The sequence below is a fragment of the Pantoea sp. CFCC18179 genome (genome assembly GCF_059412405.1).
Genome location: NZ_JBNBPM010000004.1, coordinates 229447 through 287117 on the forward strand (window position 1 = coordinate 229447; position 57671 = coordinate 287117).

The window sequence follows — 57671 nt, forward strand, 5'->3', positions numbered from 1 at the left end:
CGCCTGCAACACATTTCATGGTTTTGGTGAAGATGTCTCGCATTTAGGCGGCGCTATCTCACACGCAGCCGATAAATAAGCCCTTCACTTCTCTTTTTTCATCCGCTAAATCCGCAGTTTTGCAGAACAAGACTATGCTTTAAGAGCTGTACTTTTACTGCAACCAACAAGGATATGGCTATGTTAAAGAAAAGTATTGTCGCGATTCTTTCAGTGCTGGTGCTCTCCTCCGTTCTGACCGCCTGCAACACCACGCGTGGTGTTGGCGAAGATGTTCAGGCGGGCGGTAAAGCCATTCAGCGCAGCGCACAGTAGGACATTCCGGTGTGAAAGCTGCTTTCGCACCGGATCTATTTCTGCTCCACCCAAATCAATTCATTCACCGGGAACCCGGCATTTCTGGCTTGCTCAACCAACTTTTGCTTAACACTTTCGTCGAGTTGCGGCGTGCGCGACAAAATCCACAGATAGCTGCGATTGGGGCCACACACCAGCGCATAGCGATAATCTGGATCGAGCGCAATCACGTTATATCCGCCGTAAAACGGGCCAAAAAACGATACCTTAAGTGAGGCGCGTTGCTTATCGCCGGTGAAATAGGCTTTGCCTACGCTCTCTTGCCAGCGCTGCTTCTGCGCATTAAAGCCGCGATTTACCACTTTCAAGCCGCCGTCTTCGCGTGGGCTGTAATTGGCGGTGACTTGTTGCAGACCGCGTTCAAAACGGTGATCGAGGCGCGCGATTTCATACCATTGGCCGAGATAACGTTGACTGTCGAATCCTTCTACCACCGTCACGCCCTTTGGTGGCGTGGTGGTGCAGGCAACGGAAAGGAACGCGCTTAAGCTGGCTAACAAGGTTTTCCATGGAGACATTAGGGGATTCCTTTTTAATTTTAACAGGTTAAGTATAGCTGCCCGTTGTCGATCTGCTGCGCCGTTGTTTGCCATCGTCAATGCGGGTAGACTTCGTTCCCTTATCTGTATGAGGAGTCATCACCATGAGCGAAACGGCAAGCTGGCAGCCGAGCGCACCCATTGCCAATTTGTTGAAACGCGCCGCCATTATGGCGGAAATTCGTCGTTTCTTTGCCGATCGTGGCGTGCTGGAAGTCGATACTCCGGCGATGAGCCAGGCGACCATTACTGACATCCATCTGGTGCCGTTCCAGACGCGTTTTGTTGGGCCAGGCGCGGCCGAAGGGCGCGATCTGTGGCTGATGACCAGTCCGGAATATCACATGAAACGCCTGCTGGCGGCCGGTAGCGGTCCGATTTATCAAATGAATCGCAGCTTCCGTAATGAAGAAGCGGGACGTCATCACAATCCCGAGTTCACCATGCTGGAATGGTATCGTCCGCACTACGATATGTATCGCTTGATGAACGAAGTCGACGATCTGATGCAACAAGTGCTGGAGTGCGATAACGCTGAATCTTTGTCGTATCAGCAGGCGTTTATCCGCCACCTGGAGATTGACCCGCTGTCGGCTGATAAAGCACAACTGCGTGAAGCTGCTGAGAAGCTGGGCGAGGGCGAGCTCGCCAATCGCGAAGAAGATCGCGATACGCTGCTGCAATTGCTGTTTATGTTGGGCGTTGAGCCGAAGATTGGTAATGACAAGCCGTGCTTCGTCTACCATTTCCCCGCCACGCAAGCCGCGCTGGCTGAAATCAGCACTGAGGATCACCGCGTCGCCGAGCGGTTTGAGGTCTATTACAAAGGCATTGAGCTGGCGAACGGTTTCCGTGAGTTGACCGATAGCCGTGAGCAGCGTCAGCGCTTCGAGCAGGACAATCGTCGTCGTGCCGCGCGCGGATTGCCGCAACATCCGATTGATACCAATCTGTTGGATGCGTTGGCGCACGGCATGCCGGCTTGTTCAGGCGTGGCGTTGGGCGTTGATCGTCTGATTATGCTGGCGTTGAAAGCCAGCACATTGAGTGAAGTGATCGCCTTCCCGGTCGATCGCAGTTAACGATTAGGGGCGCGCCAGCGCCCTTATTTATTGCGTGGTGGTGGCGGGTGCGGTGACTTCCGGGAATTCCTGAATGGTTACCGGTAGCGTCATTTTTTTCTCATTGCGCAAGACCTGCACATCAATCACTGAACCTGGGCGGATTTCAGCCACCTGATCCATGGTTTCCTGTGCCGAGATAGCCGGTTTACCGTTCACTTCCAGCAGCACATCATTCGGTTGAATGCCCGCGCTATCCGCTGGCCCATTCGGCGTCACTTCGCTGACAATAATGCCTTGAACGCGATCGAGATTACTGCCTTGTCCATGCAACGGCGGCAGTTCACGTCCGGTGATGCCGATATAGCCACGAATCACGCGACCATCACGAATCAGCTTATCCATGATTTTGCTCGCCAGCGCAGTCGGAATGGCAAAGCCAATCCCTTCTGGTGTTTCGCCATCGCTGCTTTTATCAAACGTCAGCGTGTTAATGCCCATCAATTCACCCAGCGAATTAATCAGCGCACCGCCGGAGTTGCCCTGATTGATCGAGGCATCGGTTTGCAGGAAATTTTGGCGTCCGGATGAACTCAATCCCACGCGTCCGGTGGCGCTGATAATGCCTTGCGTCACGGTTTGGCCAAGATTGTAGGGATTGCCGATTGCCATCACGATATCGCCGATGTGAGCGATGCGTTTGGCGTTGATTGGGATCACGGGCAGGTTCGATGCGCTGATTTTCAGCACCGCCAAATCGGTCATGGCATCTGAACCAACCAAAGTGGCTTCGAAGAAACGGCCATCCTGCAACGCGACGATGATTTGGTCAGCGTTATTAATCACATGTTTGTTCGTGAGGATGTAGCCTTTGACGTTCATGATCACGCCGGAACCCAGCGTGGTGATGCCGCGATTATTATTACCGTGCGCGCTGCGATTGTAGACGTTGACCACCGCAGGCACAGCGCGGCGCACACCCTGATTAAAACTCACGGGCGCTTCGTCATCGCTGTTGTCATGTTCAAAGGTGATATTGCTGCCCATACGCAGCGCAGGGATCGCGACAAGCAGTAAACCCGCCACGATCAGGCCCATCACCACTGCACGCAAAAGTTTAAGAAACATGGTGTTATTTCAAGCCGGAAATGATCGCAGGGCAGAATAGCATGAGAAAGGCGGACAAACACCTGCTTGTCCGCCTGATGCGAGGATTATCGCAGAAGCAGGTAAATACTCTCGTCGCCGCGTACCACGTTGAGTGCTAACACCGGCGGCTTGCCTTCCAGCACTTTGCGCATTTCGGCCAGCGATGCCACGCGATTACGGTTTACACCAACAATCACATCGTCTTTCTGCAAACCGACTTGCTCGGCTGGTGTGCCTTTTTCAATCGCATCGACCTTCACGCCTTTATCACCGGCTTTGGTATTGCCGTCGCTCAGCGTTGCGCCTTGCAGCGCCGGAGACATCAGTTGCGCGCTGGCGGTGGTTTGCGCGCTCTGTTCCAGCGTAACGGTAACGGTGAGCGGTTTGCCTTCACGCAGCAGGCCGATTTTCACATCCTGGCCTGGCGGGGTGGTACCCACTTTCACGCGTAATTCGGCAAAGCTGGTGATCGGTTTGTCATTGATTGCGGTGATAATATCGCCCGCTTTGATGCCCGCTTTCTCGGCCGCCGATTTTGGCAATACTTCGGAAACAAAAGCACCGCGCTGCGCATCAACGTTAAACGCCTTGGCGATATCAGGCGTCATTTCGGTGCCTTTAATGCCTAATTGGCCGCGTTTCACTTCACCGAACTGGATCAGCTGCTGCGCGAGATTCATCGCCATGTTGGCTGGGATCGCGAAACCAATGCCGATGTTGCCGCCACTGGAAGCCAGAATCGCGGTGTTAATACCAATCAACTCGCCATTGAGATTGACTAGCGCGCCGCCGGAGTTGCCGCGGTTAATTGCCGCGTCAGTCTGGATAAAGTTTTCCAGCCCTTCCAGATTCAAACCGCTACGACCCAGCGCAGAGATGATGCCCGATGTCGCGGTTTGACCCAGACCAAACGGGTTGCCGATCGCCACCGCAAAATCACCGACTTTCAACGAATCAGAATCGGCGATTTTTATCTGCGTCAGATTTTTCGCGCCTTCAACCTGAATCAACGCGATGTCAGTTTGCTCATCGTGACCAATCAACTTGGCGTCATATTCATTGCCATCGCCCAGTTGAACGCTGATTTTATCCGCGTTGCTGACCACATGGTTGTTGGTGAGGATGTAGCCTTTGGCGGCATCAATGATTACGCCGGAGCCCAAGCCTTCAAAGGGCTGCGGCTGCGCTTGGCCTGGCGCCTGGCCGAAAAAGCGCTTCAGCGGTTCAGGAATATCCTGCGCTTGCTGGCCACTATCGGTGCCTTCAACACGCACGCTGACTACCGCGGGCAGAACTTTTTCCAGCATCGGCGCCAGGCTTGGCAATGCTTGTCCCTGAATCTGTGCGGGCAGAGTCGCTAGCGCGCTTGGTGCCGCAGCCAAACTCATCCCAATACTCAAGGCTAATGCGCTCAACAGTCGTGCTTGTTTTTTCATTGCTTTAACGCTCTCGCTGCGAAAAGGGATATACCCGTCATACTTCAAACTGCAGGCGCGTTGACTGCTCTCGCTCACCCGAATCGCTTACGAAAGTAAGCTCAGCGGGATTCTCTCGTTTGCCGCCTTCCTGCAATTAGAATTATTTAGGGTATAAAAATTGTGACAGTAGTTTGGGGCAACGGTTCGGAAAACAAAAAGGGCACAGCTAAGCTGTGCCCCAAAAGGATTAGTTACGCGGAGTGCGATCGCTGCCGCGCAGCAGACCGGATGCGCCATCAGAGTAATCGCGCGGCATTTGTACCGGCGCCTGATCGTTGTCTGCTTCGGCTTCCGTTAACTGGTAAGCAAACGGATTTTTCTCGCCAGGCAGATTTGGCAGCAGATCGTTAGATCCCTTCGCCATGTGCTGGTACAGCTGGCGATAATCATGCGCCATGTTGTCCAGCAGCTCGGCGCTGCGTGCAAAGTGGTTAGTGAGCTCCTCGCGGTAATCCGCCAGCTCAGCTTTGGTTTTTTCCAACTCATACTGCATGCTGCGCTGTTCGCGCAATTTCTTGTTGCCAAAACGCATCACTACCGCGCCGACAATAATGCCAATCACTAAACCAATCAGCCCGTATTCCCAGGTCATAATGACTCCCGTGTAATTTCCGTTGTTTCGTAGGGCATTGCTTTTGCTGCAACATCAACTTCAATAGCAGTCACTATACCCAATAATCTCATGGAAGTGGAACTATCGGGCTGCATCGCTTAGTGTAGAGCGGCCTAATTTTCGTCAACCGACCCGTGAATCGGACTTTTTCAGGGATTCTGAGAGAACCATGCAAACCTCATCTCCGCTTGCCCGTTATGAGCAGGCGCTGTCGCAGGGCGAGTTCCGCCCAGATGACGTACAACGAGACGCCATTACCCGCTTAGATGCCATCCAGCAAGGATTGATTGCCCGCCAGCAACACGTTGAGCCGGCAAGCAAAGGCCTGTTTGGGCGTTTGTCTAAGATGATGAATAAAGAAAAAAGTGTGAATGAAACGCCGGTGCGCGGCCTATATATGTGGGGCGGCGTCGGGCGCGGTAAAACCTGGGTGATGGACTTATTTTTTCAGTCAATTCCTGGCGACCGCAAAATGCGCCTGCATTTTCACCGCTTTATGCTGCGTGTTCACCAAGAACTGACGCAGTTGCAAGGCCACAGCGATCCGCTGCTGATTGTCGCCGATCGCTTTAAAGCTGAAACCGATATCCTCTGTTTCGATGAGTTTTTTGTCTCCGACATTACGGATGCGATGTTACTTGGCACCTTGATGGAAGCACTGTTCGCGCGCGGCATTTCATTGGTTGCGACCTCGAATATTCCGCCAGACGATCTGTATCGCAATGGTTTGCAGCGTCCGCGTTTCCTGCCAGCGATTGAACAGATTAAGCGTCACTGCGACGTGATGAACGTTGATGCTGGCATCGACTATCGTCTGCGCACGCTGACGTCGGCGCATCTGTGGAACTTCCCGCTCAACGATGCCACACATGCGGAGATGGAGCGTATGTTCCGCGCGCTGTCAGGTAAGCCGCGTGAAAACGCGCCAGTGCTGGAAATCAACCATCGCCAAATGCCCACGCTGGGTGTGGAAGAGGGCGTGCTGGCGATCAATTTCCTCGCGCTGTGCGGTGAAGGGCGCAGCCAGCATGACTATATTGAGCTTTCACGCCGCTTCCACAGTGTGTTGTTGTATGATGTGCCGGTGATGATTTACAAGACGGAAGATCAGGCGCGGCGCTTCCTGGCGCTGGTCGATGAGTTCTATGAACGCCACGTGAAACTGGTGGTGGCAGCGGAAACGTCACTGTTTGAAATTTATCAGGGCACGCGCTTGAAGTTTGAGTATCAACGCTGCTTGTCGCGTTTGCAGGAGATGCAAAGCGAAGAGTATTTGCGTCTGCCGCATCTGCCCTGATGGCGTGGCAGAAATCGCAGGATTTAGATGCAAAAAGGTTCGATCTTTGAGTTCGACTTCTCTATAATCTTGCGACCCCACGTTACAGCATCGGTTTTCTTTCCCAAGAACTCGATGTGATCCGGTAACTCACTTGAAGGGGTGGCTTGCTGGGCAAAATGGTCGTGTGAGCCTCAATCGTTTACTTAGCGTTTGGGATTTCACCAACGTGTAACTTTTTATTTGGGTAAGCTTTTCAATGAAAACTTTTACAGCTAAACCAGAAACCGTACAGCGTGACTGGTATGTTGTTGACGCAACTGGCAAAACCTTGGGTCGCCTGGCGACTGAACTGGCACGCCGTCTGCGTGGTAAGCACAAAGCGGAATACACTCCGCACGTTGATACCGGTGATTACATCATCGTTCTGAACGCAGAAAAAGTTGCTGTAACCGGCAACAAGCGTACTGACAAGATTTACTATCACCACACTGGCCACATCGGTGGTATCAAGCAAGCGACCTTTGCAGAGATGATCGAGCGCCGTCCTGAGCGTGTGATTGAAATCGCGGTTAAAGGCATGCTGCCGAAAGGCCCACTGGGTCGTGCTATGTACCGTAAACTGAAAGTTTACGCAGGCAACGAGCACAACCACGCGGCGCAGCAACCGCAAGTTCTTGACATTTAATCGGGATTATAGGCAATGGCTGAAACTCAAAACTACGGCACTGGTCGCCGCAAAAGCTCTGCCGCTCGCGTCTTCATCAAGCCGGGCAGCGGTAACATCGTAATTAACCAGCGCTCTTTGGAGCAGTATTTCGGTCGCGAGACTGCACGCATGGTCGTGCGTCAGCCGCTGGAACTGGTTGATATGGTTGGTAAATTTGACCTGTACATCACCGTTAAAGGTGGTGGTATTTCTGGTCAGGCTGGTGCGATCCGTCACGGTATCACACGCGCTCTGATGGAGTACGACGAGTCTCTGCGTTCTGAACTGCGTAAAGCGGGCTTCGTTACCCGTGATGCGCGTGAAGTTGAACGTAAGAAAGTCGGCCTGCGTAAAGCACGTCGTCGTCCGCAGTTCTCCAAGCGTTAATTTGTTGCTGCTTCGGCAGTTACAGTTCGCTCAAAAAACCCGCTTCGGCGGGTTTTTTATTGCCTGATTTCTACGGTTTCGCGTGAAAAACGCGAGCTTTGCCCGCAATTTGCCTGCAAATCATCATGCCCGCCCCACAAGCTGTTCAAAATCTGGTAAACTCACTGTCACTTTGCGCCTGCGAGACGCAGTGTTGTGCTTATCGTTCCTGTCGGGAAGACCGGACGAGGCCACTAACGCTGACGGTAGGCGAATCTGATGAGCCGGTGAGTCGCCGCGTGGTTGGCTATTCGCAGTATCTTTTTGTGAACAAACTTGGAGGTTTTCATGGCTGTCGCTGCCAACAAACGTTCGGTAATGACGCTGTTTTCTGGTCCGACTGACATTTTCAGCCATCAAGTACGCATCGTACTGGCTGAGAAGGGCGTCAGCGTGGAGATCGAGCAGGTTGAAATGGATAACCTGCCGCAGGATCTGATTGACCTCAACCCGTACCGCACCGTTCCTACGCTGGTCGACCGTGAACTGACGCTGTATGAATCACGCATCATCATGGAATACCTGGATGAGCGTTTCCCGCATCCACCGCTGATGCCGGTGTATCCGGTGGCGCGCGGTGAAAGCCGTCTGATGATGCATCGTATCGAGCAGGATTGGTACAGCCTGATGCGCACCATCGAAACAACCAACGGTGCGGAAGCGGATGCAGCGCGCAAGCAATTGCGTGAAGAGCTGCTGGCGATTGCGCCACTGTTCGCGCGCACGCCATTCTTTATGAGCGAAGAGTTCAGCCTGGTTGACTGCTATCTAGCACCGCTGCTGTGGCGTCTGCCGCAGATGGGTGTTGACCTCTCTGGCGCAGGTTCTAAAGAGCTGAAAGGCTATATGACGCGTGTGTTTGAGCGTGACTCATTCCTGGCGTCACTGACCGAAGCAGAACGTGAAATGCGCCTGCAAGCCCGGGGCTAATGTATGGAAATGTCGCAACTAACGGCGCGTCGTCCATATTTGCTGCGTGCGTTTTATGACTGGTTGCTAGACAACCAGCTGACGCCGCATCTGGTGGTCGACATCAATCTGCCTGGTGTGCAGGTGCCGCTGGAATATGCGCGTGATGGGCAGATCGTTCTGAACATCGCGCCACGTGCGGTTGGCAATCTTGACCTCGCCAATGATGAAGTGCGTTTTAATGCGCGCTTCGGTGGCGTACCGCGTCAGGTTTCTGTGCCGATGGCTGCGGTTCTGGCGATTTATGCGCGTGAAAATGGCGCAGGCACCATGTTCGAACCGGAACCGGCTTACGAGTTGGCTACCGACGAACAGGAAGGCGGTCAGGAAGAGACGATGATGTCTGTGATTGATGGCGATCGCCCGGATGATGCGACTGATAATGATGATCACTCGCCAGATGATGAACCGCCGCCGCGTGGCGGACGTCCTTCACTGCGTGTTGTGAAGTAAACCATCAGAAATAAAAAACGGGCCATTTGGCCCGTTTTTTTATACCTGCACGCTTAGTAGACGTCGCGCAGATAACGTTTATCTTTCTTCAACTGATCAACGTAAGCAGCGGCACGTTCGCTGGACAAGCCACCAAACTGACGAACCACTTCATACAGCGCCGCATCAACATCTTTCGCCATACGCGATGCATCGCCACACACGTAGAAGTAAGCGCCATCTTGCAGCCAGGCGTAAAGTTCAGCGCCTTTCTCCAGCATGCGGTTCTGCACGTAAATCTTCTCTTCCTGATCGCGTGAGAATGCCAGGTCGAGGTTGGTCAGCAAACCTTTCTCCTGCCATGCGCTCAGCTCTTCTTCGTAGATGTAATCGTGTGCCTGATGTTGGTCACCGAAGAACAACCAGTTTTTACCTTCTGCGCCAGTCGCCTGACGTTCCTGCAGGAATGCGCGGAACGGTGCGATACCGGTGCCAGGTCCAACCATGATCAGCGGTGCATTGCCGTTAGCTGGCACGCGGAACGCTTTGTTTGGCGAGATGAAGATCGCCGGCTTCTCGCCGCGACGCACGCGTTCTGCCAGATAGGTTGAGCACACGCCTTTACGCTCGCGGCCGCCGCTGTGATAGCGCACGGAAGCGATAGTCAGGTGAACCTGGTTTGGATGCGCTTTGGAGCTTGAAGAGATCGAGTACGCACGATGCTGTAATGGACGCAACATGGCAACGAATTCTGGCACCGACAAGCTGCGTGTCAGCTCAAGCTGCAACAGGTCCAGCGTGTCTTTGCCCCACAGCCAAACGGCCAGCGTGTCTTTATCGTCATGCTGCAATACGTGACGCAGTTCCTGGTTGGTGGTGTGTTGTCCAACCCACTCAATCAACTTGCGTGACGGCTCAGAGATTTCAAACTGATAAGTCAGTAAATCGCCAAGGTTACGATCAAAGCTCGGCACTGGCGTTTCGTAGTCCGCTTTCAGTTCGGTCAGCAGCAGCGATACCAATGCCGCGTCGTTCACAGGGATAACACCCAGCGCATCACCGGCTTCATACTTCAGACCGCTGTCGGTGAGGTCGAACTCAAAGTGACGAATATCTTTGGCAGATTCTTCAGCAGAAAGGCGCTTGTTAGTCGCCAGCGCGGCGGCATACGGGTTCTGCTTGTTGCTGCCTGGAATCACTGGCGCTTCTGGCGCGCTTTCTAATGCCGTACCGCTGCTGCCGGCACTGGCAGCAAACTGTGGCATTGCAGTACCAATCCATTCGCTGGATGGCTCTTCGTAGTCGATATCGCAGTCGATACGATCCGCAACGCGTTTGGCGCCCAACTGCTCCAGACGCATATCGATGAATTTACCGGCCTGGCAGAAACCGTCATAGCCGGTATCGCCAATCGCCAATACCGCAAAGTGCATTTGCTCCAGACGCGGCGCGGTGCTGGCTGAAATCGCATTCCAGAACAGCTGGGCGTTGTCCGGCATTTCGCCTTCGCCGTAAGTCGACGTCACGATCAACACGTGGCGCATGGTAGCGAACACATCCAGATCCACTTCGCCCAGCGCTTGCACCACCGGCACCAAACCTTTGGCGCGTGCGGCTTTAGCGGCAGTTTGCGACAGCGCTTCGGCATTGCCGGTCTGCGAACCGAACAGAATATGCAGCTGCGTATTGGTGCTGGCACCCGCAGCCGGTGCGCTCTGCTTGTCTTCTAATACCAGCAGACGCGAATGGAGACCGGCGAGGAAACCCGCCAGCCAGTATTTCTGTTCACCGTTAAACGGCGCATCTTCAGGAATGTAAGGAATTTTCATCGGTACGGCACTCAATCCTGTTCTAAATTTTCAGTCTAAATTACACACATTCATTAGTGCTGTAATCAGGAAAGTTTCCCGACAGCAGCGGCGATTTCAGGCAGTGCGGCACGCGCAAACAGCTCTTCGAAATCAGGCAGATGGCCAAGAACCTCACGGTTACAGGCATCCTGGTAAATGATCCAGCCGTAAGTGGCGAGGCTGTCCATTGAGCGAATATTGCGTTGTTTCAGCGCTGCTTTGTAATCCGCCATACGTTTCGCGGCAATCAGGCTTGCCAGTTCGTCATCGCTGTAGCTTTCAATTGCAGAGCGCGCGTGACGTTGCAGCTTACTGATCAGCGAGAAATCTTCGGTCATCAGCAGGTTACGCACTGCTTTTTCCACCGCCGGATCTTCCACCGCGGTGCCTTTCGGCAGTTTGCCGAGCGCCAATTGCTGGGCAAGGCTCAACACGGTGTAGTTGTTCAGCAGGACAAACATCTCCAGCGTATCGGTCGCGCCATAAGCCGGTACTGCGCCATTGGCGATGGTTTTACCGTCGCGCCAGGCAGATTTAAATTTCGCCACCTGATGCGCCGCCAGTGAAGTTGACAGCTCTTCCAGCAAATCTTTACGCGATTTGGCTTTCAGGATTTCGCTGCTGTCTTGGTACAGCAACAGCGAACGCGGCATCACATAGACAAAGTGGTGGCACTCGGTTTCCCAGTTATCCAGCAGCCATTTGGCGCGCGGTGATTGGGTCGCTTCCAGATGCCAGTTCAGCATGGTCAGCACCGCTTGTTTGTGGACCTGCGCCATTTCGTCTTCATCAGCGATGGAGCCAAACAGCACGGAATCACCTGCGGCGTGAGCTGCCAGCGATCCATACGGATCGTACTGGTAAGCGAAACCGCCGCTCATGCCGTTGCCGAAGCCTTTACCAAAGGTGCCGAGGTTAAGGATGGCGCCGTTGGTCATGTATTCGCAGCAGAAATCGCCAACGCCTTCAACCACCGCGGTTGCACCAGAGTTACGTACCGCGAAACGGTCACCTGCCTGGCCTTGTACGAACAGACGTCCGCCGGTCGCGCCGAACAGTGCGAAGTTACCGATCAGCACGTTGCCGTCGCTATCCTGCGCGCCGCCGCCTGGAGACATCACCACCAGTTCACCGCCGCATTGGCCTTTACCGACGCCATCGTTGCAGGTGCCGTAATGCTTCATTTGCATGCCATCGTTGCAGAATGCGCCGAATGATTGGCCCGCAGAGCCGCTGGTGTGAATCAGCACGCTGCGTGGTGCCAGATAATGGCGTCCACGATCGTCTTTCATTACCGCTGGCAGCGCAGCCAATTGATCCTTCGGCAATTCGTGGTTCAGCATACGTTCGATATCGATCGCTAACTGACCGCCAACGCTCTTGTTGCGGTTGTTCAGGGTGATGCCCGCGCCCAGCGCGATTTCACGGTTTGATTGGCTAACCAGCGTGGTTTTCAGCTCCTCAACCCAGCCATCATCCAGCTCAAAATCTTTTTCCAGATATACTGGCTTAGCAATTTTCTGCTCTGGTACCACGGTCAACATGGCGCGCAGATCCAGCTTGCCAACTTCCAGCGGGTGATCCATCAGGTGCAGCAGATCCGAACGCCCACGCGCTTCGCGCAGTGAACGCAGACCAAGGCGTGCCAGGAATTCACGCACTTCTTGCGCCACGTTGATGAAGTACTGCGCCAGCTGACGTGGATCGCCATCAAAGGCTTCGGCATTAGTGGTTAAACCGGCCGGGCATTTGACGTTACAGTTTTTCGCCATCACGCATTTCAGCATCATCAGCGCGGTGGTACCGAACTCGAAGCTATCGCCGCCGAGCAGGGCCGATTTGATCACATCGCTGCCGGTTTGCTGCGCGCCGGAGCAACGCAGTTGGACTTTGTCGCGCAGACCATTGGCACAAAGCGCCTGATGCACTTCAGCGATACCGATTTCCGCCACACGGCCGGTATATTTCAAGCTGGTTACCGACGCTGCGCCGGTGCCGCCGGTGTTACCTGCGACGTTGATTACGTCTGCGCCAGCTTTCGCCACGCCGACCGCGATGGTGCCGATGCCTTCGGATGAAACCAGCTTAACGATGACGCGCACGCGCGCGGCTTTACAGTCGTGAATCAGCTGCGCCAAGTCTTCGATTGAATAGGTATCGTGATGCGGCGGCGGTGAAACCAGCTCCACACCCGGCGTACCGCCACGTGCTGCGGCGATCTCCACCGTGACTTTCGGCGCTGGCAACTGTCCGCCTTCACCTGGCTTCGCGCCTTGACCGATTTTGATTTCCAGCTCTTCCAGCATTGGGTCGGCCAGATACGCCGCCCACACACCAAAACGACCGGACGCCAGCTGTTTGATGCGCGATGCACGGATGGTGCCGTGACGCGAATAGTGCTCGCCACCTTCACCACAGTTACTCATGCCGCCCACCATGTTGGTGCCGTGCGCCACTGCTTCGTGGGCAGGCGCAACCAGCGCACCGTGGCTCATCGCACCAGAGGCGAAGGTGCGGGTGATTTCGTGTGCCGGTTGAACCTCTTCCAACGGCAGCGAAGGCAGCGCGGTGAAGATCAGCGACAGATAATCAGCCGCTTTGCCGTAAGCGGTGATGTGCAGCACGCCATCCGCCACGTTGGTGCTTTCGATATTGTCGATGAAACGGGTTTTCAGTGCGCGCGCCAACGCTTCCAGACGCTCGTTTTCTGGTTTCAGGCCGGCAATCGCATCGATCAAACGCAGTTCGAATTGATTCAAGCTGCCATTCACCGCTTCGCACTTCAGGCCGCGTGTCGCAAAGCCGTTGTTTACCAATGAGTAACGACCGAGTTTGCGGCCAAATTCGGCTTCGCTATCAACATGCGTCAGGTCGCACGGCAGCGCCAGGATGTCACGCAGCGCGGCTGGACGGCGTTTACGCTCGACGTACATCAGGCTGGAGAACTGGCGATAATCCGGCGTGATCGCAAAGGTATCAATCACCTCATTCGGGATACGCTCGAAGCTGCTGTCTTTAAAGGCATCGGCTTTGATGTTGAATGCGTTATCCAGTTTGGCCAGCGTCATCAGACGAATGAAGTTGTCCTCTTCGCGCTCTTTATTGGCGAAGCGAATCGGTTGTTCCGTCATATCAATAAAGGTACGAACCGCGATGGTGCCGTAAGAGTGGCCCGCACCTTCCGCACGCTCTTTAAACAGACCCAGCAACGGTACTTCGGCTTCGCCCTGAATTTTCAGTGCACTTTGATGCCAATCCACCGCCATCTGTGCGATAGCCGGGAAGCCCGCGCCGCCAACTGGGGTTTTGATATTCGGGAAGTATTTCTTCAGCACCGGATCTTCGGTATCGAGGAAGTTTGGCTCGAAGAATTCACCACAGCTGTAGCTCTCAACGGTACACAGGCCGACTTTGCCCATGGTTTTCATCAAGGCTTTTTCTGCCGCTTTGGCATAGCGTTTAAAGGCTTTGTTGCCCTCGACGCCTTCACCAAATTTCTCTTCGGCACGCATCTGTACGCCCAGCGGATAAACCGCTGATGCCCCAAAGCCCAGCGTTGCAGCAATGTGGTGTGAAGAGATGCTTTGTCCGCTTTCTACCACCAGCGAGACATCCAGGCGCAGACCTTCCTGCACCAGACGTTGGTTGATGGCGGAAACCATCAGCAGCATTGGGATTGCCGCGTGCGTCGATGAAATGTGGCGATCGGTGATCACCGCGATGCCGCCTTGCTGGCGCGCAAAATCCACCACTTGCTGGGCTAAATCATCAATGGCTTTTTCCAGCGCATTGGCGTTGGCTGCACGACTGACGATATCTTTGCCAACCACCGGCTCATACAGCATCTCGAAGCGTTTGTATGGGGCAACGGTTTGCTCGCGCAGACGCAGCATGTCGAGGTGCGTCAGAATCGGCGTTGGCACAATGATTTGCTGGCCTTTGCTGCGGCCCAGATGCGGCTTGGCACCCAAGGCTACGCGCAGCGTCATGCCGTCCGCTTCACGAATGGAGTCCAGCGGCGGGTTAGTGACCTGCGCAAAACGTTGCGAGAAGTAGTGCGCCATGCCGCCTTCGTGGTCGGACAGGCCGTTGATGGCGTTGCCGTAACCCATCGCGGAGATCTTCTCAGCGCCGGTTTGCAGCATCGGGTCCATCATGAATTTGAAGCTTTCCTGGTTGTAGTAGTAAGCAACAAAACGCTGATAGGTTTTGAGGTCACCACGATAACGCAGCGGCGAGCCAAGCTGCTCCGCCTGAATCTCTGGCAGATCGCCAAGATCCACGCGCGCTTTGCTCAGCAGCGAGAGGTAATCCTTCTCGGCAGCCAGTTTTTCCAGCGCTTCCACCGTAGTGTAAGAGCGTTTTTCTTTGTGATCGTAATAGAGCATGCCGCCCGCTTCGATACGACCGCGACGCAACACGCTTTCTGGTGGGAAAGCAATCTGGCCTGCTTCTGACATCGCACCGATGTATTCAGCCGTTTCCACTGAACGCAGCGGGCGCAAGCCGAGGCGGTCAAGACGCGCACCAATCACTTCGCCGTTACCGAAGATCAGCGCAGCGGGGCCATCATTCTTCTCTTCATATAAAGAGAAGTATTCGAGCATGGCGCGCACTTCATTCGACAGCGACGTGTCGTTTTCCCACGCTGGCGGCATCATCGAAACCACCGCGTTAATCAGGTCGAGGTTATCTTCCATCAAACGGCTATGAATGCTCTGGTCGAGACGCGAGCTGTCTGACTGGCCTTTTGGACGCACGATTTTCTTACCGCGCGCCAGCATCAATGCTGCTTCCGCGATGCGGTTTTTACGATCGGTGTTCAACTCGCCGTTGTGCGCCATCAGGCGGAACGGCTGCGCCATGGTGGTGTGCGGATCGGTGTTGGTGGAGAAGCGGGTATGGAAGAACAGCCCGCGCACCTGGTGATCGGCATCGGTCAAATCTTTGAAGTAAGGAATCACTTCGTTGGAGTTCAGGCGTGCTTTGAACACCTGCGTGCGCGAGGAGAGCGACAGCGGATACAGTCCGCCAAACTCGCTTTCCGTAAAGGCGCGTGCTTCGATATCCAATAATGCGCGATAAATTTGGCGCTCGAATTCGAGTTGCTCGGTAATCTCCTGCGGTGCAGCAAACACCCACTGCACAATCGGCAGCTGGAATTGCAGGGCAGCAGGGCGCGTTACGCTGCCATCGAGTGGCATGTCGCGCTTGATCAGAATAGGGAAGTTATGTGCTGCCAGCGTCTCTTCTACTAAACGCTCAGCGTTAGCGCGCAGTTCCGCGTCTTTTGGCACAAAGAAGTTACCGACGCCAAAGCGGCCGGCTTCCAGCGCCAGTCCAGTGACTTTGCGGAAGAAGTTCAGAGAGAGATCGACGTTGACGCCAGCACCATCGCCCACGCCTTCGGCAGACATGCCGCCACGGTGCGGCACCGTGCACAACGCGCTGTGGGCCATCTGCAGGATCTCATGGGTCTGCTCGCCGTCCTTACGGGTAATGAAACCTACACCACAGCTATCACTACCAGCTGATGGGTCATACAAACCATAGGGATTCGGTTTTTGCGTGGACATTGAGAGTCTCCTTAACTTCTTTGACATTACCTGCATTATTCGCGTACCGGCACGTTGCTGAATGGCTAACGCAGCGGTATCAATTCTTGTGCCGCACTATAAAGAGCGGGCGTCGCAACACCGAGCAAGGGCTCTCAAGACACTGTTGTCACGTCCTTAATGAGCTGCTCTGTTAATCCGGTCTCTTACGGGAGATAGCTTGCATCTAGAGGGAGTCTTCTTGCTGCATAGATATGCCGAGACACAGGCCCGCCAGGCTAGCGCCCAGTGGAATTCCAACTTATCGGGAAAGCGAACTCAGGTCAAATAGCCCGCTTTGTTGAGGGGAAATAGCACTTTCGCGCGTTAACATCATGAATGTGAAGGTTTTATTGCGTAAATATATGTCAATTAACCGCTGCGCATTCCCCCAGGAAGTGTGAGCCGTCTCACTGTGAGCTAGCCCTCTAATATCTAAACAATGCTGGCAGGTAGGCTTATAACAGCATTAAATTCTGTTGGGGGCAGATCATACACAGCATGTATCTGTTTTTCTTATGGCGTCATATTTGAATCAAAATGGTGCTGCTATTAGTAAAATTAATCACGCCACGATCGCGTAAAAAATCGTTTAAGTTGAATGGATATGCAATAAAGAAGTGCAACCAATAGGCGTATTGGCTGCCAGAGTGCTGATTCGCACAGGATGTTGAGATAAGGCCCGCAAAAGCGCGGCCCTCCAGATTATTCAGTTGGCAGAATTAGTCAAGCGCTTTAGGCATATGGCCGGGAACGTCGGCGAAATCACGTTGTGATGCACCATTACAGGGCGCAACCGGCGCGATACCCCACGGTGAAGCGGCGCAGTGCGGCGATAATTACGCTATCATGAGCCAGATTTCGTTCAGGGAGCTCGTAATGAAACAGATTCGTCTTTTAGCGCAGTATTACGTTGATTTGATGGTCAAACTTGGCCTGGTGCGTTTTTCACTGCTGCTCGCCTCGGCGCTGGTGGTGCTGGCGATGGTGGTGCAGATGGCCGTCACCATGGTATTGCGCGGCCATGTAGAGAGCATCGACGTCGTGCGCTCCATCTTCTTCGGTCTGTTAATTACGCCCTGGGCGGTCTATTTCCTCTCGGTAGTGGTCGATCAACTGGAAGAGTCGCGCCAGCGCTTGTCGAAGCTGGTGGATAAGCTGGAAGAGATGCGCACGCGCGATCTTGAATTGAATCAGCAGATGAAAGAGACCATTACGCAGCTCAACCAGGAAATTAACGATCGTATTAAAGCTGAGCAGGCGCGCGAGCAGGTAATGGATAAGCTGCGTGAAGAGATGGCGCGGCGTGAGCAGGCGCAAATCGAGCTCGAACAGCAATCTTCATTCTTGCGCTCCTTCCTTGATGCTTCGCCGGATTTAGTGTTCTACCGCAATATTGATAAGCAATTCTCTGGCTGTAACCGCGCAATGGAGTTGCTCACCGGTATGAGCGAAAAGCAGTTGATTGGCCTGACGCCGCGCGATATCTACGACGATGAAGCAGCAACCAAAGTGCTGGAAACCGATGAGAAGGTATTCCGCCATAATGTGTCGCTGACTTACGAGCAGTGGCTGCAATACCCAGACGGGCGCAAAGCCTGCTTCGAAATCCGAAAAGTGCCGTATTACGACCGCGTAGGTAAACGCAGCGGCCTGATGGGCTTTGGTCGTGATATTACTGAGCGTAAGCGCTATCAGGACGCGCTGGAGAACGCCAGCCGCGAGAAGACCACCTTCATTTCTACGATTAGCCACGAGCTGCGTACGCCGCTCAATGGCATTGTTGGGCTGAGTCGCATCCTGCTGGATACCGATCTCAATCAGGAACAGTTGAAATACCTCAAAACCATCCACGTTTCGGCCATCACGCTGGGCAATATCTTCAATGATGTTATTGAGGTGGACAAAATCGAGCGACGCAAAGTGCAGTTGGATAATCAACCGCTGGACTTCACCGGTTTCCTCGCTGATTTGGAAAATCTTTCCGGTCTGTTGGCGCAGCCAAAAGGGCTGAAGTTTGTCATGGCGCCAGAATTGCCGCTGCCCCATAAAATCTCGGCGGATGGGACGCGCCTGCGCCAGATTCTGTGGAACCTGATTGGTAATGCAGTGAAATTCACCCAGCAGGGCGAAATCGTGGTACGTGTGGCTTATCGTCAGGATGAAACGCTGCACTTCGAGGTGCAGGACTCCGGCATGGGAATTCCGCAAGAGGAGCAAGATAAGATCTTCGCCATGTATTACCAGGTGAAAGATCAACACGGCGGCAAACCAGCAACCGGCACCGGCATTGGTTTGGCGGTTTCACGTCGCCTGGCACAAGCGATGGGCGGCGATATCAGCGTCAGCAGCGTTGCCGGGCAAGGTTCATGCTTCACCGTTGAGATCAACGCGCCACGCGTTGCTGAGGAAGTCGAAGACGACAATCTGGACGACAGCATGCCGCTGCCGGCGCTGCATGTGCTGCTGGTGGAGGATATCGAGCTCAACGTCATTGTGGCGCGTTCGGTGTTAGAAAAATTGGGTTGCAGCGTTGAAGTGGCGATGACTGGGACCGACGCGTTGGCGATGTTTGATCCGCAAGAGTTCGATTTAGTCCTGCTCGACATTCAATTGCCTGACATGACTGGCCTGGATGTCTCACGCGCGATTCATCAGCGTCATGGCGGTAAATCACTGCCGCCGCTGGTGGCGTTGACGGCCAACGTGTTGAAGGACAAAAAAGAGTATCTCGATGCCGGTATGGACGATGTGCTGAGCAAGCCGCTAGCTGTGCCAGCGTTGACCGCGATGATCAAAAAGTTCTGGGATTATCAGCCGGAGCAAGAAGAGCTCGCCAGCAGTTCTGCAACCGAGCAATCTCGCACGCTGTTGGATGTGGCAATGCTGGAGCAATACATCGAGTTGGTCGGCCCGGGTCTGATTACCCAAAGTCTTACTATGTTTGAACAGATGATGCCGGGCTATCTGGATGTGTTGGATTCCAACATGATGGCGCGCGATCAAAAAGGCATTGCCGAGGAAGGTCACAAGATTAAAGGTGCAGCCGGTTCAGTGGGTTTGCTGCATTTACAGCAATTGGCCAAACAAATTCAGTCGCCGGAATTGCCAGCATGGTGGGACAACGTACAAGAGTGGATCGACGAACTTAAACAAGAGTGGCGGAAGGACGTGGAAGTGTTACGTGATTGGGTCGCTGAGCGTGAAAAATCATAGGACGCTAGAAAAAAATGACCCCAGTCGAAACTGGGGTGCGCGAATACTGCGCCAACACCAGGGAAATGGGTACTGCTGCTATTATTGGAAATCGAATCAAAAAGCAACAGTTTGGTATTGGTTAACGCTTCCAAATCACCTTAACAAATTCGCCAACGCTTGCGACAAGATTCATTAAATTGTGTGATGTTGAGCAGCGATTAAATACAGAAAACATTAATTTGCTGACACAGTCAAGCAAGGAATTAATTTCTTTGCCATATTGTACTCTTTTTGACCAAATGTTCTACTTTTTGCCTGGTTTTGCTTCACTCATCAGCAGGAAAAGCCTGCAAGCAGCAGCGAAAATCCAAATCCGACAAAAAATTGGTGCTAAGTTAGATTAACATGCTGATATATATTGATAATGTTGGGATTTATGCACGGTTATCCAAAACGTTTTGGAAACCCTCAGCAGAAAGTTCCAGTTTACACTGTACCGAATAATGTAAACCTAAAGCGTGGTAAAACGCTTTACCAATATTGACAGTAAATGTGGCTGAGATGCAGGCGAATTAGTCGCGTTTTTCAGAATGGTCTCGCTTATCAATGAACATCCTCGAAGACTACTAAATATTATAGTTAAGCGATGTGAAAGATTTTACGTGAGCAATATCACATTCAGTTAAGTATCTTCAGCGCGTTATTGTGGTGGTTATAATGCAATGGAACCGATTCCTTTTTATCGGAAGTGCTTGATGTAAATGGCTCTAATAGAGGAACGTTGATTGCTTTGGCAACAATTTACCCTGAAAGAGTTAGATGAATGAGGATAAATTTTAGCGGTCAATTACGGGTGTTTGATATTGTGACTCGAGTGATTGATTAATGCAGGGAACAGGTAAGAGATAATTGCATGAGTAAGAGTAAAGGGAAGCTGGGAAAACGCATTAAAGTGCTGATTGCAAAAGTTCTGTTGGCTTGGCTGGGCATCTGGTTAGCGGGCATTCTGCTGTTTGCATTTATTCCAGTGCCGTTCTCCGCCGTCATGGTCGAGCGGCAAATCGGTGCCTGGTTTACCGGCCAGTTTGATTATGTTGCACACTCAGATTGGGTTGGCATGGATGAAATCTCGCCGTGGATGGCGCTGGCGGTAATCGCATCTGAGGATCAAAAATTTCCCGAGCATTGGGGTTTTGATGTTGATGCCATTCAATCGGTGCTGGATAACGATGGCAATGAACGCATGCGCGGCGCATCGACCTTGTCACAGCAAACAGCAAAGAATCTCTTTTTGTGGGATGGACGGAGTTGGCTGCGCAAAGGGTTGGAGGCGGGCTTAACGGTTGGGATTGAAACGGTGTGGACCAAACGCCGAATTCTGACGGTTTATCTCAATATTGCAGAATTTGGTAACGGCGTATTCGGCGTGGAAGAGGCGTCGCAGCGTTATTTCAAGAAACCCGCCAGCCAGCTGACTATGTCTGAAGCCGCGCTGTTGGCTGCGGTACTACCCAACCCCATTCGCTTCCGCGCAGATGCACCTTCTGGCTATATTCGTCAGCGGCAGCAGTGGATTATGCGCCAGATGCGGCAGTTGGGCGGGGAAGGTTTCTTGAATCGCTACAAGCTGCACTAAAACGTTTAGTCTTCGTCGAAACCCGCTTCAAACAGTTCGATGACCGCCGCCAGTGCCTGCTCTTCTTGTGGGCCGCTGGCTTCAATTTCGATATGGCCGCCTTTGGCTGAATCAAGCATTAGCAGCGCAATTACGCTGCTGGCTTCTGCTTCGGTGCCCGATTCGTTGCGCAGCAGCACTTCCGCATCAAAACTCTGCACCAGCTCAAACAGCTTCATTGCTGGGCGTGCATGCATGCCCAGTTTGTTACGAATTTCAACGGTTTGCTTCACGGTCATGATTTGCGCTTTTCCAAAGTACGATGACGAGATTGCACGTTTTTACCGCGTGAACGGAAATAATCTGCCAGTTGCTCGGCGATATACACTGAACGATGTTTGCCGCCGGTACAACCAATGGCAACCGTCAGGTAGCTGCGGTTGTTGGTTTCCAGCATCGGCAGCCACAATTCCAGATAGCTGCGCGTTTGATAGATGAAGTTATGCACTTCAGTATGGCGATCAAGGAAGGCCGCGACAGGGCGATCCAAGCCGGTCATTGGGCGCAGTTTCGGATCCCAGTGCGGATTCGGCAGGAAACGCACATCGAACACATAATCTGCATCGATCGGAATGCCGTGCTTGAAGCCAAAGGACTCAAATACCATGGTCAACTCACGCTCACGTTTGCCGAGCAAGCGTGTACGCAGCATTTCCGCCAATTCATGCACTGACATTTCAGAGGTATCGATGATCAGATCGGCGCGTGAACGCAGCGGCTCCAGCAGATCACTCTCTTCGTCGATGGCGCTTTCCAATGACAAGTTTTTGCTGGAAAGCGGATGCAGGCGGCGCGTGTCGCTGTAGCGGCGGATCAAAGTATTGCGATCGGCATCCAGGAACAGCAACTGGGGTGAAAAAGAATCCGGCAGATTATTCAGAGCGGTTTCAAAAATCTCCGGTGATTCCGGCATGTTGCGCACGTCAATGCTAACTGCCGCAGAGATATTGCGTTCGGTTAAGGTATTCGCCAGCTCCGGCAATAACACCACCGGTAAGTTATCGACACAGTAAAAGCCCATATCTTCAAGGGCACGCAGCGCGACTGATTTTCCCGAGCCTGACCGACCGCTAACGATCATCAGCACCATCACATTTCTCCCGTTTTAAACCGGCGAAAACGCCGGTAAAAGTGTTTGTCGCTTAAGAGTGTTCTTCCTGAGCTTCTGTGATAATGGCGTAGAGCTCTTCGTCGCTTTGTGCCGCGCGTAAACGGCGACAAACGGTTTTATCCGCCAGCCGTTTGGCGACCAGCGAAAGCGTGTGCAAGTGGGTTTTACACTGGTCCGCAGGCACCAGCAGGGCAAACAGCAGGTCAACCGGTTGATTATCGACCGCATCAAAAGCAATCGGCTGATCAAGGCTGATAAACACGCCTACGGCACGCAAAGTATCTTCCTCCAGCTTGCCATGGGGAATGGCGATGCCGTTGCCAATGCCGGTACTGCCCATCCGTTCGCGGGTCAGGATTGCTTCGAAAAGCGTCTGGTGCGGCAGATTGAGCTGCTTCGCTGCCAGCTCGCTGATAATTTCCAGCGCGCGTTTTTTACTCTGGCAGTGTACGCCGCTACGGGTACAGTCCAGTGAAAGGACCGAGCTCAATTCCAGTGTCAGATCGTTGTTCATCATCGTTTCACTTGCGAGTTCACTTAGCCGCGAGAATCAGGCAATTGATTTCATTGCCTTTAGCCCGCTGGCGCTTGCGCAGATGACAAAACGGGGCGGTACAATCCGCCCCATCTTTGCTCTAAGTGCCGAATCAGTCAGCACTCTGCAAGCGTGAAGGTTAGTGTTTTTTCAGTTTGTCTTTATGTTTGGTCAGCTGACGGGAAAGCTTATCGATTAACCCGTCGATGGCCGCGTACATGTCTTCCGCTTCCGATGTGGCGTGCAGCTCCCCGCCGTTGACGTGCAGTGTTGCATCTGCAATCTGCGTCACCTTCTCTACTTTTAGAACAATATAAACCTGATTGATACGATCAAAATAGTGTTCCAGTTTGGCAAATTTGGTATTTACAAATTCGCGTAGAGGTTCGGTAATCTCAACGTTAAGTCCGGTAAGGTTTAGCTGCATAGGTCTTCCTTCTTCGTTCGGTCAAACCAACTGTTTACGCTGATTTGATGGCGGTATCGATAAAGACTCGCGATATTTAGCAACCGTACGTCGCGCTACCATGATGCCCTGATCGGATAACATGGAGGTCAGTTTGCTGTCGCTCAAGGGTTTTGCGGGGTTTTCCGCGGAGATCAATTTTTTCACCAACGCACGAATCGCCGTGGACGAGGCTTCGCCGCCGCCTTCGGTGTTGACGTGACTGGAGAAAAAATACTTCAGCTCAAAGATGCCACGCGGGCTGTGCAAATACTTCTGCGTGGTCACGCGGGAAATCGTGGATTCATGCATATCAACAGCCTGGGCAATATCTGCCAGCACCATTGGACGCATGTACTCCTCGCCCTGCTCAAAAAACGCCTGCTGCTGTTCAACGATACAACGTGTCACTTTCAGCAGCGTGTCGTTACGGCTCTCCAGGCTCTTAATCAGCCACTTGGCTTCCTGTAAATTACTGCGGATATATTGATTGTCGCTGTCATTGCGACCCGCGCCGCCCATCGCCGCATATTGCTGATTGATTTTCAGACGCGGCATGCTGTCGGAATTGAGTTCAACCGTCCAGCGTTTATGGATTTTGCGCACCAGCACATCGGGAATCACATATTCCGGTTCGCTGGTGTTGATCGATTGGCCGGGACGCGGATCAAGCGACTGAATCAGCATCATCGCATCCTTAAGCACTTCTTCTTTCAGGCGTGTCACACGCATCAGGCTGCGGAAATCGTGGTTTGCCAGCAGATCGAGATGTTCGCTTACAATCAAGCGCGCTTCTGCCAACATCGGCGTGTCAGCGGCGTATTGCGAGAGTTGTACCAGCAGGCAATCACGTAAATCACGTGCACCGACGCCGACCGGATCGAAACGTTGCACGCGTTTCAGCACCGCTTCAACTTCATCCAGCGCCAGCTCTTCGTCACCAATACTGTCATAAATGTCTTGTAAGCTGACGGTGAGATAGCCGGTATCGTCGATAGCATCGACAATCGACGTGGCGATGGCGCGATCGGTGTCAGAAAACGGCGTTAACTCCACCTGCCACATCAGGTAATCCTGTAGCGATTGGGTGGTTTCGCCTTGATAAACCGGCAGTTCATCATCTTGATAATCGGTGCCGGTGCCTGAAGGGGTTCCCGCGGTGTAAATTTCATCCCAGGTGGCATCAAGTGGCAGCTCATCCGGCATGTCTTTCTGTTCAAGCGCTTCTCGCGTGTCTAACGAATCGCTTTCCTGTTCCTGAAATTCGCGCGCGTCGACTTCTTCATGCAGATCGGTTTGTTCAAGCAGCGGATTGCTTTCCAGCGCCAGTTGCAGTTCTTGCTGGAGTTCAAGCGTAGAAAGCTGCAACAAGCGAATTGCTTGCTGCAGCTGTGGAGTCATCGCCAGTTGTTGGCTGAGCCTGAGTTGCAAACCTTGCTTCATAATTCGATTAGAATTTCCTAAGCAAACGTAGGGTGTTACGACACCTTATCAGAGTCTGAACTCTTCGCCCAAATAAACACGCTTAACCTGCTCATCTACAAGAATTTCATCAGGCGTGCCATGGGCAATTAAATGGCCCTGGCTGACGATATAAGCGCGTTCACACACGGCGAGGGTTTCACGCACGTTATGGTCAGTAATCAGCACGCCAAGGCCGCTGTCACGCAAATGCTCGATGATTTTCTTGATATCGATAACCGAAATCGGGTCAACCCCGGCAAAAGGTTCATCCAGCAGGATAAATTTCGGATTGGCGGCCAGCGCGCGGGCGATTTCCACACGACGACGTTCACCACCTGACAGCGCTTGCCCCATGCTGTCGCGCAAATGCCCAATGTGGAACTCTTCCATCAGTTCGTTGGCGCGATCCTGACGCTGTTCTTCCGTCAGGTCATCACGAATCTGCAGAACCGCCATCAGGTTGTCGTAAACACTCAAGCGACGGAAAATTGACGCTTCCTGCGGCAGATAACCGATACCGCGACGTGCACGGGCATGCAGCGGCAGAATACTGATGTCTTCGTCATCAATCACGATGCGGCCGGCATCGCGCGGCACAATGCCCACAACCATGTAAAAGGTGGTGGTTTTACCGGCACCGTTTGGGCCAAGCAGGCCGACAATTTCGCCGGATTTCACCTGCAGGCTAACATCTTCCACCACGCGGCGGCCTTTGTAGGCTTTCGCCAGGTTTTCAGCGATCAGTGTGGCCATAGCAATCAATTACTCTTTTTAGGGCTCGCAGACGAACCGTTTTTATCCTGCAGCTGCGACGGTACCAGAACGGTGGTCACACGCTTGCTCTCACCCTGGCTGTAAGCCTGCATTTTCTGCTCTTTCACCAGGTAAGTGATGCGGTCGCCTTTGATGTTGCTGTCCAGCTGCTGAATGTAAGCGTTGCCGGTCAATTCAACAAAATCGTTGGCCAATTCGTAATGCAGTTTCGAAGCGTGACCCTGCACTGGTTTGCCGCTGTCCTGCATTTGATAGAAAGTGGCGGGATTACCGTAAGCATCCACGATGGTTTTTTTGCTGTCGCCACCTGGACGCGTGACCACCACTTTATCCGCGGTGATCTTGATAGAACCTTGAGTAACGATCACGTTGCCAGTGAAGGTCGCGACATTACCTTGCAGGTCCAATGCTTGATTAACGGAATCGATATTAACCGGTTTGTCTGAATCGCCGGTCAACGCCAGTGCAGGTAAACTCGTCGCCAGCAGCGTACTCACCAGCAATAACTTAAGGCTGTTTTTGTTCATTTTGGATTTCATAGGAAGTTTTGACCTTTTCAAGCAGCTCAGCATTCTTCGTCCGTAAGTTGCCGCGCATCTTCGTGCCAGTGGAATTAAAACTGCGGCCAAAAAGGGTGACTTGATCGTCAGACGTCACATCCTGGGTGACCAAATTAACCTGCGCGTTATCGGTAAGGATACGCTCAAGTTGTGAATCCTGAGTCAACGTATTAACGACAACATGACCATAAAGATAAAGCATGCGATCTTTCGTCAGCTTGGCTTTATCGGAGCGTACTGACCAGGTTGGCACTTTATTTTCGTCATAGGTGGTCATGACCGGATTATCAAACCAACTTACCTCATCGGCAGAAAAGTAGGTCACTTTATCCGAGATCAGTTTGTAGCCCAGCGCGCCCGTCGGGTTATATACCACCGTATTGGATTTTTCGCTGGTGTACGTCGGCTCTTGATCGTTGGTCGCCACCGGCGTTTTATTGTCATCCTGGTTGGTGAGATTCCAGCCGATCAGCACCAGGGCGATCAAGGCCAGAATCAGCGTCATCCAACGCCTGCTCTTACTCATATAGATTGCCCTTTGGCATCCTCAAATTTGTTCTGTGCCATCAAAATCAGATCGCACAATTCACGCACTGCGCCACGACCACCGGCAATACGCGTAACGTAATGCGCGCGCGGCAGCAAAATTGGGTGGGCATCGGCCACCGCCACACTCAAACCTGCTTGCGCCATTACCGGCCAGTCAATCAGATCATCGCCAATGTAGGCCACCTGATCGGCAGTGAGTGACAGTTTATCCAGGAGTTCACGCCAGGCCAAAAGCTTATCCGATTGCCCCTGGTAAAGATGCGTAATGCCGAGCGTCTTACAGCGATCTTCCAGCAGTTTTGCTTTGCGGCCGGTAATAATAGCCACTTCGACGCCGGAGGTCAGCAGGCATCGCACGCCATAACCATCGCGCACGTTAAACGCCTTAAGCTCTTCGCCGCTATTGCCCATATAAATCACGCCATCTGACATCACGCCATCGACGTCACAAATCAGCAGGCGAATTTGCGCGGCCCGCGCCATTACGGCTGCGCTTACCGGGCCGTAGCAGGTCTCGACCATCGCGGTTTCAGCACTCATTTTTTGTTCCCGTTCAAACTACGCCAGCGCGCAGCATGTCATGCATATGTACCACACCGAGCAGGCGATCGTCATCGGCGACCAGCAGGACGGTGATGTTTTTGTTTTGCATCAGATTCAGTGCATCAACTGCCAGCATATTCGGCCTTACGCGAATGCCGCCGCTGGTCATCACATCCTGAATGCTGGCCTTTTGGAAATCGATGCCCATATCGAACACGCGGCGTAAGTCACCATCGGTGAAGATGCCTTCGATTTTCATCAGGTCATCGACAATTACCGTCAAGCCGAGGTTTTTGCGGGTGATTTCCAACAGTGCATCGCGCATCGAAGCATCGCGGCTGACATGCGGAATTTCATCGCCGCTGTGCATGATATCGCTAACGTGCAGCAGCAGTTTGCGTCCCAACGCGCCGCCGGGATGCGACAAGGCAAAATCTTCCTGCGTAAAGCCGCGCGCTTCCAGCAACGCCACCGCAAGGGCATCGCCCATCACTAACGTCGCGGTGGTGCTGGTGGTGGGCGCAAGGCCAAGCGGACACGCTTCCTGCGGCACGTTTACGCAGAGATGCACGTCCGAGGCGCGGCTCATGGCGCTTTCCGGGCGGCCGGTAATGCAGATGAGCTGCACTTTCTGGCGCTTAAGCACGGGAATCAACGCCAGAATCTCACCGGATTCGCCACTGTTGGATATCGCAATGACCACGTCATTGGTGCTGACCATGCCGAGATCGCCGTGGCTGGCTTCACCGGGATGAACAAAGAAGGCCGGCGTACCGGTACTGGCAAAGGTCGCCGCCATCTTTTTGCCGATATGACCGGATTTTCCCATGCCCATCACCACGACTTTGCCGCGGCAGGCGAAGATCATCGCGCAGGCGCGGCTGAAATCATCATTGATATATTGATCAAGTTGCTCCAGCCCTTCGCGCTCAATGCGCAGCACGGCTTTGCCCGCTTGCTGGAAGTCGAAATCCGGTTGCTGATGTGACATGGTCAGTCCGTCCTTAATAACTTGCGAGAAGCGTAGGGCTGAGCCACAGCCACAGAACCCATACGACAAATCCCGTTAACAATAAAATGCCGGCGGTGCGTCCAATGCGACGCTTACGCAGTAGGCAAAGTAGGGCGAACAGCACGCTCACGCCGAGCATCACCCAGTAATCACGTGCGAAGGCATGCAGATCAACGCTGCCCGGATGAATTAACGCAGGCAGGCCGAGCACAATCGCCAGGTTAAAAATATTGGCGCCGATCAGATTACCAATGGCGATATCGTCTTCACCCTTCAATGCGCCCGCGACCACAGTAGCCAGTTCTGGCAGGCTGGTGCCGACCGCAATCAGCGTTAAACCCATGACCAGTTCGCTCACGCCAAAGTAGTCAGCAAACACGGTGGCATTGTCGATCACCATACGCGTCGACATCGGCAGAATAATCAGCGCCACCGCCAGCCACAAAAAGGCCACGGTATTTCCGGCTTCATCGCGCGGCAGTTCGGCCAACTGTTCGCGGGTCAAGGTGTCGTTATTATCACGTTCCGCGCGGCGGGCAATGCGTATCACCACCAGCAAATAACCCAATGCAATCAGCAAAAGTGCTGCACCATCGAGTCGGCTGAGATAGTTGTCAAATAGCATGATGCCGCTGAGCAGTGAGACTAGCAGCATTAATGGTAGTTCGCGCCGAATGAGATTGGAGTGTACCGTTAAGGGGTGCAGCAGTGCGGCGCCACCAAGAATCAAGAGAATGTTGGTTATGTTGGAACCCAGCGCGGTGCCAACGGCTAAATCCATCTGTCCATGCTGCGCGGCTGAGAACGAGACAATCAATTCCGGCAGTGATGTGCCAATGCTGACCACCGTCATGCCAATGATCAGCGGCGGGATGCCAAAGGATCGACAGAGGATCGCGGCGCTAAACACCAAACGGTCGGCACCGTAAACCAATAAAATCAATCCGATAAACAGCAAGGCAGAAGCTACGAACATTAAAAATCCTTGATGGATGGATGTGTCGGCGAACCTTGTCCGACAGCGAAATACAGTCTGCACGCGGTAACAGGCGCTGATTTTGACTGTCTGAGAGGCAAAAGTAAATTTTAAGGCCGTTTTCGCCACACCAAGTGGGTAAGTTTCTGTAAAACTATCGTGCATTTGGGGCTAACAGGCTAACATCCATCGCTTTGAAAACGCCCGACCCGCATAAAGAGGTAAAGATGATCCAGCAGCAAACGAATCTGGTTGAGGTTCGTGGCGTCAGTTTCACGCGCGGAGATCGTACCATCTTCGACGACATCTCGTTAACCGTGCCTGCCGGTAAAGTGACCGCAATTATGGGACCGTCTGGCATTGGTAAAACCACGCTCTTGCGTCTGATCGGCGGGCAATTGCAGCCTGACAAAGGCGAGATTTGGTTCCGCGAACACAATATCCCGACGCTTTCCCGCACTAAATTGTATGAAGTGCGTAAAAAGATGAGCATGTTGTTCCAGTCAGGGGCACTTTTCACCGACCTTAACGTCTACGAAAACGTTGCCTGGCCGTTACGTGAGCATACGCAGTTGCCGCCAGAATTACTGCACAGCACGGTATTAATGAAGCTGGAAGCGGTTGGTTTGCGCGGCGCGGCTAAGCTGATGCCGGCTGAACTCTCTGGCGGGATGGCGCGCCGTGCGGCACTGGCGCGTGCGATTGCGCTTGAACCAGAGCTGATCATGTTTGATGAGCCGTTTGTCGGCCAGGACCCGATCACCATGGGCGTGTTGGTAAAGTTAATTGATGAACTCAACCATGCCTTGGGCCTAACCTGCATTGTGGTTTCACACGATGTGCCTGAGGTATTGAGCATTGCCGATCATGCCTATATTGTTGCCGGACAAAAAATTATTGCTCAGGGCAGTGCACCGGAACTGAGGGAGAATCCCGATCCGCGTGTGCGCCAGTTTATCGAGGGTCATGCGGACGGCCCAGTTCCGTTCCGTTTTGCCGCTGGGGATTACCTCAGCGACTTAACCCGCGCAGGGAGAACGTAAGCTGATGTTGTTACGGGCGCTGGCGTCATTAGGACGTCAGGGAATTAACACTTGTGCCGCTTTTGGCCGCGCAGGCCTCATGCTATTTCATGCGCTGGTGGGCAAACCGGCGTTTCGTCGCCATGCCCCGCTGCTGGTAAAACAGCTGTACAGCGTGGGCGTGTTGTCGCTGTTGATCATCGTGGTTTCCGGCCTGTTCATCGGCATGGTGCTGGGTTTACAGGGCTATCTGGTGTTAACCACTTACAATGCGGAAACTAGCCTTGGCATGTTGGTAGCGCTGTCGCTGCTGCGTGAACTGGGTCCAGTGGTCACGGCATTGTTGTTTGCGGGGCGTGCTGGTTCGGCGCTGACTGCTGAAATCGGTCTGATGAAAGCCACAGAACAGCTCTCCAGTATGGAGATGATGGCGGTTGATCCGCTGCGTCGCGTGGTTTCGCCACGTTTCTGGGCCGGTTTCATTAGCATGCCGTTGCTGGCGCTGATCTTCACCGCCGTCGGTGTGGCGGGTGGCGCGCTGGTCGGCGTGAGCTGGAAGGGAATCGATCCTGGCTTCTTCTGGTCGGCGATGCAGAATGCGGTCGATTTCCGCTCTGATGTCGTTAACTGCATTATCAAAAGCGCGGTCTTTGCCGTCACGGTAACCTGGATTGCGCTGTTTAATGGCTATGATGCCATCCCGACCTCTGAGGGAATCAGTCGGGCGACGACGCGTACCGTGGTGCATGCTTCACTGGCGGTACTCGGTTTGGATTTTGTGCTGACAGCACTGATGTTTGGGAATTGATGCAATGCAAAGCAAGAAAAACGAAATCTGGGTTGGCGTCTTCATGCTGGCGGCACTGCTGGCATTGTTGTTCCTCGCACTGCGCGTTGCCGACCTCAAATCATTTGGTACGCAACCTACCTGGAAGCTGTATGCCACCTTCGATAACATCGGCGGTTTGAAAGTCAGTTCCCCGGTTAAAATCGGTGGTGTATTGGTGGGACGCGTAGCCGACATCTCTCTGGACGAGAAAACCTTGTCGCCGCGCATCACCATGGATATCAGCGAGGATTACGCCAACAAGATTCCGGATACCAGTTCACTGGCCATCCGCACCCAAGGGCTGCTCGGCGAGCAGTTCCTGGCGCTCAACTTAGGTTTTGACGATCCCGAATTAGGTTCGGCGATGCTGAAAGATGGCGGCACCATCCGCGATACCAAATCGGCGTTGGTGCTGGAAGACTTGATCGGCCAATTCCTCTATAAGAGCGGCGATAATAAAAACGACGATAAATCTCAAGGTGCAGAGAGCGCGCCTGCACCCGCAGCACCTGCAACAACGGAATAACTTACGAGGTAAAACATGATGTTTAAACGTTTACTGATGGTTGCCATGTTGGCAATCGTACCGCTGGCTGCCAACGCGGCGTCTGACCAGAGCAATCCCTATAAGCAGATGGACGAAGCGGCGGCGAAGACCTTCACGCGTCTGAAGAATGAACAGCCGAAGATCAAACAAGATCCGAACTATCTGCGCGAAATCGTGCGTCAGGAATTAATGCCCTATGTGCAGGTGAAATACGCTGGCGCATTGGTGCTGGGCCGCTACTACCGTGATGCCACACCGGCTCAGCGTGAAGCGTACTTTGCGGCTTTCGGTGATTATCTGGCGCAGGCTTATGGCCAGGCGCTGGCGCTGTACAACGGTCAGACTTATCAGATTCAGCCAGAGCAGCCGCTGGGTGATGCCAATATCGTGGCGATTCGCGTCACTATCGTTGATCCTAATGGTCGCCCGCCGGTGCGCCTTGATTTCCAATGGCGTAAGAACAGCCAAACTGGCAACTGGCAGGCGTATGACATGGTGGCCGAAGGGATCAGCATGATCACCACCAAACAGAATGAGTGGGGCGACTTGTTGCGTACTAAAGGCATTGATGGCCTGACCGCGCAGTTGAAAACCTATGCTGCTCAGCCGATCACCCTGGATAAAAAGCAATAATGAGCGAACCGTTACGCTGGCAGCGCACTGCCAGCACGCTGGCGTTAAGCGGCAAATTAGATCGTGATACCTTGCTAACTTTGTGGCACGAGCGTGATACCGCGATGGTGGACATCAACACCATTGATGTCGCGGCGCTGGAAAGGGTGGATTCATCTGGTTTGGCGCTGCTGGTGCATTTGCGCGAAATCGCGCGCGCGCAAGGTAGCGCACCGCTTTTCACCGGGATCTCCGATAAACTCCAGTCATTAATTACGCTGTACAACTTACAGCAGATTATTGTTTCTGCGGAAAAAATCGCCTGATCTTCGGTTGTCGATGCTAAGCCCCTGATTTTTTCAGGGGCTTTTGCGTATTTAAGAGTCAGGCGCTTTCCTCTAAGATGGCAGCCTTATTATTATTAAGTGAAGCAACGAGCGATGGAAAATAGTGAAGTTCAAGCCGTGCTGATGCAGGCGCTGGCATTAGAAGAAGTACACGTACTCAGCAACGATGGCAGTCATTTTCAGGTCATCGCGGTGGGTGAAATGTTCGGCGAACTGAGTCGCGTGAAGAAGCAGCAGGCTGTGTATGCGCCGCTGATGGAATACATTGCGGATAACCGTATTCATGCGGTTTCCATCAAAACTTATACCCCAGCCGAGTGGGCGCGCGACCGTAAACTCAACGGTTTCTAAGTGCTTCACCGGTTGTTTTGTTGATAGATAATTGAGAGCCGTGTTAATGGACAAATTTCGTGTGCAAGGCCCCACTCGTTTAAGTGGTGAAGTGACCATTTCCGGGGCGAAGAATGCTGCGTTACCGATTCTGTTTGCTGCCCTGCTGGCTGAAGAGCCGGTAGAGATTCAGAACGTGCCGAAGCTGCGTGATATCGATACCACCATGAAGCTGCTGAATCTGCTGGGTGCGCGCGTCGAGCGCAATGGTTCGGTCCACGTTGATGCTCGCGAAGTTAATGTTTTCAGTGCGCCTTACGATCTGGTGAAAACCATGCGTGCTTCGATTTGGGCGCTGGGTCCATTAGTGGCACGTTTTGGTCAGGGCCAGGTCTCGCTGCCGGGCGGTTGCGCCATCGGTGCGCGTCCGGTCGATCTGCACATTACTGGTCTGGAACAGCTGGGTGCGGAAATCAAACTGGAAGAAGGCTACGTTAAGGCGTCAGTTAATGGTCGCCTGAAAGGCGCCCACATCGTGATGGACAAAGTGAGCGTTGGTGCCACTGTGACCATCATGAGCGCCGCTACGTTAGCGACCGGCACCACGATTATTGAAAATGCGGCACGTGAGCCGGAAATTGTCGATACGGCAAACTTCCTCAACACGCTGGGTGCAAAAATTAGCGGTGCGGGCACCGACAAAATCACCATTGAAGGTGTTGAACGTCTGGGCGGCGGCGTATATCGCGTGTTGCCAGATCGCATCGAAACCGGGACTTTCCTGGTGGCGGCCGCGATTTCACGCGGCAAAGTGGTTTGCCATAAAGCGCAACCCGATACGCTGGATGCGGTACTGGCCAAGCTGCGTGATGCCGGTGCTGAAATCGAAACCGGTGAAGACTGGATCAGCCTCGACATGCACGGCAAGCGGCCAAAAGCGGTTAACGTCCGCACTGCGCCACATCCGGGCTTCCCAACTGACATGCAAGCACAGTTCACCTTGCTGAACATGGTGGCGGAAGGTACGGGTGTTATCACCGAAACCATCTTTGAAAACCGCTTCATGCACATCCCTGAACTGATTCGTATGGGTGGACATGCGGAAATCGAGAGCAACACGGCGATTTGTCACGGTGTTGAAACGCTGTCGGGCGCGCAGGTCATGGCCACCGATTTGCGTGCATCAGCGAGTTTGGTGCTGGCGGGTTGTATTGCCGAAGGCACTACGTTGGTTGATCGTATCTATCACATCGATCGCGGCTATGAGCACATCGAAGACAAATTGAAAGCGATGGGTGCGAATATCGAGCGCGTAAGCGGCGAGTAATCTCGGCTTTGAGCATTAAAAAACCAGTCACGGCAACGCGGCTGGTTTTTTTTCATCTGCATATTGCTAGATCTCTTTGCGATCCTTTGGCGATCGTATGCGTTTCTTGCGATCCAGTAATCGACTGGTGACAGGATCAAAGTAGCGGCTTGGCCAGATCTCTGACGGATGGACTTTGATCGCATTAGCAATCAGCCACTCACCTTTCGGCCAGGGCCTTGAGAGCGCATTCGCCAGCGTTGACGAACTCAATCCTGAGTCACGTGATAATGCCGCCAGCGACGTGCCTTTCTTGCGCAGCGCAGCAATGATATCTGCCGGATGCCAATCCTCTTTCCTTGGGTACATAACTTTTCTCTCCGTGTCCGTGTTACTGCTTCATCTCTGCTGAAAATTTCCCGTCGCAGAGATATCTGGAAAAAACCTGCGTTTTTATAGCAAATGATTCCTATAAGTTTCCAGTTATTGTTTAGCAACTGCACGAAAGTGCGCCGCTTTTCGCAAAAGCGATGCAATGGATGTAAGCGAAAGAGGAGAAGGGTGAAGCAGAAAAGGGGCCAGAGTTGGCCCCTTAAAAGATTAGAAGTCGCGTTGTACTGACATATGCGCGAGCGCTTCAAGCGCACTGCGCCACGGGCTTTCTGGCAACACTTGTAATGCAGCGATGGCTTTATCCGCCTCTTCTTCAGCGCGTTTGCGCGTCCATTCCAGAGAACAGGTTTGCTGCATTGCAGCCAGAACGGGTTCCAGCAAATGGCGGCCATTGCCTTCTTCGATGGCTTTACGAATCATCTGCGCCTGTTCAGGCGTACCATTGTGCATGGCATGCAGCAATGGCAACGTTGGCTTGCCTTCGCTCAGGTCATCGCCGGTGTTTTTACCCAGCGTTTCGCCATCTGCGCTGTAATCCAGCAAATCGTCAATTAACTGGAAAGCGGTGCCAAGATAGCGCCCATAATCCTGCAAGGCTTTTTCCTGCGCGGGTGTGGCATCGGCCAGGATCGCAGAGGCTTGGGAAGCAGCTTCGAACAAGCGGGCTGTTTTGCTGTAAATCACCCGCATGTAGCTTTCTTCGGTGATGTCGGGATCGTTGCAGTTCATTAATTGCAACACTTCACCCTCGGCGATCACATTCACCGCTTCCGACATTAACGCAAGGATCTTCAAGGATCCCATGCTGGTCATCATCTGGAATGAGCGGGTGTAAATGAAATCGCCGACCAACACGCTGGCTGCATTGCCGAATGCCGCATTGGCGGTGGCTTTGCCACGGCGCATATCGGATTCATCCACCACATCATCGTGCAGCAGCGTCGCCGTATGGATAAATTCGATCAGCGCCGCATTGGTAATATGCAACGTTCCCTGATAATTCAGTGCTCGTGCTGAAAGCACAGCGATCATCGGACGGATGCGTTTTCCCCCGCCGCTGATGATGTAATAGCCTAACTGGTTAATCAGTGAGACTTCTGAATTCAGCTGTTCGAGGATGGTCTGGTTGACGGCCGCCATGTCCTGCGCGGTTAATTCGTTAATCTGTTCTAAGTTCATTCGTCTTTTCAGCTTTACTCGTTTTTTGCATGGTAAGCGCTTTACACAGCGTGAGTTCAGGTAATCTGTTACTGATTGTACTTGAAAAAACGGGTTGCGAAACGTTTGCATTCGCCTTGCGCTTTTTTTCTGCAAGAGAGTGCAAAGTGCTCTTGTCTTCTGCTGGAGTATTGCGTAGAATTCGCGCCCTATTGTGAATATTTATCGCGCCGCCTGATCAACAAGAAAGGCACGCGCAGAAGCGGAGTTTTATATGTACGCGGTTTTCCAAAGTGGTGGTAAACAACACCGAGTAAGCGAAGGTCAGACCGTTCGCTTGGAAAAGCTGGACATCGCAACCGGTGAAACCATTGAGTTTGACCAGGTTCTGATGATCGCAAATGGCGAAGACGTGAAAATCGGCGCGCCACTGGTTTCAGGCGGTGTGATCAAAGCAGAAGTTGTTGCTCACGGTCGTGGCGAGAAAATTAAAATCGTTAAGTTTCGTCGTCGTAAACACTACCGTAAGCAAGCTGGTCACCGTCAGTGGTTCACAGATGTGAAAATCACTGTGATCGGCGCGTAAGAGGAGATCTGACAAATGGCACATAAGAAGGCTGGTGGCTCGACCCGTAACGGTCGCGACTCCAACGCAAAACGTCTGGGTGTAAAACGTTTCGGTGGCGAATCTGTTTTGGCAGGTAGCATCATCGTTCGTCAGCGTGGCACCAAATTCCACGCAGGCAGCAATGTAGGTTGTGGTCGTGACCACACCCTGTTTGCTACCGCAGACGGCAAAGTTAAATTCGAAGTAAAAGGCCCGAACAACCGTAAATATATCAGCATCGTTGCTGAGTAAGGTTGTCGTGCTGCAGACGTTTACCGTCTGAATACACGAATGAAAGGCCCCGCAGCTTTGCGGGGCTTTTTACATTCTGCTGGTTAACAGCGACGTTGCAGCGCAGTTGTTGTACAATTTATGTACTCTTGGCTTTGCCAATCTTGTATTATCCGCCGTCGGTCAGCGCAGAAGACCCTGGCGGACCCGTTCGCAGCCTGCATGCTGCCGCGAACGACAGCGTGACGGAGAAATAAAATGAAGTTTGTAGATGAAGCGACGATCCTTGCGGTCGCGGGTGATGGCGGCAACGGTTGCGTAAGCTTCCGCCGTGAAAAATATATTCCAAGAGGCGGTCCAGATGGCGGCGACGGCGGCGACGGCGGCGACGTATATCTGTTGGCGGATGAAAACCTCAACACCCTAATCGATTATCGCTTTGAAAAGTCTTTCCGCGCAGAACGTGGTCAGAATGGCCAGAGCCGTGATTGCACCGGCAAACGTGGTAAAGACATCATTGTTAAAGTGCCGGTCGGTACACGCGTTATTGACCAAGGTACAGGCGAAACGCTGGGCGACATGACGCGCCATGAGCAGAAGCTAATGGTCGCGAAAGGCGGCTGGCATGGTTTGGGCAACACCCGTTTCAAATCATCAGTTAACCGTTCACCGCGCCAGAAAACCATGGGCACACCGGGCGAAAAGCGCGATCTGCAACTGGAACTGATGCTGTTGGCTGACGTGGGCATGCTCGGCTTGCCTAACGCCGGTAAATCGACCTTTATTCGTTCGGTCTCTGCCGCGAAGCCAAAAGTGGCGGATTATCCGTTCACCACCTTGGTACCAAGCCTTGGCGTGGTGCGTATGGACAGCGAAAAGAGCTTTGTGGTCGCCGATATTCCTGGTCTGATTGAAGGCGCTGCGGATGGCGCAGGCTTGGGTATTCGCTTCCTGAAACACCTTGAGCGTTGCCGCGTGCTGTTGCACCTCATCGATCTGGCCCCAATCGACGAATCTGATCCGGTAGAAAATGCCCGCATCATTCTCGGCGAACTGGAAAAATACAGCGACAAACTGTTCCAGAAGCCACGTTGGTTGGTGTTCAACAAATGTGACCTGCTGAGCCGCGAAGAAGCGGAAAGCCGCGCCAAAGCGGTAGCGGAAGCATTGGGCTGGGAAGAGAAATACTACCTGATTTCTGCGGCTAGCCATGATGGCGTGAAAGATCTTTGCTGGGATGTGATGAGCTTTATCATCGAGAATCCAAAAGAAGCCGAAGAAGAAGCCAAAGAGCCGGAGAAAGTCGCCTTCATGTGGGATGACTATCACCGTGAAGCGATGGAAACGGCGCAGGAAGTGGAAGAAGACGACGATTGGGATGATGACTGGGACGAAGAGGACGACGAAGGCGTCGAAATCATTTACCAGCGTTAATCACCCACGAGAAAGCGGCCAGATGGCCGCTTTTTTTATGCGCTTTTTCAAATAGCTAATCTAGCACCGCCACCGTCAATCGCGAACTACAGCACAGTTGATCGCGGGCATTACGAATCTCAATCTGCCAGCTTTGATTGCGCGCGCCAAGGTGCAGCGGGCGGCAAATCCCGCGCACTACACCGCTGCTTACTGCACGATGATGGCTGGCGCTTACTTCAATGCCGACCACGCTTTTGCCTTCCTCGATGCTGAGATAGCCAGCAATCGAACCCATCGATTCCGCCAGCACCACGGAAGCGCCACCGTGCAGCAGGCCAAACGGCTGCTGCGTTCGTGCATCCACCGGCATCGTCGCTTCGAGGTAATCCTCGCCGATCACGGTAAACATGATGCCGAGATGCGACACCAGCGAGTTGTCACCAAGCTGATTTAGCGTTTCAAGATCGACCGAACGTTTCCAAATTGCCATCTATTAAGATCCCAGCGTTGCGCCACCATCGACCACAATATCCTGCAACACCACGTGGCTGGCAAGATCCGAGGCGAGGAACATCACATTCGCTACGATCTCTTGTGGTTTGGCGATCTTACGCAGCGGGATCCCCAGCTTGTACTGATCCGGGAAGCCGTTGATCATCTCCTGCTCGGCTTCTGGCGTATGCCACAAGCTACGCTGCATATCGGTGTCGGTTGAACCCGGCGACACGATGTTACAGCGCACGCCGAACGGCGCCATTTCCAAACCCACCGTCAGGCACAAGCTGCGCAACGCGGCTTTCGAAGCGCCATACGCCGACATGCCGAGACGCGGCGCGTGCGCGGCATTAGACGCGATGGTGACAATCGCGCCCGCGCGCTGCTGGCGAAACACCGGCAAGGTCTGCTGAAACAGGTTGAATGCGCCACCGGCATTCACTGTCAGGCACGCTTGCCAGTCGTCGAACGACAATGCATCGGTGCTGCCAATGCGCAGGATCCCGGCACCGTTCACCAACACGTCCAACCGCGGTTGATCTGCCAACAAACGCTGGCAAACCGCTTTGACTTCTGTCGCATTCGCCACATCCAAAACCTGGGTGGTAAAGGGGTAATCGGCCTGATCAAAACGCAGATCAAAGCCGATCACCTGCGCGCCAGCCTGATGGAAACTCAACGCAGTATGATAACCAATGCCTTTTCCCGCGCCGGTTACCCAAACAATCTTTCCACTGAAATCGAATGTCGTACTCATTTGGCTGGCACTCGTGAAAGCAGTGCCCACCAGCCATCAATGGTGGGATTTTTTGCCAGGCTAACGAAATCAATATCGTGGTGCACCTGACGCCAGCGCGCTGCCAGCGCCATCACACGCACTGAATCCAGGCCGTAATCAATCAGATTTTCATCATCTTCCGGCACCTCGTCATCTTCCAGCAGCGGCAGAATCAATGCGCGCAACGCGTCTTTGCTCAGCGGTAACGGCATTAGCTCATTGGTCATCACCACTTTGCCGCTGCGACCTGCGGTATACGTCAACGCCATCATGTGTTCTTCACGTGTGAAGTCGGCCAGCGCATCCGCCACCATAAATGGCTGGATGTTACGCATGAAGGCGTCAGTAGCGGTAGTCAGGCAGCCGATGTGTGCGTACACGCCGGTAATGATCAACTGATCGCGCCCCATTTCTTGCAGGATCGATTCCAGCGGCGAACGCACAAAGGCGCTGTAACGCCATTTGGTCAGCACCTGGTCGTCCTGATCCGGCGCGAGCGCATCCACGATCTTTTGCTGATCAGGATGTTTATTCAGTCCCGGTCCCCACATATCGTTGAGCAGTGCACGATCGGCATCGCTCTGCGCATTGGGCTGAGCGGTATAAAACACCGGAATGCCTTGTGCTTTGCAGTACGCACGCAGGCGCGCGATGTTTTCCACCACCTGCTTCACCAGCGGGCTGTCTTCGCCCCAAAAATTGAGGAAGTAAGCCTGCATATCGTGGATCAGCAACGCCGCCCGTTGCGGTTCAACTGTCCATTTCACCTTGTTGGTAGGCAGTTCGGTCGCCGCAGGCAGCGCATAAGCAGTGAGTTTTGGAATAGCCATTACAATCTCCGGAGCAGGTCAGGCTTGCGCTTGTTGATCGGCAAGCTGTTGGCGTAAACGTTTTTTATCCACCTTGCCGACGGGTGTCAGCGGCAGGGCATCTACGCAGGTAATACGATCGGGTAATTTGAACTCGGCCACGCCCAGTTCACGTAGATGGCGACGCAGCGCCACGGCTTTAATCGGTTGGCTGGCGACAATAAAGGCGCAGCTCTTTTCACCCATCAACTCATCATTCATTGATACCAGCGCGGCGTGGATGACATCAGGATGGCGCTGTAACAGATTCTCGATCTCTTCCGCCGCGATCTTCTCGCCGCCGCGGTTGATCTGATCCTTCTCGCGTCCTTGCACCGTGATGTAGCCTTGGGCGTTGATCTCAATCAGATCGCCGGAACAGTAGAAACCGTTGGCATCGAAGCTGGCGGCATTGTGTTCCGGGCTGTTGTAATAGCCGCGAAAGGTGTACGGGCCGCGCGTCATCAGGCGACCAATGCTGCCGGTCGGCAGCGCGTTGCCGTGTTCATCCGCCACCCAGACTTCATCATCCTCGGAAATGGGGCGACCTTGGGTGGTGAGGATGGTTTTCTCGTCATCGCCGAAGCGGGTGTAATTCACCAGACCTTCCGCCATGCCAAATACCTGCTGCAACTGGCAGCCAATCTCAGATTGAATGCGCGCCGCCAGCGTTTCACCTAACTTGGCACCGCCGACCTGAATGCGTTGCAGCGAAGCCAGCTGTTTATTGCTGCCCCATTCCTGAATCGCTTGCAGCCACAAACTGACCGCTGGCGGTACCAAACCGGTATCGGTGACCTGATGTTGCTCGATTAACGGGAAACACTGCGTAGCGCTCGGATCGGCAGCCAAAATCACTTGTCCACCGGCGTAAAACACGCCAAGCGAACCGGGTGAACTCATGGCGAAGTTATGCGGTGCGGGCAGGGCGATGAGATAGCGGGTTTCGGCAGTAATCTGGCAAATCTCATCGCTGGCGCGGATGCTGTAGTAATAGTCGTTATGGGTGCGTGGAATCAGTTTTGGCGTGCCGGTGCTGCCGCCGGACAACTGGAAAAAAGCCACTTCATCGGCAGCGGTTGGCGTGGCGTGGTAATCACCTGCCACTTCCGCCATCAAGGATTCCAGGGTGTTTTCTGGCTTATAGTCATTGCGCAGAATCACCTGTTGCAGCGCAGGCTGCGCTGCGCACAGCGTACTGATAAACGCATCATCCGCAAACAACGCGTGGCTGCGATCGGCGATCAATAATTTCGGTTTGATCTGCGCGGCATAAGCACTGAGTTCGGTGCGTTGATGGCTAAACAGCGCGAACACCGAGGCCACACCCAACTTGAACAGCGCAAACACCGTGATATAGAAATCAGCCACGTTGCCCAATTGTACCAATGCGGTATCGCCATTTTGCAGGCCGCGACGTTGCAATGCGGCGGCGAGGTTGCTGCTCAGTGTATCCATTTCGCGGTAGCTGATTTGGCGATCGCCATCAATTACGGCAATGGCATCGTTATGTTGATGGCGCGCCAGAATGTCGGTCATCGGCACGTCTAGCCAATAGCCTTTGTCACGATAGCGCGCAGCCAGATCATCCGGCCAGCGGGTATAGGGAATGCTCATGCGGTTTCCTTTATTGCAGTCCAAAAGCGCGCAACATGGTATCCAGCTTCACGCCGGTCTCGCGCCACTCAGATTCGGGTTGCGAGTCGGCCACAATGCCTGCACCCGCAAATAGACGCACACGCGAGCCGTGCACGGTGCCGCAACGAATCGTCACCACCCATTCGCCGTTACCTTCGCTATCGCACCAGCCGACGATGCCGCCAAACAACTGACGATCAAACGGTTCCAGCTGTTGAATCAACTGCTGTGCACGTTGATGTGGGAAACCGCTCAGCGCCGGCGTTGGATGCAACAAGCAGGCCAGTGACAGCGCATTTTCTGCTTCATCCCGTACTTCGCCGTCGATCTGCGTTGCCAAATGCCACAAGGTGGCGGTGGTGATTAACGATGGAATGGTCGGCACCGACAACACGCGGCTGCGTGTTTGCAGCGTGTCACGCATGGCATCGGTGACCAGCTTATGTTCGTGACGATCTTTGCCCGAACCCATCAACGATTCACCAGCGGCACGATCCTGCTGAGCATCGCGATGATCGCGACGTGCCGACCCGGCGAGTGGACAAGAACTGAAATCGCGCCCTTGCTTGCGCAGCATCAGCTCTGGGCTGGCACCAATCAGCGCACCGCCTTGTGGCAGCGGCAGATGGAAATGGTAGCTATTGGGGTTTTGCGCAATCACGCGTTGCATCAGCGCAGCGGTATCCACCGGCTGATCGGTAACGATATCCATCAAGCGCGACAGCACCACTTTGTCGAGGTCGCCGCGCTGCGTGGCAGCCACCGCATCCGCCACCATCTTGACGAACACATCGTGTTCCGGCACCGCAGCGCGTCGGCGTACCTGCGGCAAGTCGTTGAGATTGGCGGGCAGCGCATTTTGCAGGTCGGCGCGGTTAAACATCTGATGCGATTCAGGAATAAACAGCGCCGCTGGTTGGCTGACATCAAAGGGGATGGCGCCGACCAGAATCGGATTGGCGATGCCCTGTTTTTTTGCCGCCGCAAAGTGCTGACGCAACTGTTGTTGGAACTCACCGTGCAGCGAGGCAGCATCATTGACCGGCGCGGTAATCGTGGTATAGCAGCCTTGCGTCGCCAAACTGCGCCACGGCGAGGTAAACAGGAAGCCACGGCATAACGCGGAATAATCCTTCAGCCAGGCATTTTCAAACGTGGAAGATTCCACCATAATTTTCACCTATAAATGATAAGATTATTAAGAATGATTATCATTTTTATTATTGGCCTGTAACCTACGTCGATTGGGCAAACGTGTCAATCCATTCGCGGGATTTCCACCGCGTTTAAGCGTAATCGGGTACTCAAGCTGACCAGGGCAATATGCTAAAAAGTGGACCAAAACTTATGAATAAATGCGGCTTTTGGGGCATTGCAGCCCTATTGTGTGTTTTCCAGACTTTCACCAGCGTGGCGCATGCCGAGCAAGGTTGGCCGCGCACGCTGCAAGGTGCCAACGGAACCCTCACGCTAAACCAGGCGCCGCAGCGCATTGTTTCCACCAGCGTCACCTTAACCGGATCGCTGCTGGCGATTGATGCGCCGGTCATTGCGTCTGGCGCCACTGCGCCCAACAGCCGTTTGGCTGACGATCAGGGTTTCTTCCGCCAATGGAGCGATGTCGCTAAACAGCAGCAACTTAAGCGCCTTTACATCGGCGAACCCAACGCTGAAGCTGTGGCGGCTGAAGCGCCGGACCTGATTATCGTCAGCGCTACCGGCAACGATTCAGCGATCAAACTTGCCGATCAATTCTCTGCTATCGCGCCAACGCTGGTGGTCAATTACGACGACAAAAGCTGGCAGGATGTCGTTACGCTGTTAGGCAAAGCCACCGGTCACGAAGTGCAGGCAGCGCAGCGCATCAAAGCCTTCGACGATCGCGAAATGGCGCTGAAAAAAGCCATCTCGCTGCCACCGCAGCCGGTTTCCGCCATGGTGTGGAATGGCGACGGGCGCGCGGTCAATCTGTGGACCGCTGCATCGGCGCAGGGCAAGTTGCTGGAACAACTCGGCTTCACGCTGGCGAAGCCACCAGCTAGCGTGCAGCAGGGCCACAGCATGGGGCAGCGTAAAGACATCATTCAGCTATCGGGCGAAAACGTCGCCAGCGGACTGTCTGGTAAAACCTTCCTGCTGTTTGCCGCCGACGACAAAACCACGCAATCGGTGCTGAGTAATCCGTTCCTGGCACAAAACGCCGCGGTGCAGGGTAAGCAGGTTTACTCGCTGGGCGTGGATTCGTTCCGCCTCGATTACTACAGCGCCAGCAATTTGCTCGCGCGTCTAGAGAAACTGTTCGTTAAATCATGATGGCTGTTCCGCTAGCTCTGGCGGAGCGTAACGACGTAAGCGTCCCATCACCAACCACATCACGATGCCAAGCAGCGCCGCCGCGCAGCCAAACACAGCGGCGGCCTGCGCGGGCAGCAACCACGATCCCATCGCGCCAATTACCGCCGCACCCAACGCATCGCCGGTGACGTTCTGCGCGGTCCATAAGCTATTAATGCGGCCCAATAAATGGTCTGGCGTTAGCGCCTGAATCATGGCGTATTGCACCAGGCTATTGATGGCGCTGAAGTAGCCGAATGCCACTAAACACAGCAGCGCTAGCGGCAGATTGGGCATCAAACTGAACAAGCCGAGGGCGATAAATGCCGCTATTGCGCTGCTCAACACCAATTGGCCCGGACGCGCGGCGTGTTTCAGCTTGCCACTGGTGAATGCGCCGACAGCGGCTCCGAGCGGCACCGCGGCGTACATCAAACCAAGCTGGTCAGCGCTGACTGACCAATGTGGTGCTAATGAGGGATAAAGCACGCGCACCGCGCTGGCTAAAGTCACCAATGCGCCAATCAACGCCACCATGCCGACAATCGGGCTGGCAAACAGAAACTGCACGCCGGCCGCCAGCGATTTCAGTGGATGCTCGCGCGGCTGTGGCGGAGGCGGCAACGTCGGTAATTTCAGCAGGGTTAACACCGTCAGCAGCGTGCCAAACGCCGCCAGCGCGTAGTTCCAGGTCACGCCGCCGTGCGCAATCACCAGCCCGGCAATCGCGGGCGATAAAATTGAGCCGAAGCGTACCGTCAGCATGGTAATGGCACCGGCTTGCATGATGTTTTCCCGCCCAACCAACGCTGGAGTCGCCGCCAACAGCGCGGTAACGCCAATTGCGCCGAAAAAGCCATCCCAGAAACCGAGCAAATAGACGGCGATTAATGAGGGGTCTGGCAGCGCAGCGTTGATCGCCAGTGCAATAAAGCCTAAGCCGCAGGTGGAACGCGCTATCAGAATCAGCTTTTTACGTTCATGGCGATCAGCTAATACGCCGCCAACTAATAAGCCGATAAACATGCCAGACGCGGCTAATGTCACCGCCAATCCCACTAATAACGGCGAATTTGTCAGGTGCTGAATTTGTACCGGCACCGCCACGGCGAGCATGCCGAGCGCAACGATTGAGATAAAACGCGCAATAAATACCGCGCGAAAAGCCGGATGGGTTTTCAGCAGTGTGAGATCGATAAAGTGGGAGGATTTGTTCATGTCGTCGCCTTATTGCACCAATTTTCCTCATCATCCGCGAGGCGAGTCATGGTAACATAGCTAAACGCGAGTAATAACGATAACCATTATCAAATTGCGTTACCCAGGTAACGATGTTGAACATTGAAGGTTTAGACGCTATGCGCCAGTTCCGCGCATTGGCAGGTTCAGGGATTCTGCTAATGCTCCTTATCGCTCTCAGCCTGATGCTGGGGGCAAAATCGATACCGCTTCCCGATGTTTATCATTCGCTTACCACCTCCTGTCACAGTGCGGAATGTGTGATTGTGCGCGATGCGCGCCTGCCACGCACGCTAGCCGGTTTGCTGGCGGGCGTCGCGCTGGGCTTGGCTGGCGCATTGATGCAAAGCCTGACGCGCAACCCGCTGGCCGATCCCGGCATTCTGGGTATCAACGCCGGTGCCAGTTTCGCGGTGGTGATTGGCATTGCGCTATTTGGTGCTGACTCTCCAGCGGATTGGCTTGGTTTCGCCTTTGGCGGCGCGCTGCTGGCGTCATTGCTGGTGGCGATGACTGGTGCGATTGGCGGCGGGCGCGTTAATCCGGTGCGTCTGACGTTAGCGGGCGTGGCGTTGGGGGCGGTGCTGGAAGGATTAACCTCGGGTCTCTCGCTGCTCAATCCCGACATCTATGATCATTTGCGCTTCTGGCACAGCGGTTCGCTGGATATCCGCAATTTTGCCGTGTTACGCACCTTGTTCCCGGCAGTACTGGTCGGCAGCGTGCTGGCGATTTGTCTGTCGCAGGCGCTGAACAGTTTGAGCATGGGCGGCGACATGGCGACCGCGCTCGGCACGCGGGTGGCACGCACGCAACTGCTGGGATTGCTGGCCATTGCGTTGCTGTGCGGCGCAGCGACAGCCGCCGTTGGCCCGATAGCCTTTATAGGCTTGATGACGCCGCATTTTGCCCGCTGGTTGGTGGGCAACGATCATCGCTGGATGCTGCCTGCCACGGCGCTGATCACGCCCATTTTGTTGCTGGCGGCGGATATTATTGGCCGTTTGCTGGTGGCGGGCGAGTTGCGGGTTTCCATCGTCACCGCGATGCTTGGTGCGCCGATGCTGATTGTGCTGGTGCGGCGCAAATTAGGGCGAGGTGGCTTATGACGCGCCGCGCCGGGATACATGCATTATGGCTGTTGCTTGCCTGCGGCTGGCTGGCTTATCTGGCGATGACGCGCGGCGCGTTGCCGATCAGCGGCGAACAGATCTGGCAAATGCTGACTGGCGGAGGTGCCAGCAACGTCAAACTGATCGTGCTGGAATGGCGCTTACCGCGCGTGTTGATGGCATTGCTGATTGGCGCCGCGCTCGGTATCAGCGGGGCCATTTTCCAGTCGTTGCTGCGAAATCCGCTCGGCAGCCCAGATATTCTCGGCTTCAATACTGGCGCTTACAGCGGTGTGCTGGTGGCGCTGGTGCTGTTCAATCAAAGTATTACGGCGATGACCAGCGCGGCGCTAATCGGTGGCATCGCGACTGCGGCGTTGGTGTATCTGTTTGCTTGGCGTAACGGCGTGGAAACTTTCCGTCTGATCATTGTTGGCATCAGCGTGCGTGCGTTGCTAATGGCGTTGAATGCATGGCTGATTATCAGTGCATCGCTGGAATCGGCGCTGAGTGCCGGTTTATGGAGCGCCGGCTCGCTCAACGGCATTACGTGGGCGAAAACGCCAGCGGTGATTGTGGTGCTGTTGCTGGCATTGGCGCTGACGGCATTACTGGCGCGACGTATGCGTTTGCTGGAGATGGGCGACGATACAGCGTGCGCGCTCGGCGTGCCGGTGGAACGCAGCCGGATGTGGCTGATGCTGATTGGCGTGGTGTTAACCGCGGCTTCGACGGCGTTGGTCGGCCCGATTTCATTTGTTGCACTACTGGCACCGCAAATTGCCCGTCGTCTCGGCGGTGGATTGCCGCTGGCGGCACTGTGTGGTGCGCTGTTGCTGATCGCCGCGGACTTCGCCGCACAGCATCTGTTCTTGCCCTATCAATTGCCGGTCGGCGTGATTACCGTCAGCCTCGGCGGAATTTACTTGATTGCTTTACTGGTGCGGGAGGCGCGACGCCAATGATTGATATTCCTTCACGTCTGCGCGGCGATAACCTGACGCTGGGCTACGACAAAAAAGTGGTGGCAGAAAATCTGTCGGTGGCGATCCCCGAAGGTGAGCTAACGGTGATTATTGGCCCCAACGCCTGTGGTAAATCGACGCTGCTACGAACGCTAAGTCGTTTACACACGCCAATCAAAGGTGAAGTGCTGCTGGATGGCGAGGCGATTGCCCGTTATCCCACCAAAGAGGTGGCGCGGCGTCTGGGTTTGCTGCCGCAAAGTTCCAATGCTCCAGCGGGCATCAGCGTAACCGAGTTGGTGGCGCGTGGACGCTATCCGCATCAGGCGCTGTTTGGTCGTTGGCGTGAAGAGGATGAAATGGCGGTGCAGCAAGCGATGCAGGCAACCGGTGTGGCAGATTTGGCGCAGCAAGCTGTGGATACCTTATCGGGAGGGCAGCGCCAGCGCGTGTGGATTGCCATGGTGCTGGCGCAGCAAACGCCGTTGCTGCTGCTGGATGAGCCGACCACCTGGCTGGATATCACCCATCAAATTGAGCTGCTGGAGTTGATGCAGAAATTGAACCAGCAACATGGGCGCACGCTGGTGGTGGTGCTGCACGATCTCAATCACGCCTGTCGTTATGCTACGCATTTGATTGCGATGCGCGCTGGCAAGATTGTCGCTGAGGGGAAACCGGCGGAGATTGTTACGCCTGAGTTGATTGAGCAGGTGTATGGCTTACGCTGCGTGATTGTTGATGATCCGGTGGCGCATACGCCGATGATTGTGCCGTTGGGAAGCGGGCGCTAGGAAGGGAGGTCACCATAAATGGCTACCCTACAAAATTGCACCAAAACATCGTAGGGTCGCCATTTTTGGCGACCTTCTATCGAATTACCTCAATAACCGCTGCAACAACGGCCCAATCTGCTCGAACATTTGCGGTGAAATGATCTCCACGTGCGCACAATCCATCGGCCACACCTCCAGCTCATCAACATAAGGCGCCCAGGCGCGGCGCGCATCTTGCCCTGGCTGCTGCGTTTGCTCGGCGAGGAACAGCGTGGCGCGCCCGTTGAAACGCGCACTGCGCGCCGTGGCTAGCAGGCGTACGGAGCTGGCGTAATTGGCTTCAATGCTATCGAACATTGCGCGCATCTCTTCGCCGGCTTGATGACGTTGAGCAGCAATAAACTGTTCACGTTCGCGATTCACCTCTGCCAGCACCGCCGGATCCAGCACATTCTCACCGCGCTTTTCATCCCAGTTCTGCGTTTCTGGTGGCCACGTATCCAGCAGGCCTAAAAACGCCACTTCTTCGCCCGCTTCGGTCAACCGCGCTGCAATGCCTTGCGCCAGCGTGCCGCCAAGTGAATAGCCGAGGAAATAATACGGTCCGTGCGGCTGCACTTCGCGCAGGGTTTTTAGATGCGCCTCGCACACCTCATCCAGATGGGCACTTTGATTCAGCGGGCTATCGGTATTCGGTGATTGAATGCCGACCAGTGACCAACGCGTATCGAGATAGCGTTGCAGGATACTGAACTGCCAGGCAAAGCCGGAAGCGGGATGGAAGCAGAACAGCGTCGGTCCGTCACCTTGGCGCAGCGGCAGCAACGCTTCAAATCCAGCCTGCTGATGCGATTGTGCATCACCGAGTAACGTCGCCAGTTTTTCCACCGTTGATGCCACCATGATTTGCCCCACCGACACCGGCTGTTGCAGTTCACGACGCAATTGCGCGGCTAAACGCATCGCCAGCAATGAATGGCCGCCAAGGGCGAAAAAGTCATCCTGCGCACTGATGGTTTCACGCGCCAGCAGTTGGCAGAACGCCTTAGCTAACAGGGTTTCTAGCCCGGCATGCGGTGCGCGTCCAGCGTGAGTTGCAGGCGATTGCGGCAATGGCAGCGCTTTGCGATCCAACTTGCCATTGCTGCTGAGCGGGAACGCATCCAACTGCACAATCGCCACCGGCACCATGTGTGCAGGCAAGCGCTGCGCCAATGCATGGCGTAGCGCTTCACCATCAACCGGTTGCGCGGCGATCACATAACCGACCAACTGGCGCGCATCACCTTGCGCGGCTGCGCCACCCAGCACCACCGCGTGCGTCACCGCTTGCTCAATGCCGGGTTGCGCGCTCAGCACATGGTCAATTTCATTTAGCTCGATGCGTTGACCACGAATTTTAAGCTGATCGTCGCTGCGGCCAAGATATTCCACCGCGCCGTTATCCAGCCAGCGCGCCACGTCGCCGGTAAGATACATGCGTTCACCGGGACAGAACGGATCGGCGATAAAGCGGCTGGCGGTCAGTTCGGGCTGGCCGAGATAACCGTGCGCCAGTTGCACGCCGGTTAAATAGAGATCGCCTGCGACGCCAGGCGGCACCGGTTGCATGCGGGCATCCAGAATGCGCAGACCGGTATTCCACACTGGGAAACCAATCGGCACGCTGGCACCTTCAACTGCGGCTAGCGCTTCGCCAAAGGCCGGATACCAGCTGACATCCACCGCGGCTTCAGTTGGGCCGTAAAGGTTGTGCAGCGGCACTTGCGTCAATGTTTCCCATTCGCGTGACAAGTCGGTTGGCAGCGCTTCACCGCTACAAAATACGTTACGCAGGCTAGCGCAGCAGGCAATCGCCGGTTGATCATCAAGCGCCGCCACAAAGGCCGCCAGCATCGAGGGTACGAAGTGCGTGGTGGTGACTTTGTAGCGGGCAAACAGTTGTTGCAGCGCTTCAGGATCGCGATGCGCTTCGGGCGGCGCCATCACCAATTGCGCGCCAACCAGCAGCGGCCAGAAGAATTCCCACACTGAAACATCGAAGCTGCTCGGGGTTTTCTGCAGAACCACATCATCGGCTTGCAGCGGATAGTGATCCTGCATCCACAGCAGGCGGTTGACGATGGCTTCATGGCCAACCAGCACGCCTTTTGGCCGTCCGGTCGAACCCGAGGTGTAAATGATGTAGGCGCCATCTTGTGGCGTCGGCGCGCTGGCGGGCGGCGTGGCGTTGAGGTTGCTGTACAGCGCATCAAAATGCTGTTGCTGCACCGCTGCAATGGCGTTAAAACGCGCGCTGAGTGCCGCGCAAGTGATCAGGGTTTTCGGTGTGGCATCTTCCAGCATTAGCTGTAAACGCTCATCCGGATAGCCGGTATCCAGCGGCAAATACGCAGCGCCGAGCGACACAATCGCCTGCAACGCCAGCGAAAGTTGCACCGAACGCGGCAGGGCAACCGCGACGATATCGCCACGCTGCACACCGGCAGCAGTAAGATCGGCTGCCAGTGCAAACACTTGCTGCTGCATTGCGCGATAGCTTAATTGATGATGTTCATCGGCCAATGCTGGCGCATCCGGCGTGCGTTCAGCTTGCTTAGCCAACAACGATGCTAACGTCTCCGGCGGCAGCGGATAGGCGGTTTGGTTGATGTCCGCGATCTGTGCATGCTCTTCATCGGTGAGTAGATCGAGCTCGCCGCACGGGCGTTGTGGCTGTTCGGCCAATTGTTCCAGCAACAGTGCAAAGCGGCTGGCATGGCGCTGCAAAGTGGCTTCGCTATAGCGCTCGGCATTGGCGAGCAACTCCAGTGTCAACTCGCCGTGTTCACTGATATAAATCGCGATTTCTAAGTCGCGCACCGGCCCGGAAGCCAGCTGGTGAGTGATGCCTTCGACGCCATTGAAATCAAGTTGATAATCAAACATCTTCAAATTGATCACTGGGCCATATAGCGGATCGCCATCGCCGAGACGCCCCAGATCGCGCTGCACCTGTTCCGCATCATAGCGCTGGTGGCGGCGCATCTTTTTCACTTCGCCCGCCAGTTGTGCGGCGAGCGCGCTGAGCGGTTGCGTCGGATCGTAATGCACCGCCATCGGCAGCACGTTGATCACCGGGCCGGTAGCACACAACGCCGCCGAGCCGATGCGGCGCATAAAGATAAAGCCCGCCGCAAAGTCGTTTTGACCGCTGAGACGCGCCAGCCACAGAGCGACCAACGCAAAAGCCAGATCGGCGGCGCTGGATTGCGGATGTTGCTGCGTCAGCGTGTGGAAGGTGGTGCGATCCAACGTGACGCTGTGGCGCAGCAAATCGGTGCTGGCATGTTGTCCAGCCAGCGGCAGTGGCGAAATCGAAGCCGGTGAGGGCAGCGCTGCGCCTTTGTCACGCCAGAATTGTCCGTCACGCGCATACGACGACGATTCGCGATAGCGCTGATACTCTTCAACCACTTCACTGAACGGAATAAACGGCGTTGGCTCGGCGGCTTGCTGGCGTAGCGCCGCGCTATACAAATTGGCGATGCGGCGTGTCAGCGCGGTAAAGCTGAAACCGTCTACCACCAAATGGTGATAACGCTGATACCAGAACCAATGTTGATCATCGAGACGGAACACGTGGTGATGCCACAGTTTTGCGCCGCTGAGTACGCGTAGATCGCCATTCATGTCGTCGCGCATCATGTTGCGCGCGGTGGTGGCGGCATCCATTTCGTCGCGCAGATCGATAATCTGCGGCGGATGAAAATTTTGTGGCTGTGACCACTGCACCGCTTCGCCTTCAATCTCGCCAAACGCCATGTTGAGCGTATCGGCTTCCTGCATGCCCGCGACGATGGCCTCAGCCAGCAAGGCGCTGTCGATCTCGCCACGCAATTCAACATAATGCGCTACCGCATAGGCGTTGTGGTGCGGCGTTAATTGATCGGCGATCCAGATGCCGGGCTGTGCCGCCACTAATGGCAGGGTTTGTTGGTCAGTCATATGAGGATTCATCAAAGATTCGGACATGGTTGCTCCGTTGTGCGCCACAGCGCTTGTAAGCCACTGAGCAGGCCGCCGCGCCAGCAGAGCGCGTCATGGCCGCCTTCTACCGGCAGGTAATTCACCTGATAACCGGCCGCGTGCAGTCGCTGTTGCAGCTGTTGATTGGCTTGCAAAATCAAGCCTTCGCGTTTGCCGGCTTCCAGCCAGAAACGCAGCGGATAACGCGGTGCGAGGCCGCTCTCCAGCGCCTGTAAAAGCCAGCCGTGCGGATTGCCGCGTTCCGGCCACCAGAAAGAACCAGAAAGGCTAAGCGCATTGCCGAAGATTTCCGGCCAGTGCAGCGCGGCAAAGACTGACGCGAGGCCGCCAAAACTTTGCCCGGCAACCACGGTGCTGTCGGCTTGCTGGCGATAGGGCGTGGAGCGGGCAATCTGCGGCAGCAATTCTTGCTGCACTGCTTGCCAGAATGGGGCATGGCACGGCAGTTCACGGCTGCGATGTTCGCGGTCAATGATGTCGATAAACACGTACACCGCGGGCGGCAACTGACCTTCATCAGTGAGCTGTTGCAACGGTCCAGCGATCGGCATGCTGTGCGCCCAAAATTGCCCATCGAGCAAAATTGCCAGCGGGCGCTGTGTAGCATCCGCTTCGCCGCTGGTGTAGATCCATACCTTGCGGCTATTGCCGAGAATCGCGCTATGCCACTCAATTTCCTGTAAAGGCATCGTCGGCGCGTTGCCGTTGTCGATCGCTTGCCAAATCTGTTGATCGGGTGCCTGCGGCAGATGCAGCGGCGATACGTTCATGCCACGACCGCCGGACCAGCCGCGCAGCGAATTGAGCGGGTCTGCTTGTGCTGTGGGGAATTTGTCGCGCCACCAGTTACGCAAATTGGCCATGTCCGCTTCGCCGGAAAAGTCCGTGGCTTGTTGATCGGGCATCAAGCAGTAGCTGCCGCGCCAATTGGCGGGCAGCGAGGTTTGCCAATACCACACGTTGGTACCGGAGACGCGCATCAACGATTGCGGTGGGCGGCGCTGGTGGTGATCGGTCACGCCGGTGATGTTGATCCATACGCGCTGCGTCGCCGATTGTCTTTCATCCCCCTGCGGGTCGCGCCAGAAGAAGGTGACCTGACACTGGCCATCTTCAGCTAACTCAATACGGGGAATGCCTTGGGATTGTTGCGCCTGCCACCAGGCTTCACTGCCGGTTACATCATTTCGCCAGGTCATAGGGCTGCCAGTTGCGGTTGTCGCGAAGATTTACATAAGCTTGATGGATAATACTATTGATAATTATTTGCATTTGCAATAGGGTGGCTGCGCTCAAAAGAGCACGCCTGTTCCGCCCAACACTTACCCATTCGGTAAGGTTGCGCTACGGATGGTTTGAAGGGTTTGGAACGCGGCGCGATATGGACAGGGATCTTCTTACCGGCTCGCCAGCTACGCATCCAACCGCTTCAACTGGCCATCCAGGAACGCAAAAATGAAAAATTATTCACGCTTATCATTAGCCATTCTGATTGAACTGGGGCTCAGCGCCTCACTGCTTTCCAGCAGCGTTTGGGCAGCAGACACTTCTTCCAGCAAGACTTCAGCCAGCAGCGAAACATCCTCCACCGACGGCGGCACGTTGATGGTTACTGCGCAGCAGCAAAACCTGCAAGCGCCGGGCGTCTCGACCATTACCGCCGACGAAATTAAAAAGCATCCGCCTGCACGCGATGTGTCGGAAATCATCCGTACTATGCCGGGCGTGAACCTAACCGGTAACTCGACCAGCGGCCAACGCGGCAATAATCGCCAGATCGATATTCGTGGTATGGGGCCGGAAAACACCTTGATCATGGTGGATGGCATGCCAATCACCAGCCGTAACTCGGTGCGTTTAGGCTGGCGTGGCGAGCGTGATACGCGTGGCGATACCAACTGGGTGCCGCCGGAGATGATCGATCATATCGACGTGATCCGCGGACCGGCCGCAGTGCGTTACGGTAACGGCGCGGCGGGCGGCGTGGTGAATATCATCACCAAAAAACAGACCGACCAGCAGTGGCACGGTTCGTGGAACACCTATTACAACGTGCCAGAACACAAGGCGGAAGGGGCGACCAAACGCACCAACTTCAGCCTCGAAGGTCCGCTGGGCGATGATTTCAATTTCCGTTTGTACGGCGGTTTAGCCAAAACCCAGGCCGATGCGTATGACATCAACGAAGGGCATGCGGCGGCGCGTACCGGCAGCTATGCGGGCAGTTATCCATCGGGTCGTGAAGGTTCGGTTAATAAAGATATCAATGCCTTACTCAGCTGGGCATTTGCGCCGATGCAAACGCTGGAGCTGCAAGCGGGTTACAGCCGCCAGGGCAACTTGTATGCTGGCGATACTCAAAACACCAACACCAGCGCGCTGGTGAAAAGTCTGTATGGCGATGAAACCAACCGCCTGTATCGTCAAAACGTGGCGCTGAAGTGGACCGGTGCATGGGACAACGGCGTGAGCACCAACACTTACGCGCGTTACGAGAAAACCCGTAACACCCGCATTAACGAAGGATTGGCGGGCGGTACCGAAGGTATCTTCTCCAATAGCGGTTTCAACACCATTCAATTGGATGATTTGCTGCTGCACAGCGAAGTCAGCATTCCGTTCGAATGGCTGATCAATCAAACCGCTACGCTGGGCACCGAATGGAACCAGCAGCAGATGAAAGATCCTTCATCGACGACTCAGGCAGCCAATTACGGTGCGGTGCCGGGCATCTCGAATACCGGTCGCAGCCCGTATTCACAGGCAGAAATCTTCTCGCTGTTTGCCGAAGACAATATGGAGCTGACCGACAGCACCATGCTGACGCCAAGCCTGCGTTTCGATCATCATTCGATTGTTGGCAACAACTGGAGCCCGTCGCTCAACCTGTCGCAAGGTTTGGGCGATGACTTCACGCTGAAGATGGGCATCGGACGTGCTTATAAAGCGCCAAGCCTGTATCAAACCAACCCGAACTATTTGCTGTACAGCAACGGCCAGGGTTGTGCCGCCAGCACCGGCGCGTGTTATCTGCAAGGCAACTCAGACCTGAAAGGCGAAAACAGCATCAACAAAGAAGTTGGGCTGGAGTGGAAGCATGAAGGTTATCAGGCGGGCTTGACCTGGTTCCGCAATGATTATCGCAACAAGATCGAAGCGGGTTATGCGCCATCGGGCAAAGCCTCAAATGGCACCACCGATATTTATAAATGGGAAAACGTACCGAAAGCGGTGGTGGAAGGGCTGGAAGGTACCGTAAACGTACCGTTCTCAGACAGCGTGACGTGGAATAACAACTTCACCTATATGCTGCAAAGCAAGAACAAAGAGACCGGCGATCGTTTATCGGTGATTCCTGAATACACGCTGAACTCGACACTGAGCTGGCAGGCGACGCAGGATCTGTCGCTGCAAACTACCTTGACCTGGTACGGCACGCAAACGCCGAAGAAGTATGATTACAAAGGTCAGCCGGTAACCGGCAGCGCGGCGGATAAAGTCAGCCCTTATTCAATAATCGGTATGAGCGGCACCTACGATATCAACAAGTACGCCAGCGTGACGTTGGGCATTGATAACCTGTTTGATAAGCGCCATTACCGTGAAGGCAATGCGCAAACCACCGGCAATGCGACGACCGGTGCCTATCTGTATGGCGCGGGAGCGAATACCTACAACGAATCAGGCCGTACCTATTACATGAGCCTGAATACCCACTTCTAACGGCATTTAGCCAATCAGTTGATGCGGTAACGTGCAGCGGGCAATCAGTCCGCTGCACTCTTCACGATTAATCAGTTCCAACTTGCCGCGATGCATCTGCACGATGCGCAGCACGATGTTCAAACCTAAGCCGCTGCCGCCATAACGTTGATCGCGCCGACGAAACGCCTGAGTTAACTCTTCAGCCGCCGAAGCATCAATGCCAGGCCCGTGATCCCATACTTCGATGATGGTTTGTTGCTTATCCTGCTGCATTTTCACCGTCACTTCGCTGCCTTCCGGGCTGTAGCGCGAGGCGTTTTCCAGCAAGTTGCGCAGCATCAAACGCAGTAACACCGCTTCGCCTTGCTGCGGCACATCTTTGCTCTGAGGCCAATGCAGCGTTTGCTGACGCTGCTGATACAGCTCGGCCATTTCCGGTATCAGCGGATGCATGATGTCTTTTTGCCACAACAATTGCTGGTAATGGCCGCCCGCCAGCGCTTGCCCGGCGCGTGATAGCATCAGCAACTGCTCAACGGTGTGCATCAACTGATCGATGCGTTCAATCAGCATTTCGCTTTGCGGCACATTTTGTTGATGCAGCAATTCAAGATGCAGGCGCAATCCTGCCAGCGGGGTGCGCAGTTCATGCGCCGCATCGGCGGTGAATAAGCGTTCTTGCTGGAGCGTGTGATCGAGTCGCGAGAAAAGTTGGTTGATCGACGACGTTACCGCCACGATCTCATCCATTTCAGAATAGATCGGCAGCGGTGTTAAATTATCGGCTGAACGATGTGCCAGGCTATCTTGCAGCGATCGCAGAGGACGGATGATCCAGTTGATCGCCCAGAATGACAGCAGCAAGGTCAGCGCGACCATCACAAGTGAAGGCAATAACAGCGAGGCGATGGCCTCACGAATTTCGCCTTCCACGCGTTCATTGCGCGCCTGCGCAGAGAGGGTTTCATTGACTAAAAAGCTGATCTGTTCGCGGCTTTCGTGCCATAGCCACACGGCGCTCATCACCTGACAGGTGAGGAGAATCAGCGCCAGCATGATCAGTAACCGCTGACGCATGCTGTTCATTCGCGAATTTCCAAACGGTAGCCGACGCCGCGCACGGTTTTGATACGATCTTTACCCAGTTTGCGGCGCAGATTGTGGACGTGAACTTCCAGTGTGTTGGATCCGGGATCGTCGTTCCAGCTATACAGATCTTGTTGCAAGGTTTCACGGTGCACGTTTTGACCCACGCGCATCAGCAAACGCGTCAACAGCGCGAACTCTTTCGGCGTGATTTCCAGCGGAATGCTTTCCAGCAACACCTGCTGCGAACTCAGGTTAAGCGTCAGATCGCCTTGTTGCAGCAGGTTATCGCTGTGACCTTGATAGCGACGAATCAGCGCCCGCACGCGTGCCTGTAACTCAACCAGTGCAAACGGCTTCACCAGATAATCATCGGCGCCGGCATCTAAACCATCGACGCGATCCTCGAGCGCATCGCGCGCCGTGAGAATCAATACCGGTACGGCGATGCCATCGCGGCGCCATTGACGCAGCAATGATGCACCATCACGATCCGGCAGACCCAGATCGAGCACGATCAAACTGTATTGGCCGCTGCGCAGCAACGCGTTGCTTTCCGCCGCGGTGGTGGCG

The 57671-nt window shown here is 54.4% G+C and carries 54 protein-coding genes (2 of these 54 only partly in view); 25 read left to right on the plus strand and 29 right to left on the minus strand.

Features of this window, described 5'->3' with window-relative positions; genetic code table 11:
- Window positions 1–79 carry the 3' portion of an entericidin A/B family lipoprotein gene (locus ACPUC7_RS10575; RefSeq protein WP_343554795.1) on the plus strand. It extends 56 nt beyond the left edge of the window, so 79 of the gene's 135 nt are visible here — the last part of the coding sequence; its start codon lies off the left edge, out of view; it ends in the stop codon at window positions 77–79.
- A gap of 101 nt (window positions 80–180) precedes the next feature.
- Complete coding sequence (locus tag ACPUC7_RS10580; protein ID WP_038649531.1) at window positions 181–315, plus strand: entericidin A/B family lipoprotein; 135 nt, start codon at window positions 181–183, stop codon at window positions 313–315.
- A gap of 35 nt (window positions 316–350) precedes the next feature.
- On the opposite strand, the gene ACPUC7_RS10585 is transcribed toward ACPUC7_RS10580, so the two are convergent.
- Entirely contained in the window at window positions 351–875 is a 525-nt protein-coding gene (locus ACPUC7_RS10585) for a lipocalin family protein (RefSeq protein WP_494922904.1), read from the minus strand.
- Between the two features lie 125 nt (window positions 876–1000).
- Between ACPUC7_RS10585 and epmA the strand changes: the two genes are divergently transcribed.
- Complete coding sequence (epmA, locus tag ACPUC7_RS10590; RefSeq protein WP_494922905.1) at window positions 1001–1978, plus strand: elongation factor P--(R)-beta-lysine ligase; 978 nt, start codon at window positions 1001–1003, stop codon at window positions 1976–1978.
- Window positions 1979–2005: 27 nt separating this feature from the next.
- Here epmA and degS read toward each other — a convergent pair whose 3' ends face one another.
- The 3 genes from degS to zapG all read right to left on the minus strand — a co-directional run bounded on the left by degS (window position 2006) and on the right by zapG (window position 5176).
- Complete coding sequence (gene degS / locus ACPUC7_RS10595) at window positions 2006–3085, minus strand: outer membrane-stress sensor serine endopeptidase DegS (protein ID WP_343554790.1); 1080 nt, start codon at window positions 3083–3085, stop codon at window positions 2006–2008.
- 86 nt (window positions 3086–3171) lie between these two features.
- On the minus strand, window positions 3172–4542 hold the full coding sequence (degQ, locus tag ACPUC7_RS10600) for a serine endoprotease DegQ (RefSeq protein WP_343554789.1): 1371 nt from the start codon (window positions 4540–4542) through the stop codon (window positions 3172–3174).
- A gap of 229 nt (window positions 4543–4771) precedes the next feature.
- A complete protein-coding gene (gene zapG / locus ACPUC7_RS10605; protein WP_343554788.1) occupies window positions 4772–5176 on the minus strand; it encodes a Z-ring associated protein ZapG in 405 nt (134 codons plus the stop codon).
- 190 nt (window positions 5177–5366) lie between these two features.
- On the opposite strand from zapG, the gene zapE reads away from it, so the two are divergent.
- The 5 genes from zapE (at window position 5367) to sspB (ending at window position 9030) form a co-directional block, all read left to right on the plus strand.
- Window positions 5367–6494, plus strand: a complete 1128-nt coding sequence (gene zapE, locus ACPUC7_RS10610) for a cell division protein ZapE (RefSeq protein WP_494922906.1) — start codon at window positions 5367–5369, stop codon at window positions 6492–6494.
- Window positions 6495–6732: 238 nt separating this feature from the next.
- Complete coding sequence (rplM, locus tag ACPUC7_RS10615) at window positions 6733–7161, plus strand: 50S ribosomal protein L13 (RefSeq protein ID WP_007886599.1); 429 nt, start codon at window positions 6733–6735, stop codon at window positions 7159–7161.
- 15 nt (window positions 7162–7176) lie between these two features.
- Window positions 7177–7569, plus strand: a complete 393-nt coding sequence (rpsI, locus tag ACPUC7_RS10620; protein WP_007886600.1) for a 30S ribosomal protein S9 — start codon at window positions 7177–7179, stop codon at window positions 7567–7569.
- 327 nt (window positions 7570–7896) lie between these two features.
- Entirely contained in the window at window positions 7897–8538 is a 642-nt protein-coding gene (gene sspA, locus ACPUC7_RS10625) for a stringent starvation protein SspA (RefSeq protein ID WP_494922907.1), read from the plus strand.
- A 3-nt stretch (window positions 8539–8541) separates the two neighbouring features.
- The gene (sspB, locus tag ACPUC7_RS10630; protein WP_343554227.1) at window positions 8542–9030 is read left to right on the plus strand and encodes a ClpXP protease specificity-enhancing factor; all 489 of its coding nucleotides are present in this window, start codon (window positions 8542–8544) and stop codon (window positions 9028–9030) included.
- Between the two features lie 53 nt (window positions 9031–9083).
- Here sspB and ACPUC7_RS10635 read toward each other — a convergent pair whose 3' ends face one another.
- Together ACPUC7_RS10635 and ACPUC7_RS10640 are read right to left on the minus strand one after the other, a co-directional pair.
- A complete protein-coding gene (locus tag ACPUC7_RS10635; protein WP_343554228.1) occupies window positions 9084–10838 on the minus strand; it encodes a sulfite reductase subunit alpha in 1755 nt (584 codons plus the stop codon).
- Between the two features lie 65 nt (window positions 10839–10903).
- The gene (locus ACPUC7_RS10640; protein ID WP_494922908.1) at window positions 10904–16435 is read right to left on the minus strand and encodes a glutamate synthase-related protein; all 5532 of its coding nucleotides are present in this window, start codon (window positions 16433–16435) and stop codon (window positions 10904–10906) included.
- An 897-nt stretch (window positions 16436–17332) separates the two neighbouring features.
- On the opposite strand from ACPUC7_RS10640, the gene arcB reads away from it, so the two are divergent.
- Together arcB and mtgA are read left to right on the plus strand one after the other, a co-directional pair.
- Entirely contained in the window at window positions 17333–19669 is a 2337-nt protein-coding gene (gene arcB / locus ACPUC7_RS10645; RefSeq protein WP_494922909.1) for an aerobic respiration two-component sensor histidine kinase ArcB, read from the plus strand.
- A gap of 895 nt (window positions 19670–20564) precedes the next feature.
- Window positions 20565–21287, plus strand: coding sequence for a monofunctional biosynthetic peptidoglycan transglycosylase (gene mtgA / locus ACPUC7_RS10650; protein ID WP_494922910.1), 723 nt, complete (start codon window positions 20565–20567; stop codon window positions 21285–21287).
- Between the two features lie 5 nt (window positions 21288–21292).
- Here the strand turns inward: mtgA and npr are convergent, their stop codons facing one another.
- The 11 genes from npr to ACPUC7_RS10705 form a co-directional block, all read right to left on the minus strand.
- Window positions 21293–21565 (minus strand): PTS phosphocarrier protein NPr, encoded by a 273-nt coding sequence (npr, locus tag ACPUC7_RS10655; RefSeq protein WP_008104379.1) that lies wholly within the window; start codon window positions 21563–21565, stop codon window positions 21293–21295.
- The gene (gene rapZ, locus ACPUC7_RS10660) at window positions 21562–22416 is read right to left on the minus strand and encodes an RNase adapter RapZ (protein WP_343554232.1); all 855 of its coding nucleotides are present in this window, start codon (window positions 22414–22416) and stop codon (window positions 21562–21564) included. Before rapZ ends, npr begins: the two co-directional genes overlap by 4 nt.
- Window positions 22417–22468: 52 nt before the next feature.
- Window positions 22469–22951, minus strand: coding sequence for a PTS IIA-like nitrogen regulatory protein PtsN (ptsN, locus tag ACPUC7_RS10665; protein ID WP_176505766.1), 483 nt, complete (start codon window positions 22949–22951; stop codon window positions 22469–22471).
- Window positions 22952–23111: 160 nt separating this feature from the next.
- On the minus strand, window positions 23112–23399 hold the full coding sequence (hpf, locus tag ACPUC7_RS10670) for a ribosome hibernation promoting factor (RefSeq protein ID WP_008104375.1): 288 nt from the start codon (window positions 23397–23399) through the stop codon (window positions 23112–23114).
- Window positions 23400–23420: 21 nt separating this feature from the next.
- On the minus strand, window positions 23421–24860 hold the full coding sequence (gene rpoN / locus ACPUC7_RS10675) for an RNA polymerase factor sigma-54 (RefSeq protein WP_494922911.1): 1440 nt from the start codon (window positions 24858–24860) through the stop codon (window positions 23421–23423).
- A 48-nt stretch (window positions 24861–24908) separates the two neighbouring features.
- A complete protein-coding gene (gene lptB, locus ACPUC7_RS10680; RefSeq protein ID WP_008104371.1) occupies window positions 24909–25634 on the minus strand; it encodes an LPS export ABC transporter ATP-binding protein in 726 nt (241 codons plus the stop codon).
- A gap of 5 nt (window positions 25635–25639) precedes the next feature.
- Window positions 25640–26194, minus strand: coding sequence for a lipopolysaccharide ABC transporter substrate-binding protein LptA (gene lptA, locus ACPUC7_RS10685; RefSeq protein WP_343554234.1), 555 nt, complete (start codon window positions 26192–26194; stop codon window positions 25640–25642).
- Window positions 26163–26741: an LPS export ABC transporter periplasmic protein LptC gene (gene lptC / locus ACPUC7_RS10690; RefSeq protein ID WP_343554235.1), complete on the minus strand. Its 579-nt coding sequence runs from the start codon at window positions 26739–26741 to the stop codon at window positions 26163–26165. Before lptC ends, lptA begins: the two co-directional genes overlap by 32 nt.
- A complete protein-coding gene (gene kdsC / locus ACPUC7_RS10695; RefSeq protein ID WP_343554236.1) occupies window positions 26738–27304 on the minus strand; it encodes a 3-deoxy-manno-octulosonate-8-phosphatase KdsC in 567 nt (188 codons plus the stop codon). The genes lptC and kdsC overlap by 4 nt, the downstream gene beginning before the upstream one ends.
- Before the next feature lie 13 nt (window positions 27305–27317).
- Window positions 27318–28298 carry an arabinose-5-phosphate isomerase KdsD gene (gene kdsD / locus ACPUC7_RS10700; RefSeq protein ID WP_494922912.1) on the minus strand — a complete coding sequence of 327 codons (981 nt, stop codon included), beginning with the start codon at window positions 28296–28298 and terminating at the stop codon, window positions 27318–27320.
- 13 nt (window positions 28299–28311) lie between these two features.
- Complete coding sequence (locus ACPUC7_RS10705) at window positions 28312–29295, minus strand: calcium/sodium antiporter (protein WP_494922913.1); 984 nt, start codon at window positions 29293–29295, stop codon at window positions 28312–28314.
- Between the two features lie 227 nt (window positions 29296–29522).
- On the opposite strand from ACPUC7_RS10705, the gene mlaF reads away from it, so the two are divergent.
- The 7 genes from mlaF (at window position 29523) to murA (ending at window position 34309) form a co-directional block, all read left to right on the plus strand.
- Window positions 29523–30338 carry a phospholipid ABC transporter ATP-binding protein MlaF gene (mlaF, locus tag ACPUC7_RS10710; protein ID WP_343554239.1) on the plus strand — a complete coding sequence of 272 codons (816 nt, stop codon included), beginning with the start codon at window positions 29523–29525 and terminating at the stop codon, window positions 30336–30338.
- A gap of 4 nt (window positions 30339–30342) precedes the next feature.
- Window positions 30343–31125: a lipid asymmetry maintenance ABC transporter permease subunit MlaE gene (gene mlaE, locus ACPUC7_RS10715; RefSeq protein ID WP_343554240.1), complete on the plus strand. Its 783-nt coding sequence runs from the start codon at window positions 30343–30345 to the stop codon at window positions 31123–31125.
- A gap of 4 nt (window positions 31126–31129) precedes the next feature.
- Window positions 31130–31672: an outer membrane lipid asymmetry maintenance protein MlaD gene (gene mlaD, locus ACPUC7_RS10720; RefSeq protein WP_343554241.1), complete on the plus strand. Its 543-nt coding sequence runs from the start codon at window positions 31130–31132 to the stop codon at window positions 31670–31672.
- 18 nt (window positions 31673–31690) lie between these two features.
- Complete coding sequence (mlaC, locus tag ACPUC7_RS10725) at window positions 31691–32326, plus strand: phospholipid-binding protein MlaC (protein WP_494922992.1); 636 nt, start codon at window positions 31691–31693, stop codon at window positions 32324–32326.
- The gene (mlaB, locus tag ACPUC7_RS10730; RefSeq protein ID WP_343554242.1) at window positions 32326–32631 is read left to right on the plus strand and encodes a lipid asymmetry maintenance protein MlaB; all 306 of its coding nucleotides are present in this window, start codon (window positions 32326–32328) and stop codon (window positions 32629–32631) included. Before mlaC ends, mlaB begins: the two co-directional genes overlap by 1 nt.
- Window positions 32632–32745: 114 nt before the next feature.
- Window positions 32746–33003, plus strand: a complete 258-nt coding sequence (gene ibaG / locus ACPUC7_RS10735; RefSeq protein WP_008104351.1) for a BolA family iron metabolism protein IbaG — start codon at window positions 32746–32748, stop codon at window positions 33001–33003.
- 46 nt (window positions 33004–33049) lie between these two features.
- Window positions 33050–34309 (plus strand): UDP-N-acetylglucosamine 1-carboxyvinyltransferase, encoded by a 1260-nt coding sequence (gene murA, locus ACPUC7_RS10740; RefSeq protein ID WP_343554243.1) that lies wholly within the window; start codon window positions 33050–33052, stop codon window positions 34307–34309.
- Between the two features lie 66 nt (window positions 34310–34375).
- On the opposite strand, the gene ACPUC7_RS10745 is transcribed toward murA, so the two are convergent.
- Window positions 34376–34657, minus strand: a complete 282-nt coding sequence (locus ACPUC7_RS10745; protein WP_343554244.1) for a helix-turn-helix domain-containing protein — start codon at window positions 34655–34657, stop codon at window positions 34376–34378.
- 231 nt (window positions 34658–34888) lie between these two features.
- Window positions 34889–35860, minus strand: coding sequence for an octaprenyl diphosphate synthase (gene ispB, locus ACPUC7_RS10750; protein WP_494922914.1), 972 nt, complete (start codon window positions 35858–35860; stop codon window positions 34889–34891).
- Between the two features lie 253 nt (window positions 35861–36113).
- On the opposite strand from ispB, the gene rplU reads away from it, so the two are divergent.
- The 3 genes from rplU to cgtA all read left to right on the plus strand — a co-directional run bounded on the left by rplU (window position 36114) and on the right by cgtA (window position 38111).
- Entirely contained in the window at window positions 36114–36425 is a 312-nt protein-coding gene (gene rplU / locus ACPUC7_RS10755; RefSeq protein ID WP_007886644.1) for a 50S ribosomal protein L21, read from the plus strand.
- A 15-nt stretch (window positions 36426–36440) separates the two neighbouring features.
- Window positions 36441–36698, plus strand: coding sequence for a 50S ribosomal protein L27 (gene rpmA, locus ACPUC7_RS10760; RefSeq protein ID WP_009092448.1), 258 nt, complete (start codon window positions 36441–36443; stop codon window positions 36696–36698).
- A gap of 237 nt (window positions 36699–36935) precedes the next feature.
- A complete protein-coding gene (cgtA, locus tag ACPUC7_RS10765; protein WP_494922915.1) occupies window positions 36936–38111 on the plus strand; it encodes an Obg family GTPase CgtA in 1176 nt (391 codons plus the stop codon).
- A gap of 55 nt (window positions 38112–38166) precedes the next feature.
- Here cgtA and ACPUC7_RS10770 read toward each other — a convergent pair whose 3' ends face one another.
- From ACPUC7_RS10770 to ACPUC7_RS10790, 5 genes are read right to left on the minus strand one after another with little or no spacing between them, the layout of a single operon-like run.
- A complete protein-coding gene (locus ACPUC7_RS10770) occupies window positions 38167–38583 on the minus strand; it encodes a hotdog fold thioesterase (protein ID WP_494922916.1) in 417 nt (138 codons plus the stop codon).
- Window positions 38584–38586: 3 nt separating this feature from the next.
- Window positions 38587–39345, minus strand: coding sequence for a 2,3-dihydro-2,3-dihydroxybenzoate dehydrogenase (gene dhbA / locus ACPUC7_RS10775; RefSeq protein WP_494922917.1), 759 nt, complete (start codon window positions 39343–39345; stop codon window positions 38587–38589).
- The gene (locus ACPUC7_RS10780; protein WP_494922918.1) at window positions 39342–40196 is read right to left on the minus strand and encodes an isochorismatase family protein; all 855 of its coding nucleotides are present in this window, start codon (window positions 40194–40196) and stop codon (window positions 39342–39344) included. The genes dhbA and ACPUC7_RS10780 overlap by 4 nt, the downstream gene beginning before the upstream one ends.
- An 18-nt stretch (window positions 40197–40214) precedes the next feature.
- Window positions 40215–41831 (minus strand): (2,3-dihydroxybenzoyl)adenylate synthase, encoded by a 1617-nt coding sequence (locus ACPUC7_RS10785; protein ID WP_494922919.1) that lies wholly within the window; start codon window positions 41829–41831, stop codon window positions 40215–40217.
- A gap of 10 nt (window positions 41832–41841) precedes the next feature.
- Window positions 41842–43023, minus strand: coding sequence for an isochorismate synthase (locus ACPUC7_RS10790; RefSeq protein WP_494922920.1), 1182 nt, complete (start codon window positions 43021–43023; stop codon window positions 41842–41844).
- 176 nt (window positions 43024–43199) lie between these two features.
- Between ACPUC7_RS10790 and fepB the strand changes: the two genes are divergently transcribed.
- On the plus strand, window positions 43200–44165 hold the full coding sequence (gene fepB / locus ACPUC7_RS10795) for a Fe2+-enterobactin ABC transporter substrate-binding protein (RefSeq protein ID WP_494922921.1): 966 nt from the start codon (window positions 43200–43202) through the stop codon (window positions 44163–44165).
- Here the strand turns inward: fepB and entS are convergent.
- Window positions 44160–45404 (minus strand): enterobactin transporter EntS, encoded by a 1245-nt coding sequence (gene entS, locus ACPUC7_RS10800; RefSeq protein WP_494922922.1) that lies wholly within the window; start codon window positions 45402–45404, stop codon window positions 44160–44162. The genes fepB and entS overlap by 6 nt on opposite strands.
- 140 nt (window positions 45405–45544) lie before the next feature.
- Here entS and fepD point away from each other — a divergent pair, with 140 nt between their 5' ends.
- From fepD to ACPUC7_RS10815, 3 genes are read left to right on the plus strand one after another with little or no spacing between them, the layout of a single operon-like run.
- Complete coding sequence (gene fepD / locus ACPUC7_RS10805; protein WP_494922993.1) at window positions 45545–46534, plus strand: Fe(3+)-siderophore ABC transporter permease; 990 nt, start codon at window positions 45545–45547, stop codon at window positions 46532–46534.
- Window positions 46531–47502 (plus strand): iron-enterobactin ABC transporter permease, encoded by a 972-nt coding sequence (gene fepG, locus ACPUC7_RS10810; protein WP_494922923.1) that lies wholly within the window; start codon window positions 46531–46533, stop codon window positions 47500–47502. Before fepD ends, fepG begins: the two co-directional genes overlap by 4 nt.
- A complete protein-coding gene (locus ACPUC7_RS10815; RefSeq protein WP_494922924.1) occupies window positions 47499–48296 on the plus strand; it encodes an ATP-binding cassette domain-containing protein in 798 nt (265 codons plus the stop codon). Before fepG ends, ACPUC7_RS10815 begins: the two co-directional genes overlap by 4 nt.
- Window positions 48297–48380: 84 nt before the next feature.
- Here the strand turns inward: ACPUC7_RS10815 and ACPUC7_RS10820 are convergent, their stop codons facing one another.
- Together ACPUC7_RS10820 and fes are read right to left on the minus strand one after the other, a co-directional pair.
- Entirely contained in the window at window positions 48381–52292 is a 3912-nt protein-coding gene (locus ACPUC7_RS10820) for an enterobactin synthase subunit F (RefSeq protein WP_494922925.1), read from the minus strand.
- The gene (gene fes, locus ACPUC7_RS10825; RefSeq protein WP_494922926.1) at window positions 52277–53506 is read right to left on the minus strand and encodes an enterochelin esterase; all 1230 of its coding nucleotides are present in this window, start codon (window positions 53504–53506) and stop codon (window positions 52277–52279) included. Before fes ends, ACPUC7_RS10820 begins: the two co-directional genes overlap by 16 nt.
- A 256-nt stretch (window positions 53507–53762) precedes the next feature.
- On the opposite strand from fes, the gene ACPUC7_RS10830 reads away from it, so the two are divergent.
- Complete coding sequence (locus ACPUC7_RS10830; RefSeq protein WP_494922927.1) at window positions 53763–56030, plus strand: TonB-dependent siderophore receptor; 2268 nt, start codon at window positions 53763–53765, stop codon at window positions 56028–56030.
- 6 nt (window positions 56031–56036) lie between these two features.
- Here ACPUC7_RS10830 and pmrB read toward each other — a convergent pair whose 3' ends face one another.
- Together pmrB and pmrA are read right to left on the minus strand one after the other, a co-directional pair.
- Window positions 56037–57098 (minus strand): two-component system sensor histidine kinase PmrB, encoded by a 1062-nt coding sequence (pmrB, locus tag ACPUC7_RS10835; RefSeq protein WP_494922928.1) that lies wholly within the window; start codon window positions 57096–57098, stop codon window positions 56037–56039.
- A protein-coding gene (gene pmrA, locus ACPUC7_RS10840; protein WP_494922929.1) for a two-component system response regulator PmrA crosses the window boundary here: on the minus strand, window positions 57095–57671 show its 3' portion. 86 nt of this gene lie beyond the right edge of the window; only the last 577 of its 663 coding nucleotides appear in the window; its start codon lies beyond the right edge, outside the window; the stop codon is at window positions 57095–57097. Before pmrA ends, pmrB begins: the two co-directional genes overlap by 4 nt.

Coding starts and splice junctions, on each gene's coding strand:
- ACPUC7_RS10580 (WP_038649531.1), top strand. CDS start 181: ATGTTAAAGAAAAGTATTGTCGCGATTCTTTCAGTGCTGGTGCTCTCC.
- ACPUC7_RS10585 (WP_494922904.1), bottom strand. CDS start 875: ATGTCTCCATGGAAAACCTTGTTAGCCAGCTTAAGCGCGTTCCTTTCC.
- epmA (WP_494922905.1), top strand. CDS start 1,001: ATGAGCGAAACGGCAAGCTGGCAGCCGAGCGCACCCATTGCCAATTTG.
- degS (WP_343554790.1), bottom strand. CDS start 3,085: ATGTTTCTTAAACTTTTGCGTGCAGTGGTGATGGGCCTGATCGTGGCG.
- degQ (WP_343554789.1), bottom strand. CDS start 4,542: ATGAAAAAACAAGCACGACTGTTGAGCGCATTAGCCTTGAGTATTGGG.
- zapG (WP_343554788.1), bottom strand. CDS start 5,176: ATGACCTGGGAATACGGGCTGATTGGTTTAGTGATTGGCATTATTGTC.
- zapE (WP_494922906.1), top strand. CDS start 5,367: ATGCAAACCTCATCTCCGCTTGCCCGTTATGAGCAGGCGCTGTCGCAG.
- rplM (WP_007886599.1), top strand. CDS start 6,733: ATGAAAACTTTTACAGCTAAACCAGAAACCGTACAGCGTGACTGGTAT.
- rpsI (WP_007886600.1), top strand. CDS start 7,177: ATGGCTGAAACTCAAAACTACGGCACTGGTCGCCGCAAAAGCTCTGCC.
- sspA (WP_494922907.1), top strand. CDS start 7,897: ATGGCTGTCGCTGCCAACAAACGTTCGGTAATGACGCTGTTTTCTGGT.
- sspB (WP_343554227.1), top strand. CDS start 8,542: ATGGAAATGTCGCAACTAACGGCGCGTCGTCCATATTTGCTGCGTGCG.
- ACPUC7_RS10635 (WP_343554228.1), bottom strand. CDS start 10,838: ATGAAAATTCCTTACATTCCTGAAGATGCGCCGTTTAACGGTGAACAG.
- ACPUC7_RS10640 (WP_494922908.1), bottom strand. CDS start 16,435: ATGTCCACGCAAAAACCGAATCCCTATGGTTTGTATGACCCATCAGCT.
- arcB (WP_494922909.1), top strand. CDS start 17,333: ATGAAACAGATTCGTCTTTTAGCGCAGTATTACGTTGATTTGATGGTC.
- mtgA (WP_494922910.1), top strand. CDS start 20,565: ATGAGTAAGAGTAAAGGGAAGCTGGGAAAACGCATTAAAGTGCTGATT.
- npr (WP_008104379.1), bottom strand. CDS start 21,565: ATGACCGTGAAGCAAACCGTTGAAATTCGTAACAAACTGGGCATGCAT.
- rapZ (WP_343554232.1), bottom strand. CDS start 22,416: ATGGTGCTGATGATCGTTAGCGGTCGGTCAGGCTCGGGAAAATCAGTC.
- ptsN (WP_176505766.1), bottom strand. CDS start 22,951: ATGAACAACGATCTGACACTGGAATTGAGCTCGGTCCTTTCACTGGAC.
- hpf (WP_008104375.1), bottom strand. CDS start 23,399: ATGCAGCTAAACCTTACCGGACTTAACGTTGAGATTACCGAACCTCTA.
- rpoN (WP_494922911.1), bottom strand. CDS start 24,860: ATGAAGCAAGGTTTGCAACTCAGGCTCAGCCAACAACTGGCGATGACT.
- lptB (WP_008104371.1), bottom strand. CDS start 25,634: ATGGCCACACTGATCGCTGAAAACCTGGCGAAAGCCTACAAAGGCCGC.
- lptA (WP_343554234.1), bottom strand. CDS start 26,194: ATGAAATCCAAAATGAACAAAAACAGCCTTAAGTTATTGCTGGTGAGT.
- lptC (WP_343554235.1), bottom strand. CDS start 26,741: ATGAGTAAGAGCAGGCGTTGGATGACGCTGATTCTGGCCTTGATCGCC.
- kdsC (WP_343554236.1), bottom strand. CDS start 27,304: ATGAGTGCTGAAACCGCGATGGTCGAGACCTGCTACGGCCCGGTAAGC.
- kdsD (WP_494922912.1), bottom strand. CDS start 28,298: ATGTCACATCAGCAACCGGATTTCGACTTCCAGCAAGCGGGCAAAGCC.
- ACPUC7_RS10705 (WP_494922913.1), bottom strand. CDS start 29,295: ATGTTCGTAGCTTCTGCCTTGCTGTTTATCGGATTGATTTTATTGGTT.
- mlaF (WP_343554239.1), top strand. CDS start 29,523: ATGATCCAGCAGCAAACGAATCTGGTTGAGGTTCGTGGCGTCAGTTTC.
- mlaE (WP_343554240.1), top strand. CDS start 30,343: ATGTTGTTACGGGCGCTGGCGTCATTAGGACGTCAGGGAATTAACACT.
- mlaD (WP_343554241.1), top strand. CDS start 31,130: ATGCAAAGCAAGAAAAACGAAATCTGGGTTGGCGTCTTCATGCTGGCG.
- mlaC (WP_494922992.1), top strand. CDS start 31,691: ATGTTTAAACGTTTACTGATGGTTGCCATGTTGGCAATCGTACCGCTG.
- mlaB (WP_343554242.1), top strand. CDS start 32,326: ATGAGCGAACCGTTACGCTGGCAGCGCACTGCCAGCACGCTGGCGTTA.
- ibaG (WP_008104351.1), top strand. CDS start 32,746: ATGGAAAATAGTGAAGTTCAAGCCGTGCTGATGCAGGCGCTGGCATTA.
- murA (WP_343554243.1), top strand. CDS start 33,050: ATGGACAAATTTCGTGTGCAAGGCCCCACTCGTTTAAGTGGTGAAGTG.
- ACPUC7_RS10745 (WP_343554244.1), bottom strand. CDS start 34,657: ATGTACCCAAGGAAAGAGGATTGGCATCCGGCAGATATCATTGCTGCG.
- ispB (WP_494922914.1), bottom strand. CDS start 35,860: ATGAACTTAGAACAGATTAACGAATTAACCGCGCAGGACATGGCGGCC.
- rplU (WP_007886644.1), top strand. CDS start 36,114: ATGTACGCGGTTTTCCAAAGTGGTGGTAAACAACACCGAGTAAGCGAA.
- rpmA (WP_009092448.1), top strand. CDS start 36,441: ATGGCACATAAGAAGGCTGGTGGCTCGACCCGTAACGGTCGCGACTCC.
- cgtA (WP_494922915.1), top strand. CDS start 36,936: ATGAAGTTTGTAGATGAAGCGACGATCCTTGCGGTCGCGGGTGATGGC.
- ACPUC7_RS10770 (WP_494922916.1), bottom strand. CDS start 38,583: ATGGCAATTTGGAAACGTTCGGTCGATCTTGAAACGCTAAATCAGCTT.
- dhbA (WP_494922917.1), bottom strand. CDS start 39,345: ATGAGTACGACATTCGATTTCAGTGGAAAGATTGTTTGGGTAACCGGC.
- ACPUC7_RS10780 (WP_494922918.1), bottom strand. CDS start 40,196: ATGGCTATTCCAAAACTCACTGCTTATGCGCTGCCTGCGGCGACCGAA.
- ACPUC7_RS10785 (WP_494922919.1), bottom strand. CDS start 41,831: ATGAGCATTCCCTATACCCGCTGGCCGGATGATCTGGCTGCGCGCTAT.
- ACPUC7_RS10790 (WP_494922920.1), bottom strand. CDS start 43,023: ATGGTGGAATCTTCCACGTTTGAAAATGCCTGGCTGAAGGATTATTCC.
- fepB (WP_494922921.1), top strand. CDS start 43,200: ATGAATAAATGCGGCTTTTGGGGCATTGCAGCCCTATTGTGTGTTTTC.
- entS (WP_494922922.1), bottom strand. CDS start 45,404: ATGAACAAATCCTCCCACTTTATCGATCTCACACTGCTGAAAACCCAT.
- fepD (WP_494922993.1), top strand. CDS start 45,545: ATGCGCCAGTTCCGCGCATTGGCAGGTTCAGGGATTCTGCTAATGCTC.
- fepG (WP_494922923.1), top strand. CDS start 46,531: ATGACGCGCCGCGCCGGGATACATGCATTATGGCTGTTGCTTGCCTGC.
- ACPUC7_RS10815 (WP_494922924.1), top strand. CDS start 47,499: ATGATTGATATTCCTTCACGTCTGCGCGGCGATAACCTGACGCTGGGC.
- ACPUC7_RS10820 (WP_494922925.1), bottom strand. CDS start 52,292: ATGTCCGAATCTTTGATGAATCCTCATATGACTGACCAACAAACCCTG.
- fes (WP_494922926.1), bottom strand. CDS start 53,506: ATGACCTGGCGAAATGATGTAACCGGCAGTGAAGCCTGGTGGCAGGCG.
- ACPUC7_RS10830 (WP_494922927.1), top strand. CDS start 53,763: ATGAAAAATTATTCACGCTTATCATTAGCCATTCTGATTGAACTGGGG.
- pmrB (WP_494922928.1), bottom strand. CDS start 57,098: ATGAACAGCATGCGTCAGCGGTTACTGATCATGCTGGCGCTGATTCTC.